Source organism: Leifsonia sp. Soil_N53 (assembly GCF_057655165.1).
The window spans coordinates 1-41,668 of the sequence record NZ_JBDGMM010000047.1 but is presented as its reverse complement, the minus strand read 5'-3'; the positions used below and the strand labels follow the sequence as shown (position 1 = coordinate 41,668).

Annotated in this window: 39 protein-coding genes; 22 read left to right on the top strand and 17 right to left on the bottom strand. The window is 71.6% G+C overall.

The window, feature by feature from the left end:
* On the bottom strand, positions 1-1,511 hold a 1,511-nt coding region (locus tag AC3A3H_RS06375), incomplete at its 3' end, for a DHA2 family efflux MFS transporter permease subunit (RefSeq protein ID WP_487613709.1).
* A 13-nt stretch (positions 1,512-1,524) separates the two neighbouring features.
* Entirely contained in the window at positions 1,525-2,106 is a 582-nt protein-coding gene (locus tag AC3A3H_RS06370) for a PadR family transcriptional regulator (RefSeq protein WP_487613708.1), read from the bottom strand.
* A 299-nt stretch (positions 2,107-2,405) separates the two neighbouring features.
* Here AC3A3H_RS06370 and AC3A3H_RS06365 point away from each other — a divergent pair, with 299 nt between their 5' ends.
* Positions 2,406-2,723 carry a DUF7882 family protein gene (locus AC3A3H_RS06365; RefSeq protein ID WP_487613707.1) on the top strand — a complete coding sequence of 106 codons (318 nt, stop codon included), beginning with the start codon at positions 2,406-2,408 and terminating at the stop codon, positions 2,721-2,723.
* Between the two features lie 59 nt (positions 2,724-2,782).
* Positions 2,783-3,328 carry a MarR family winged helix-turn-helix transcriptional regulator gene (locus tag AC3A3H_RS06360; RefSeq protein ID WP_487613706.1) on the top strand — a complete coding sequence of 182 codons (546 nt, stop codon included), beginning with the start codon at positions 2,783-2,785 and terminating at the stop codon, positions 3,326-3,328.
* On the opposite strand, the gene AC3A3H_RS06355 is transcribed toward AC3A3H_RS06360, so the two are convergent.
* The 5 genes from AC3A3H_RS06355 to AC3A3H_RS06335 all read right to left on the bottom strand — a co-directional run bounded on the left by AC3A3H_RS06355 (position 3,325) and on the right by AC3A3H_RS06335 (position 7,950).
* Positions 3,325-3,957 carry a uracil-DNA glycosylase gene (locus AC3A3H_RS06355; protein WP_487613705.1) on the bottom strand — a complete coding sequence of 211 codons (633 nt, stop codon included), beginning with the start codon at positions 3,955-3,957 and terminating at the stop codon, positions 3,325-3,327. The two genes, AC3A3H_RS06360 and AC3A3H_RS06355, sit on opposite strands and share 4 nt — an antisense overlap.
* 33 nt (positions 3,958-3,990) lie before the next feature.
* Entirely contained in the window at positions 3,991-4,638 is a 648-nt protein-coding gene (locus tag AC3A3H_RS06350; RefSeq protein WP_487613704.1) for a TIGR00645 family protein, read from the bottom strand.
* 88 nt (positions 4,639-4,726) lie between these two features.
* Positions 4,727-5,878: an alcohol dehydrogenase catalytic domain-containing protein gene (locus AC3A3H_RS06345; RefSeq protein ID WP_487613703.1), complete on the bottom strand. Its 1,152-nt coding sequence runs from the start codon at positions 5,876-5,878 to the stop codon at positions 4,727-4,729.
* 11 nt (positions 5,879-5,889) lie between these two features.
* A complete protein-coding gene (locus AC3A3H_RS06340) occupies positions 5,890-6,687 on the bottom strand; it encodes an HAD family hydrolase (protein ID WP_487613702.1) in 798 nt (265 codons plus the stop codon).
* A 105-nt stretch (positions 6,688-6,792) separates the two neighbouring features.
* On the bottom strand, positions 6,793-7,950 hold the full coding sequence (locus tag AC3A3H_RS06335) for a TIGR03364 family FAD-dependent oxidoreductase (protein WP_487613701.1): 1,158 nt from the start codon (positions 7,948-7,950) through the stop codon (positions 6,793-6,795).
* A gap of 178 nt (positions 7,951-8,128) precedes the next feature.
* Here AC3A3H_RS06335 and kynA point away from each other — a divergent pair, with 178 nt between their 5' ends.
* From kynA to purQ, 6 genes are read left to right on the top strand one after another with little or no spacing between them, the layout of a single operon-like run.
* Positions 8,129-8,989 (top strand): tryptophan 2,3-dioxygenase, encoded by an 861-nt coding sequence (gene kynA, locus AC3A3H_RS06330; RefSeq protein WP_487613700.1) that lies wholly within the window; start codon positions 8,129-8,131, stop codon positions 8,987-8,989.
* Positions 8,986-10,092 (top strand): amidohydrolase family protein, encoded by a 1,107-nt coding sequence (locus AC3A3H_RS06325; RefSeq protein ID WP_487613699.1) that lies wholly within the window; start codon positions 8,986-8,988, stop codon positions 10,090-10,092. The genes kynA and AC3A3H_RS06325 overlap by 4 nt, the downstream gene beginning before the upstream one ends.
* Positions 10,089-11,432 (top strand): kynureninase, encoded by a 1,344-nt coding sequence (locus AC3A3H_RS06320; RefSeq protein WP_487613698.1) that lies wholly within the window; start codon positions 10,089-10,091, stop codon positions 11,430-11,432. The genes AC3A3H_RS06325 and AC3A3H_RS06320 overlap by 4 nt, the downstream gene beginning before the upstream one ends.
* Entirely contained in the window at positions 11,429-12,307 is an 879-nt protein-coding gene (locus tag AC3A3H_RS06315; RefSeq protein WP_487613697.1) for a PaaX family transcriptional regulator, read from the top strand. Before AC3A3H_RS06320 ends, AC3A3H_RS06315 begins: the two co-directional genes overlap by 4 nt.
* A 43-nt stretch (positions 12,308-12,350) precedes the next feature.
* The gene (purS, locus tag AC3A3H_RS06310; protein WP_487613696.1) at positions 12,351-12,608 is read left to right on the top strand and encodes a phosphoribosylformylglycinamidine synthase subunit PurS; all 258 of its coding nucleotides are present in this window, start codon (positions 12,351-12,353) and stop codon (positions 12,606-12,608) included.
* Positions 12,608-13,306, top strand: a complete 699-nt coding sequence (purQ, locus tag AC3A3H_RS06305; protein WP_487613695.1) for a phosphoribosylformylglycinamidine synthase subunit PurQ — start codon at positions 12,608-12,610, stop codon at positions 13,304-13,306. The genes purS and purQ overlap by 1 nt, the downstream gene beginning before the upstream one ends.
* On the opposite strand, the gene AC3A3H_RS06300 is transcribed toward purQ, so the two are convergent.
* Together AC3A3H_RS06300 and AC3A3H_RS06295 are read right to left on the bottom strand one after the other, a co-directional pair.
* Entirely contained in the window at positions 13,278-14,606 is a 1,329-nt protein-coding gene (locus tag AC3A3H_RS06300) for a low temperature requirement protein A (RefSeq protein WP_487613694.1), read from the bottom strand. The two genes, purQ and AC3A3H_RS06300, sit on opposite strands and share 29 nt — an antisense overlap.
* 13 nt (positions 14,607-14,619) lie before the next feature.
* Positions 14,620-15,414 carry a helix-turn-helix transcriptional regulator gene (locus AC3A3H_RS06295; protein WP_487613693.1) on the bottom strand — a complete coding sequence of 265 codons (795 nt, stop codon included), beginning with the start codon at positions 15,412-15,414 and terminating at the stop codon, positions 14,620-14,622.
* 76 nt (positions 15,415-15,490) lie between these two features.
* Between AC3A3H_RS06295 and ilvD the strand changes: the two genes are divergently transcribed.
* Positions 15,491-17,356 carry a dihydroxy-acid dehydratase gene (gene ilvD, locus AC3A3H_RS06290; protein WP_487613692.1) on the top strand — a complete coding sequence of 622 codons (1,866 nt, stop codon included), beginning with the start codon at positions 15,491-15,493 and terminating at the stop codon, positions 17,354-17,356.
* Between the two features lie 4 nt (positions 17,357-17,360).
* Here ilvD and AC3A3H_RS06285 read toward each other — a convergent pair whose 3' ends face one another.
* A complete protein-coding gene (locus AC3A3H_RS06285) occupies positions 17,361-17,744 on the bottom strand; it encodes a TfoX/Sxy family protein (RefSeq protein ID WP_487613691.1) in 384 nt (127 codons plus the stop codon).
* Between the two features lie 122 nt (positions 17,745-17,866).
* On the opposite strand from AC3A3H_RS06285, the gene AC3A3H_RS06280 reads away from it, so the two are divergent.
* From AC3A3H_RS06280 to purL, 3 genes are read left to right on the top strand one after another with little or no spacing between them, the layout of a single operon-like run.
* Positions 17,867-18,424, top strand: a complete 558-nt coding sequence (locus AC3A3H_RS06280) for an RNA polymerase sigma factor (RefSeq protein ID WP_487613690.1) — start codon at positions 17,867-17,869, stop codon at positions 18,422-18,424.
* Complete coding sequence (locus AC3A3H_RS06275) at positions 18,421-19,197, top strand: hypothetical protein (RefSeq protein ID WP_487613689.1); 777 nt, start codon at positions 18,421-18,423, stop codon at positions 19,195-19,197. The genes AC3A3H_RS06280 and AC3A3H_RS06275 overlap by 4 nt, the downstream gene beginning before the upstream one ends.
* A 55-nt stretch (positions 19,198-19,252) precedes the next feature.
* Positions 19,253-21,571: a phosphoribosylformylglycinamidine synthase subunit PurL gene (gene purL, locus AC3A3H_RS06270; RefSeq protein ID WP_487613688.1), complete on the top strand. Its 2,319-nt coding sequence runs from the start codon at positions 19,253-19,255 to the stop codon at positions 21,569-21,571.
* Between the two features lie 56 nt (positions 21,572-21,627).
* On the opposite strand, the gene AC3A3H_RS06265 is transcribed toward purL, so the two are convergent.
* Positions 21,628-22,536, bottom strand: a complete 909-nt coding sequence (locus AC3A3H_RS06265; RefSeq protein ID WP_487613687.1) for a DMT family transporter — start codon at positions 22,534-22,536, stop codon at positions 21,628-21,630.
* 70 nt (positions 22,537-22,606) lie between these two features.
* On the bottom strand, positions 22,607-24,724 hold the full coding sequence (locus tag AC3A3H_RS06260; protein ID WP_487613686.1) for a transglycosylase domain-containing protein: 2,118 nt from the start codon (positions 24,722-24,724) through the stop codon (positions 22,607-22,609).
* A 192-nt stretch (positions 24,725-24,916) separates the two neighbouring features.
* Between AC3A3H_RS06260 and AC3A3H_RS06255 the strand changes: the two genes are divergently transcribed.
* The 4 genes from AC3A3H_RS06255 (at position 24,917) to AC3A3H_RS06240 (ending at position 29,873) form a co-directional block, all read left to right on the top strand.
* Positions 24,917-26,104 carry an LLM class flavin-dependent oxidoreductase gene (locus AC3A3H_RS06255; RefSeq protein WP_487613685.1) on the top strand — a complete coding sequence of 396 codons (1,188 nt, stop codon included), beginning with the start codon at positions 24,917-24,919 and terminating at the stop codon, positions 26,102-26,104.
* Between the two features lie 40 nt (positions 26,105-26,144).
* Positions 26,145-26,840 carry a CE1759 family FMN reductase gene (locus AC3A3H_RS06250; protein ID WP_487613684.1) on the top strand — a complete coding sequence of 232 codons (696 nt, stop codon included), beginning with the start codon at positions 26,145-26,147 and terminating at the stop codon, positions 26,838-26,840.
* A gap of 64 nt (positions 26,841-26,904) precedes the next feature.
* Positions 26,905-28,320: a DUF2252 domain-containing protein gene (locus AC3A3H_RS06245; protein WP_487613683.1), complete on the top strand. Its 1,416-nt coding sequence runs from the start codon at positions 26,905-26,907 to the stop codon at positions 28,318-28,320.
* A 74-nt stretch (positions 28,321-28,394) separates the two neighbouring features.
* Positions 28,395-29,873, top strand: coding sequence for a glycosyltransferase (locus tag AC3A3H_RS06240; protein WP_487613711.1), 1,479 nt, complete (start codon positions 28,395-28,397; stop codon positions 29,871-29,873).
* Between the two features lie 24 nt (positions 29,874-29,897).
* Here the strand turns inward: AC3A3H_RS06240 and AC3A3H_RS06235 are convergent, their stop codons facing one another.
* Positions 29,898-30,317 (bottom strand): organic hydroperoxide resistance protein, encoded by a 420-nt coding sequence (locus AC3A3H_RS06235; protein ID WP_487613710.1) that lies wholly within the window; start codon positions 30,315-30,317, stop codon positions 29,898-29,900.
* 102 nt (positions 30,318-30,419) lie between these two features.
* Here AC3A3H_RS06235 and AC3A3H_RS06230 point away from each other — a divergent pair, with 102 nt between their 5' ends.
* Entirely contained in the window at positions 30,420-30,698 is a 279-nt protein-coding gene (locus AC3A3H_RS06230; RefSeq protein ID WP_487613682.1) for a hypothetical protein, read from the top strand.
* Between the two features lie 27 nt (positions 30,699-30,725).
* Here the strand turns inward: AC3A3H_RS06230 and AC3A3H_RS06225 are convergent, their stop codons facing one another.
* Positions 30,726-31,649 (bottom strand): SDR family NAD(P)-dependent oxidoreductase, encoded by a 924-nt coding sequence (locus AC3A3H_RS06225; protein WP_487613681.1) that lies wholly within the window; start codon positions 31,647-31,649, stop codon positions 30,726-30,728.
* 4 nt (positions 31,650-31,653) lie between these two features.
* On the bottom strand, positions 31,654-31,971 hold the full coding sequence (locus AC3A3H_RS06220) for a chorismate mutase (protein WP_487613680.1): 318 nt from the start codon (positions 31,969-31,971) through the stop codon (positions 31,654-31,656).
* Positions 31,972-32,081: 110 nt separating this feature from the next.
* On the opposite strand from AC3A3H_RS06220, the gene AC3A3H_RS06215 reads away from it, so the two are divergent.
* From AC3A3H_RS06215 to AC3A3H_RS06200, 4 genes are all read left to right on the top strand, one after another.
* Positions 32,082-32,534, top strand: coding sequence for an SRPBCC family protein (locus AC3A3H_RS06215; protein ID WP_487613679.1), 453 nt, complete (start codon positions 32,082-32,084; stop codon positions 32,532-32,534).
* Positions 32,531-32,971 (top strand): MarR family winged helix-turn-helix transcriptional regulator, encoded by a 441-nt coding sequence (locus AC3A3H_RS06210; RefSeq protein WP_487613678.1) that lies wholly within the window; start codon positions 32,531-32,533, stop codon positions 32,969-32,971. Before AC3A3H_RS06215 ends, AC3A3H_RS06210 begins: the two co-directional genes overlap by 4 nt.
* Positions 32,972-33,038: 67 nt before the next feature.
* Positions 33,039-34,322 (top strand): GNAT family N-acetyltransferase, encoded by a 1,284-nt coding sequence (locus AC3A3H_RS06205; protein ID WP_487613677.1) that lies wholly within the window; start codon positions 33,039-33,041, stop codon positions 34,320-34,322.
* Between the two features lie 130 nt (positions 34,323-34,452).
* Complete coding sequence (locus AC3A3H_RS06200; protein WP_487613676.1) at positions 34,453-35,688, top strand: Fic family protein; 1,236 nt, start codon at positions 34,453-34,455, stop codon at positions 35,686-35,688.
* Between the two features lie 15 nt (positions 35,689-35,703).
* On the opposite strand, the gene AC3A3H_RS06195 is transcribed toward AC3A3H_RS06200, so the two are convergent.
* Both AC3A3H_RS06195 and AC3A3H_RS06190 read right to left on the bottom strand, forming a co-directional pair.
* The gene (locus AC3A3H_RS06195) at positions 35,704-36,990 is read right to left on the bottom strand and encodes an adenylosuccinate synthase (protein ID WP_487613675.1); all 1,287 of its coding nucleotides are present in this window, start codon (positions 36,988-36,990) and stop codon (positions 35,704-35,706) included.
* Positions 36,991-37,078: 88 nt separating this feature from the next.
* On the bottom strand, positions 37,079-39,118 hold the full coding sequence (locus tag AC3A3H_RS06190; protein WP_487613674.1) for a GMC family oxidoreductase N-terminal domain-containing protein: 2,040 nt from the start codon (positions 39,116-39,118) through the stop codon (positions 37,079-37,081).
* Positions 39,119-39,264: 146 nt separating this feature from the next.
* On the opposite strand from AC3A3H_RS06190, the gene AC3A3H_RS06185 reads away from it, so the two are divergent.
* A partial coding sequence (locus tag AC3A3H_RS06185) for an MMPL family transporter (protein ID WP_487613673.1) occupies positions 39,265-41,668 on the top strand: 2,404 nt, incomplete at its 3' end.

Sequence of the window (41,668 nt, the reverse complement as noted above, 5' to 3'; positions counted from 1 at the left end):
TGGCCGGCCTCGCCGGGCGCGGCCGCGGCGCCCGGGCCCCAGGCGGGCGGGCGGGGCTTCTCCCACCAGACCACGATGAGCGCGCCGAGGAAGGCGACCGCCGCCGGCAGCAGCAGGGCCTCCGACATCGCCTGGGTGAAGCCGGCGTGCAGGAAGGTCGGCAGCTCCGTCCCGGTCGCGGTCGGCGTCGCGCCGCCCGGGGCCTTCGGCAGGTCGGCGGCGAGGCGGCCCGTGATGAGGGCGGAGATGGAGGCGCTTCCGAGAACCGCGCCGATCTGGCGGGTCGTGTTGAAGACGCCGGAGCCCGCTCCCGCCTGGTTCATCGGGAGGTTGCGGGTGGTGACGGCCGAGATCGGCCCCCAGACGCCCGACATCGCGATACCCAGCAGCGCGCTCGGGATGAGCAGCCACCAGATGCTGACGTCCGGGGTCAGCATCCGCGAGTAGAGGAACAGCGCCAGCGAGAACAGCACCAGGCCGGGCGTCGCGATCAGCTTCGGGTTGATCTTGTCGATCAGCTTGCCCATCAGCGGCGCGAGCACGCCGGAGAATACGGCGGTCGGTGCGAGCATCAGCGCGGACTCGGTCGGGGTGAGGCCGCGCACGGTCTGGAAGTAGAACACGAGCGGCAGCGCCATACAGGTCACCGCGAAGCCCACCGTCGTGATCGCGCCGTTCGACAGCGAGAAGTTGCGGTCGCGGAAGAGCGGGAGCGGCAGCAGCGGCTCCTTCTTGTTGAGCGCCTGCCAGACCACGAACGCGATCAGGATCACGACGCCGGCGATGATGAGGCCCCACACCGAGAACGGGCCGTCCCCGATGACACCCCAGTTGTAGGTGCCGCCCTCCTGGATGCCGAACACCAGCAGGAACATGCCGGCGGCCGAGAGCACCACTCCGATGATGTCGAACGCGTGCGTGTGGGTCGGGAGCTTCGGGACGAGCCGCATCGCGAGGATGAAGGCGACGACACCGACCGGGACGTTGATGAAGAAGATCCACTCCCAGCCGAGCCAGTCGACCAGGACGCCGCCGAGGAGCGGGCCGATCAGCGTCGCGACGCCGGCGACAGCTCCCCACAGGCCCATGGCCGCACCGCGGCGGTCCGGTGGGAAGATACGGGTGATGACGGCCATGGTCTGCGGGGTCATCAGCGAGGCGCCGAGACCCTGCACCACGCGGGCGGTGATCAGCATCCCGATACCGCCACCGGGCAGGACGGCGGAGAATCCGCACCACGCCGAGGCGAGGGTGAAGATGACCAGGCCGATCAGGTAGATGTTCTTGGGTCCGAAGCGGTCGCCGAGGCGGCCGGTGATCAGCAGCGGGACGGCGTACGCGAGCAGGTAGGCGCTGGTGACCCAGATGACCGCGTTGTAGTCCGTTCCGAGGTTCAGGCCCTTCATGATCGACGGGTTCGCGACCGACACGATGGTGGTGTCGATCAGGATCATGAAGAACCCGATGACGAGCGCCCAGAGGGCGGGCCACGGCTTCAGTTGGCGTTCCATGTGATTCTTTCTCTCAGTGCTTCTTCTCCTCGTCCCAGGAGATCGCTCCCGAGACGAGGTCGTCGATGAGGGCTTCGAGCGTGGCCGCGTCGGCCTCCGCCATCGCGCGCTGGTAGCGCACATCCACCCAGTACTTGGCGGGGACGTTCTTGGTCGTGATCGTGCGGATGCTCTCGTCGTACAGCACGAGGTCGGCGCGGATGAGCGCCACCCGGCGACGCAGGAGCGAGATCACGGTCTCGAGGGGCAGGTTGTGCGATTCGCCGAGCCCCAGCGGGAACTCGGGATACTCGTTGACGGGGGTGCCGATGATCTCGGCGATGCGCTCGCCCAGGGCGTCCTCGCCGTCCTCGGTGATCGCGTAGGTGGTGCGTTCGGGCCGGTTGCCCTCGCGTTCGGTGCCGGTGGCCCGCACCAGGCCGTGCCGCTCCAGGCGATCGACCGCGTGGTAGAGCGAGCCGGGCCGCACCTTCACCAGCCGGTCCTCCCAGCGCTGCACGAGCGTCTGGTACATCTCGTACGGGTGCGTCGGACCCTCGGCGAGCAGCGCGAGGGCTGCGACGGCGAGCGGGGTGAGGGACGGGGCGTGCGGCATGGACTCTCGGTGGGTGTCAGGTTGATCGGAAAGGATTATTCCGTGAGGAATAATACGTCGGGAGGATTCCGCTCGTCAAGCGCCGGCTCGAGATCGTTGTCACGATCCGCTGCTTAGTGGCCGGACGACAATGCCGCGATGCAACTAGATCGACTAGCGACGGCCCGCGCGGATCGTGCATCATCCGGAAAATACGGCCGAAAAAGTCTTCCGGAAAACGTATAGCTAGTCGGCCTAGCTAAAGGGTATGATCGTGCCACGTTGACCCGCTCGAACGAAAGGACACGATGATGGGCGCCATGATCTACGCCGGACAGTCGTTCGAATTCGACGATCGCGCACTCGCGCACTTGCAGGCGGTCATCACGATGAAGCTGCGCAGGCGCGAACCGTTCCTCCTGACCTGGACGCCGGAGGACGGCGAGGTCGGAGCGCTGGCCGAGCCGGTCGGCCGCCACGCCCTCTGGATCGACAACGCCATCCCGCTGCGCTACGAGTTCGCCTCGTCCACCGCCGAGCGGCTCGACGACCAGTGGCTGAACTCGCTCGCCGATCTGGCGTCGCGCGCGAGCGGGCTCGTGTTCGTCCCGCAGCCGGCTGAGCCCGCGGCGGTATGACGGGGTCCGACGCGGTCTCCGCCGAGCAGCCGGAGGCCCAGGGGAATATCATCGATGCCATGACGACGGACAAGCAGAGTTCGACGCCATCCTCGTCCGGTCCCGCGGACGCGGAGCGTCGCCGCGCGCTCGAAGTGCTCGAGGGTCTCAGGAGCTACCTCGTCTCGGAGTCCGCGATGCAGCGCCGGTCCGAGCGCAGCATGAACCTCACCGTCAACGACATCGCCGCGTTGCGCTACCTCCTGCGGGCCCGCGAGCGCGGCATCGCGGTCGGCCCGAAGGAGCTCGGGGACTACCTCGGCATCCAGAGCTCGTCGATCACCGTGCTGCTCGACCGGCTCGAGAAGGCAGGCCACATCCGCCGCGAGCCCAGTCCGTTCGACCGGCGCGCGCTGATCATCGTGCCCGCGCTGCCGGTCGACGAGATCCACCGCGCGATCCTAGGCGACGTCCGGGAGGAGCTGGTCGACGTCGCGAGCACGCTGGACGACCACGAGGCCCGCGTCATCATCGGCTTCCTCGACCGGCTCCGCGACGCGATCGACAGCATCGACGACGTCGCGGCCTCGCGCGACCCGCGCGACCAGAAGCGATCCGGCCGCTAGCCTCGGCCTGCCGCCCGCTCGGGCGGAAGCGCCCGGTTCAGCGCGATGAGCTGCTCCGCGAACAGCGCGGCGCCGCCCTGCGCGGGATGCCGGATCGCGGGAGCCTCCAGTCCCGCGGTGGCGATCGCGCCCTGCGCCTTGCGACCCACGGCCACGACCGTCTCGATCCCGAGCGCGCGGATGAGCTCCAGCGCGACCGGAGCGCCCGCACGCACCTCCGCCGGGCGCGGCGTGCGGTTGCTGTGCGGCGTACCCGCGACGAACGGGTGCAGCGGGTAGACCGGCCACGACAACGGCACCGGACCGCGCCACTCGCGGAGCGTCGCCCACACCACCCGGCTGGAGGCCTCCCACGGCGCCTGCGGATGCTCAGGGAGCTCAAGGCCGGGCACCACCCCCGCTTCGGCCTCCCGAGCCGAGACGAACGGCACGCCGGTCACGGTCATCCCCCGCCAGCCCGGCGCCTCCCCGAGCAGCAGGACCGGCGCGTGCGGCATCGCGAAGTACCGCCGCAGATTGCGCTCGCGACGCCGGCCCTGCGGGTCGTCGCCGTAGAGGGCCTCGGCGTCCACCGGCTCGGGCAGCGCGCGCAGCAGCTCGAAGAAGCGGGCGAACGGGTCGGCGGCCATCCACCTACGATGCCACGGAGGCCGGCCGGACGCTCAGTGCGCTACCTGCACGCGCGGCTTCGACATCCGGTCGATGGCGGCGAGCGCGACCGCCGACGCGATGAAGACGCAGTGGATGACGACCTGCCAGAACACACCGAGCGACGTGTACTTCTCGCCCTCGATCGACCCGCCGTTGGCCGCGCCGAGGTCGCCGACCGCGATGAAGGTCTTGAGCAGGTGGATGGACGAGATGCCGATGATGGCCATCGCCAGCTTGACCTTGAGCACGTTGGCGTTGACGTGCGAGAGCCACTCCGGCTGGTCGGGATGGCCCTTCACGTTGACGCGGGAGACGAAGGTCTCGTAGCCGCCGATGATCACCATGATCAGGAGGTTGGCGATCATCACCACGTCGATCAGTCCCAGCACCGCGAGCATCACGTAAGCCTCGTCCACGTGGCTCGGGTCCGAGATCACCTCCGCGGTGAGGTGCCACAGCTCGAAGACGAAGACGTAGACGTAGACGGCCTGCGCGACGATGAGCCCGAGGTACAGCGGGGCCTGCAGCCAGCGGCTCGAGAAGATCAGCGCGCTGATCCCCCGGCTGACGGCGCGTGGAGGCGGCGCGGCGGGCGCGGACGGGGCGGCAGTGGAGGCTGCGGTGGGGGCGGCGGTCGGGGCGACGGGGGTCTCGATCACGGTGGTCCTCACGGTCGGGCGGCTCCCAGAATAGACAGCCGAAGATGTGAGAACGCTCAGGGAATCCCCGGCCGGGAGGCCGAGCCCGTCAGCGGGGCCGCACGGCGACGCGCGGGAACCCGGTGGCGGCGAGCGCGGCATCCACCTCGGCGAGTGGGAAGACGGCGCCGACCTGCTCGGCGAACGGGTACGTCCCCGCCGCCTCCGCGAGGAACCGCACCGCCTGCTCCAGGTGCCGGGGCGCGTAGCCGTGCACTCCGCGGATGGTGAGCAGTCGCTGCACGAGCTGCTCGGGCGCGAGCGTCAGGTCCGGCCCCTCCGGCAGCGAGTCGGAGAGCACCAGCACGCCGCCGACGTCGACCACGGTCAGCAGCGACCGCGCGGCGGATTGCGAGCCGGAGAAGTCGAGTGCGACCGTGGGCGCCGACGCCCGGCCGCCCGCCTTCGCGAGCGCGGACGCCAGGCCGGCCCGAGAGTCGGGAGTCGCACGGGGGTCGGCGACGGCCGCCGCGCCGAACAAGCGGGCGGCCTCCCGGCGCTCGGGGACCGGGTCGCTCACGACGACCTTGGCCCCGGCCTCCGTCGCCATCGCTGCTGCGGTCAGTCCCCGCATCCCCGCGCCGGTGATGAGCACGAGCGCGCCGTCCAGCGCGACGATGGCCGCGGCGGCCTCCAGCGCGGCCACCACGGTCGCCGTCGAGCAGGAGGCCGGCGCGAGCACGGCCGCGGGGAGGTCCTCCGGCACGGCCACGATCGGCGTGCCGTCGAGGAGGTGTGTGTGGGTCGCGAAGCCGCCGGACAGCTCCCAGCCGCGGCGCATCCGCTCGTGGCCGTACTTCTGGAGGCTGAGGCACTTCTGCGGGAGCCCCCGCCTGCAGCGCCCGCACCGGCCGCACGGGACGGCGACGGACCAGACCACACGCTCGCCCAGCGCCACCCGGTGGCCGTCGGTGGTCTTGGCGCCGCCGCGGCCGAGCGCGACCACGCGCCCGACCTGCTCGTGGCCGAGCACGAGCGGCGTCGGCGCCGTCCGATGGCCGAGCACTGTGTGGACGTCCGAGCCGCACACGGTCGCCAGCTCGACCTCCACGAGCACGTCCCCCGGCGCCAGCCGCACCCCGGGGACGGCCACGGCCTCGTGCGGGCGTCCGGGGCCCGGCCAGACCATGGCGGTCGCCGACGGATACACACTCACCCCCATCCCCAGGCTCGCCGGCGGCTCGACGACGCGAGGGGTCACCGCTTTGATCGTCACTGCGGGGACTGCCCCTCCTGGTGTGCGGCGGTCGACTCGTCCAGCCCCAGGAGCTCCGCGAGGTCGGCCACGCTGGCCACGACCGCGTCGGCGCCGGCCTCGGTGAGGGTCTCCTCGTCGTGCGCGCCGGTCAGCAGCCCGACGACCAGCCCCGCGCCGGCGGCGAGACCCGACGCGATGTCGCCGGCGGTGTCGCCCACGACGACCATCCCCTCGACGCTCGACGCGCCGGTGCGCAGCAGCGCCGTCAGCGGGAGGTCGGGGTAGGGCAGGCCGCGGCCCGCCTCCGACGGGGTGAGCGTGAGGTCGGCGAGCTCGCGCCAGCCGAGCGCCTCCAGCACGGCGTCGTACGTCGGCCGGGAGAAGCCGGTGGTGAGCACGACGGCGACGCCGCGGGCCCGGAGGCGGCGGATGAGCTCCTCCGCGCCGGGGACCGGGCGGACACCCTGCTCGGCGACGAGCTCGGCGTAGGCGGACTCGAAGACCGCCTCGGCGTGCTGCGCCTGGTCCTCGTCGTCGGTGAGCGCGCGGAAGACCGCGTTGTCCGGCCGGCGCAGAGTGCGCTCGTCGCCGGGCACCGCCAGGCCGGAGGCGTCGACGGCACGCTGCCACGCCCGCTCCATCAGGCCCTCGTCCAGGACCGTCGTGCCGTCCAGGTCGAGGACGACGAGCTCGAGGTCGGCGAGCCCGTCCGGGTCGTCGGCGCCGAAAGCGACGAGCGCGGCGGCGTCGAACCCGGTGTCGAAGATGGCGGCGTCGTCGAACTCGCTCGTGATGAGGCCTTCAGGGGACATGGCCGGTGCCTTTCTGTGCGGAGCTGCGATGGTCGGCGGTTCGGGCGGGCTGCCGGTCTAGCGGGTGTCGGGTGCCGGTGGTGTGCGGATGTCGGCGGTGCGGGGTCAGTGCGAGCGTGCGGCCCCGGCCGCGGTCAGCACCCCCGGGGCCGAGGCGAACAGCTCGTCCACCACGCGATCGGCGAGGCCGAGGCCGGTCGTCATCCCGATGCCGGACGTGACGGAGACCACCCGCACGGACGGCGCAGGGGAGGAGACGAGGAAGTCGTCGGGAGCCGAGGCGTGGACGCCCTGCCAGCGTTCGAGAACCCGCAGCCGGGCCGGGCCGAACAGCGCGCGGGCGCTCTCCAGCAGGAGCTCGAACGCCACCTCCGACTGGAACGGGGGGATGTCGTCGCCGCGCCGGCGGGCGGCCCCGACGACGATCGAGCCCTCGGGCCGCTGCGCGAAGGTCTGGTCGAGCTCGAACGCGGCCAGGTCGGGACGCTCCGAGGCGAGCCGCTCGCGCAGGGCGCCGGCGCTCGGGGTGTGCGCGAACCCGGAGGTGCGCAGCAGGGACCACCCGGTCAGCACGGGCGCCGTGAGCGGCCGTTCGGTGTCCGCTTCGACGAGCAGCAGGTCGAGCGTGCTGCGCTGGATGCCGTGGTCCTCCGCGATGCCGGGGAACAGCCGGTCCACCTCGTGGTCGACCGCGACGACGACCGCGTCAGCCGACACCCGGCCACGCGACGTGTGCACGCGGCCGGTCTCGACGCCCGTGGCCGTGGTCTGCCAGAAGAAGTCGACGCCGTGGGCGTCCAGCCAGCGTGCGATCGCCGGCGCGGCCTCACGCGGGTCGACCTGCAGGTCTGCGGGCAGGAAGGCGCCGCCGACCGCCACTCCGTCGGCGACGGGCGCGTGCTCGCGCACGTCGGCCGGGGTCAGCATCCGCACGTCGTGGCCGCCGCGCGTGTCGCGGAACTCCTCGAGCACCGCGAGCTCGTCGGTCGCCTGGGCGACGGCGACCGTGCCCGACTCGCGGAGCCAGAAGCCCGCCTCGTCGGACAGGGTCAGCCAGAGATCGCGGCCGAGCTCCGCGTAGACACGCGCCTCACCCTCCAGGCCGGTGATGCAGAGGTGGCCGAATCCGCGGACGGACGCGCCCTCGACGCCGGAGGCGCGGTCGACGACGGCGACGGTCAGGCCGCGTCGCAGCGCCGCCACGGCGTGCCCGAGCCCGACGATGCCTCCGCCGACGATCGCGAGGTCGTAGTGCCTGCCCATTCCCGTCTCCCGTCCGCAGGAAGTCCCCCGAACAAGGTAGAAGCGGGCGACGACGGAGGCGGCAACTCCAGGTAACCGGGCGGTGAACGGCAGCGGACGTCCGGGTGCCGGGCGACCGCCGGCCCGCCATGCCCAACCCGGTGTTGCACTTCCGTGACGACCGGCGCAGAATCGCAACATGACGTCCAACCAGAACACGCGCGAGTTCGATCCGGACATCGTCACGGACTTCCGCGAGCGCATGTCGTACGGGTCCTACCTCGACCTCGCGACCCTGCTCAGCGCGCAGAAGCCGGTGAGCGTGCCGGAGCACCACGACGAGCTGCTGTTCATCATCCAGCACCAGACCACGGAGCTCTGGCTGAAGCTGGTGCTGCACGAGCTGGAGTCGGCCCGCGACCTGCTGCGCGCCGACGAGCTGCCGCAGGCCCTCAAGCGCATCGCCCGGGTGAAGCACATCCAGAAGACGCTCACCGAGCAGTGGTCGGTGCTGGCGACGCTGACGCCGACGGAGTACGCGCAGTTCCGCGGCTTCCTCGGCAACTCGTCGGGCTTCCAGTCGTACCAGTACCGCGCGGTGGAGTTCGTGCTCGGGAACAAGAACCGCCGGATGCTGTCGGTCTTCCGAGACGACCCCGATGCGCTCGCGCTGCTCACCGAGCTGCTGGAGGCGCCGAGCGTCTACGACGAGTTCCTGCGCTACCTGGCGCGCGCGGGTCACGCGGTGCCCCAGGCCCTGCTCGACCGCGACGTGACCGAAGCGCACGTGTTCAGCCCGGAGCTCGTGCCGGTGTTCCGCGACATCTACGAGCACGCGGCGGAGCACTGGAGCGAGTACGAGGCCTGCGAGGAGCTCGTCGACCTGGAGGACAACTTCCAGCTCTGGCGCTTCCGCCACCTCAAGACCGTCCAGCGCACCATCGGGATGAAGACCGGCACCGGCGGCTCCACCGGCGTCAGCTTCCTCCAGAAGGCCCTGGAGCTGACGTTCTTCCCCGAGCTGTTCGCCGTACGGACCGAGATCGGCGCACCCGAATGAGCGACGGCCCCTCGCCGGCGCGAACCCTTCGGGTGGACGCGGTCTGGACGGGCGCAGGGTTCGACGGCCCGGCCGCCTTCCTGGTGGATGGCGACAGCCTCGTGCGCGTGAATGCCGAGCACCGCACGCCCGCCGATGCCGACCACCCCGCACCCGCGGCGGACGCCTCCGGCACTGTGCTCCCGCTCGGCGGCACCCTCATCCCGTCGCTGACCGACCACCACACCCACCTCGGCCTCATCGACCCGACCGCACTCTTCGCCGGCGGCATCACCCACGCCGTCGACCTCGGCTGGATCCCGGCCGTCGCGGCCTCCTGGCTGGCCGACGCCCCGGACCGGCCGGCGGTCGCGATCGCGGGCGCACTGATCACCGCCCCGGGCGGTTACCCCGTGGCGTCCGGCTGGGCGCCGGAGGGCGCTGCGGCGGAGGTCGGCGGCCCTCGGGAGGCCAGGGAGGCGGTACGGAAACAGGTCATGCTGGGAGCCTCCCGCATCAAGGTCGCCCTCAACAGCGAGGCGGGCGAAACCGTGGACAACCCGACGCTGGCCGCCCTTGTGGAGGAATCGCACACCGCCGGGCTCCCGGTCGTCGCCCACGTGCAGGGCCACGGCGAGACCGCACGCGCGCTCCGGGCCGGCGTGGATCAGCTCGCCCACACTCCGTTCACCGAACGGCTGGACGACGCGCTCATCGCGGAGTCCACGCGCCGCGGGATGACCTGGATCAGCACCCTCGACATCCACGGCTGGGGAATGCCGAACGCACAGCACCGCATCGCCGCCGACAACCTGCGCCGTTTCGTCGGCCACGGCGGCCGGGTGCTGTACGGGACCGACCTCGGCAACGGCGACCTCCCGGTCGGTGTCAACGCCCGCGAGCTCGCCGCGCTGCAGGAGGCGGGGCTCACCGGCGCCGCGCTCGTCCGTGCGATCGCCGGCGACGGGACGACCGACCTCGGCCCCCGCGTCGCCTGGATCCCCACCCCGCCGCCCGCCGACGACCGCGACCTCCCGGCCTGGCTCGCCGCCGCCCGGGGTCTGCGCGTCCCCGACTTCCTCCGCCTCACGTCCCACCACCTTCTTCGAGAGGACCGACCATGACCGACCTCCCCGACGACCTCTTCGCCTACGACCCCGTCGACGACGAGGCCGCCGAAGCCGACGCCGACACCCTCTCGGGCGACCCGCTCGCCGCCGCGCGCGCCCTCGACGAGGCCGATCCGCTCGCCCCCTACCGCGAGCGCTTCGTGGGCGTCGCGGCGCCGGGCTCCCCCGCGCCCGACCTCGGCTCGGCGTCGCCCGTCGTCGCCTACTTCGACGGCAACTCGCTCGGCCGGCCCACGCGCAAGAGCGTCGAGCGCGTGCAGCGCTTCCTCGTCGAGGGCTGGGGAGGCCGGCTCATCCGCGGCTGGGACGAGGAGTGGATGGAGCTGCCGTTCCGGATCGGCGACACGCTCGGCGCGACCGCGCTCGGGGCCGCCGCCGGCCAGACCTTCATCGGCGACTCCACCACCGTCCTCCTCTACAAGCTCGCCCGCGCCGCCGTCGACGCGCTGCCCGAGCGCACCGAGATCGTCCTCGACACCGACAACTTCCCGACCGACCGCTACGTGCTCGACGGCATCGCGCGTGAGCGCGGCCTCTCGCTGGTCTGGATCGAGGCCGACACCGAGTCCGGGGTGACTCCGGAGCAGGTCGCGGCGGCGGTCGGGCCGCGGACCGCTCTCGTGGTCCTCAGCCACGTCGCGTACCGCTCCGGATTCCTCGCCGACGCCCGCGCCATCACCCGCATCGTCCACGACGCGGGGGCCCTCGTGCTGTGGGATCTCTGCCATTCGGCGGGCTCCGTCCCGGTCGACCTCGACGGCTGGGATGTCGACCTCGCGGTGGGCTGCACCTACAAGTACCTCAACGGCGGCCCCGGGTCCCCCGCCTTCGGCTACGTCAACCGCCGCCTCCAGGCCACGCTCGCGCAGCCGATCCAGGGCTGGATGGGCGTCCGCGACGTCTTCCTCATGGGTCCGGAGTACCAGCCGGCCGACGGGATCCGGCGGTTCCTCTCCGGCACGCCTCCGATCGTCGGGATGCTCGCCCTGCAGGACACGGTCGCCATGATCGAGGAGTGCGGCATCGCGGCCGTGCGCGCGAAATCGGTCGCCCTGACGACGTTCGCCGTGCGTCTCGCCGACACCTGGCTGAGGCCGCTCGGCGTCGCGCTCGCGAGCCCGCGCGACCCGGAGCGCCGCGGCGGGCACGTCACCCTCAGCCACCCGGCGATGCGCGAGGTGACGGCCCGGCTGTGGGAGCGCGACGTCATCCCCGACTACCGGGACCCGGGCGGCCTCCGCATCGGCCTGTCGCCGCTGAGCACGAGCTTCGAGGAGGTCGCGGTCGGGCTCGCGGCCGTGCGCGACGTGCTGGGCGAGTTGATCGAGGAATGAGCGGGGGTGTGGAGGAGCGGGTGATGCGGGAGGCCGGCGAGACCGCCACCGGCACCCCCGGCCGCGAGGACCTCGAGGCGGGCAGCGGCTCCGCCACCGCCGTGCTCCGCACCGTCGTCGGCAGCACGCTGCGCCCGCTCGGCGGCTGGATGAGCGCCGCCGGCGCCGTGGAGCTCATGGCCGCCCTCGGCATCCCCGCCGCGACGGCGCGCTCCAGCCTGGCTCGGCTCTGCTCGCGCGGCGTGCTCGTCCGGGAGCCCCGGGACGGCATGGCGGGCTACGCGCTCGATCCGGCTGCGCTGCCGATGCTGGAGCGCGGCGACGCGCGCATCTTCGGCGAGCGCCCAACGCCGCCGTCCTGGTGCCTCGTCTCGTTCTCGTTCCCCGAGCACCAGCGCTCCCAGCGGCACCGGCTGCGGCGCACGCTCGCCGCGCTCGGCTGCGGGACCGTCGCCGACGGCCTGTGGATCGGCCCGGCCGCCCTGGAGCCGGAGCTGAGGGAGGCCGCGCGCGCGTTCGGCGCCGACCTTTTCACGGGCGCGCAGCCCGGCGCCGACCTCGCGGCCGGGCTGGCGCGCTGGTACGACCTCCCAGGTATCCGGGCGCTGCACGCGTCCTTCCTCGACCGGTTCGGCGCCGCCGCGGCCCCGGCGGACGACCGCGAGGCCTTCGCGCTGTGGATCCGGCTGCTCGACGAGTGGCGCGTGATCCCGTACCGCGACCCCGGGCTGCCTGCCGCCGCCCTCCCCGCCGACTGGCCGGGCGCGGCCTCCGCCGCCCTGTTCGCCCGCCTCCACGACGAGCTCGCCGACCGCGCGCTGGCCTTCGCTGCGGGCACCACGGGCGCGGACCTGACCCCCTCCACGCCACGGTAGAATCACTGTTGCCCGGATGCGCGAGTGGAGCGGAGATCACCCTTTGTCGACGATCGTTGTGGAAGTCATGCCCAAGGCTGAGCTGCTCGACCCCCAGGGCAAGGCCGTCGCCGGCGCCCTGGCTCGCATCGGCAAGGGCGAGTTCTCGGGAGTCCGGGTCGGCAAGCGGTTCGAGCTGACCGTGGACGGTCCGATCGACGACGCGACCCGCGCCGCGGTCACCGAGATCGCCAACGAGATCCTCTCCAACTCGGTCATCGAAGACGTGGTCGGCATCCACTACCCGGGCGAGGACGCCTGATGCGCATCGGCGTCATCACCTTCCCCGGCTCGCTGGACGACCGGGACGCGCTGCGCGCGGTCCGCATCGCCGGCGCCGAGCCGGTCGCGCTCTGGCACGGCGACCATGACCTCCAGGGCGTCGACGCGCTCGTGCTGCCGGGCGGCTTCAGCTACGGCGACTACCTGCGCTGCGGCGCCATCGCCAGCCTCTCGCCGATCATGACCGAGGTCGTGGACGCCGCGGGCAAGGGCATGCCGGTGCTCGGCATCTGCAACGGCTTCCAGATGCTCGCCGAGGCGCACCTCGTGGCCGGCGGGCTCATCCGCAACGACCACGGCAACTTCATCCGCCGCGACCAGCACCTGATCGTCGAGAACGCGGACACCCCGTGGACCAGCGGCTTCGAGCAGGGCCAGGAGATCGTCATCCCGCTCAAGAACGGCGAGGGCGGCTTCATCGCGTCCGCCGAGGATCTGAAGCGCCTGGAGGGCGAGGGCCTCGTCGTCTTCCGCTACACCGGTGTGAACCCGAACGGCTCGCTGGACGACATCGCGGGCGTCCGCAACGAGCGCGGCAACGTGGTCGGCCTGATGCCGCACCCCGAGCACGCGGTCGAGCCGGGCTTCGGGCCGGACACCGCATCCGCCATGCGCTCCGGCGTCGACGGCCTCACCTTCTTCACCAGCGTCATCCGCTCCGCCCTGGTCGAGGCGTAGCCTCCCCGCCGATCCGCGCGGTCTGGCGCGCGAGCGCCGCCGCCTGGTGGCGGTACCCGACCGTCTCGTAGCCGATCACGACGACGGCGGGGGACAGTGTCACCAGCAGCAGGCTGAGCCCGAGCGATCCTCCTGCGGCAGCGATCCAGACGGCCGCCACCAGCATCACCACGGTGCCGGCGAACAGCGCGAGGTGGAACGGGTCGCCCTCGTGCACCAGGTACGTGTAGAGCAGGAACAGCACGACCGAGAAGAGCAGCACCGGCGCGGCCACGCTCACGATCGCGCCGGTGACCCCGATCTCCGCCTCCCCTTCGACGAGGTACGCGACGACGTGCAGCCCGGCGCCCGTGGCCGCGATGGCGGTGAACAGCAGCACGTGGCTGTACCCCCAGACCACCGCGCGCGGCCGATGCCGGCGCAGGATCGCGGACGACGGGACGATGAAGTACGTCCACCACAGGCCGAACGTGAGGCCGACGCCGGCGACGGCGACCATGACCGCGTCCACGCTCCAGCCGTTCGCCGCCACCAGAGCGGCCACCGACGTCACGGTCCCGAAGAGCACCTCGCCGAGAGCGATGATCGTCAGGAGGCCGTACCGTTCGGCGATGTGACCGGCGTTCCACGGCGTCCCGCCGAGCCGCGTCTCCACGAAGGCCGGGCCGCCGAGCTCCACCAGGTACAGCAGCACGGCCACGACGAACGCGGTCAGGAAGTCGGGCGCAGCGATGGCCAGCAGCACCCAGCCGACCTGAGCCGCGGTGACGAAGCCCGCGTAGGTCAGCGCGACCCGTCGCCGCACCTGGTCCTGCACCGCCGCGCGGAGCCATTGCGCGACCAGGCCGATCCGCATCACGACATAGCCGGCGACGAGCCCGCCGATGAGGAGGCTGCCGCCGTGCGCGACCGACGCGAACAGCATGGGCAGCCCGAGCGCGAGGACGACGACGCCGACCATCTGGACCAGCGTGGTCACGCGGTAGAACCAGTCGTCGGTGTCGTAGGCCGACGCGAACCAGGAGAAGTTGATCCAGGCCCAGCAGATCGCGAACATGGCGAACACGAACGCCCCGATCCCCGCGGCGACCTCGCCGCCCGCGAGCAGGTGCGCGAGCTCGTCGCCCGCCTGACCGAACGCGATCACGAAGGTCAGGTCGAAGAGCAGCTCGAGCGGCGTCGCGGCGCGGTGCGCCTCGCCGGGGTCGCGGCCCGTCATCCGCATCAGCCGGTGGTTGAACCCGGCTCCGGCGGTCGGCGGGGTGCTCGGCGGGATGCTCGGCAACGTGTTCTCGGACACGCGCCCATTCTGCTCACCCGAGGGCCGTGTACACCACCACGCGCAGGTCGGGGTGGTCGGTGGGCGTGAGCTGGTGGTGCTCCAGCGTCAGCTCGCCCGTGCGCGGGTGCCGGAAGCGGCGCTCGCGCGAGGCGAAGCCGCGGATGTCGTAGCGCTCCCACGCCGCCCGGAACACGGGGCTGGCCTCCCGCAGCCGCTCCACGAGAGCGCGGACCGACGGATCGCCGGCCCGGGCGCCCGTCTCGGCGCGGAACTCGGCCAGGAACCGCGCGCTGGTCTCCTCCCAGTCGGGCAGCAGCTCGCGCACCGCCGGGTCGGTGAAGACCAGCCAGAGCAGGTTGCGGTCCTCGCGCTCGACCCGCGCGACGTTCGGGTAGAGCTCGGCGTAGGCACGGTTCCAGCCGGCGATGCCCCAGTCCGGCGCGAGCGCGAACGCCGGGTTGCCGCCCAGCGCGTCGAGGAGGCGCTGCACGTGCGCCGGCGCGTCCTCCACCGGCTTCGTCGGCGCCAGCGAGGGGAGGCCGAAGCCGGCGAGCGAGAGCAGGTACTCGTGCTCGGGCGGGGAGAGCCGCAGTGTGCGGGCCACCGCGTCCAGCACGGACCGCGACGGGTTGATCGGCCTGCCCTGCTCGAGCCAGGTGTACCAGGTGACGCTGACGCCGGACAGGTACGCGACCTCCTCGCGCCGCAGCCCGACATCGCGCGAGCGCCCGACCGGGGGGAGGCCGTAGTCGGCGCGCGGCGCCTGCTCGCGGCGGGCCCGCAGGAAGCGCCCGAGCTCGCTGCGGCGATCGTCCTCAACGGTCACGCGTCGATACTAGTGCTGCCACTACTAGTATCAGCGCCGCCTTCCGCCCCGGCCACCCCGCCCGCACGATGGGTGCATGCCCGTTCTCCGCTCCCGCACTGTCACCCACGGCCGCAACATGGCCGGCGCCCGCGCCCTGCTGCGCGCCGCCGGCGTCGCCCGCGAGGACTTCGGCAAGCCGATCATCGCCGTCGCGAACAGCTTCACCGAGTTCGTGCCGGGCCACACCCACCTGCAGCCGGTCGGCCGCGTGGTGTCGCAAGCCGTGCAAGCCGCGGGCGGCATCCCGCGCGAGTTCAACACGATCGCGGTGGACGACGGCATCGCGATGGGGCATGGCGGGATGCTGTACTCGCTGCCGTCGCGCGAGCTGATCGCCGACTCGGTCGAGTACATGGTGAACGCCCACTGCGCCGACGCGCTGGTCTGCGTCTCCAACTGCGACAAGATCACCCCGGGCATGCTGCTGGCCGCGCTGCGCCTCAACATCCCGACCGTGTTCGTGTCGGGCGGCCCGATGGAGGGCGGCCGCACCGTGCTCGTCGACGGCACGGTCCGCAAGCTCGACCTCATCTCCGCCATGGCCGACTCGGCGAACGACGCCATCTCCGACGAGGACCTGCTGCGGGTCGAGGAGGCCGCCTGCCCGACCTGCGGCTCCTGCTCGGGCATGTTCACGGCCAACTCGATGAACTTCCTGGTCGAGGCGCTGGGCCTCGGCCTCCCGGGCAACGGCTCGACGCTCGCGACCCACACCGCCCGCCGCGCGCTCTACGAGCAGGCCGGCGCGACCGCGGTCGAGCTCGCGCACCGGTACTACGACAGCGAGGACGAGTCGGTGCTGCCGCGCTCGATCGCCACGCGGGAGGCCTTCGGCAACGCGATGGCGCTCGACATCGCGATGGGCGGCTCGACCAACACGATCCTGCACCTTCTCGCCGCCGCCCGCGAAGGCGGCATCGACTACGACCTCGACGACATCGACCGGCTCTCCCGCCGGGTCCCCTGCCTCAGCAAGGTCGCCCCCAACGGCGCGGCCCTGGTGGAGGACGTGCACCGGGCGGGAGGCGTCCCCGCGCTGCTCGGCGAGCTCGACCGCGCCGGCCTCCTCGACCGAGGGGTGCACAGCATCCACGCCGCGTCGCTGGAGTCGTGGCTTGCCGATTGGGACATCCGCGGCGGCTCGGCGACGGACGAGGCGATCGAGCTCTTCCACGCCGCGCCGGGCGGGGTGCGCTCGGCGCAGGCGTCGTCGCAGTCCGAGCGCTGGGAGTCGCTGGACACCGACGGCGCGACCGGCGTGATCCGGGATGTCGCGCACGCGTACTCGGCGGACGGCGGCCTCGCCATCCTGCGCGGCAACCTCGCGCCGGACGGCTCGGTGGTGAAGACCGCGGGCGTGGACCCGAGCATCCTGACCTTCTCGGGGCCGGCCGTCGTGGTGGAGTCGCAGGAGGCGGCGGTCGACGCCATCCTGACCAAGCGCGTCCAGGCCGGCGACGTCGTCGTGGTGCGGTACGAGGGACCGCGCGGCGGCCCGGGGATGCAGGAGATGCTGTACCCGACGTCGTTCCTGAAGGGCCGCGGCCTCGGGGCGAAGTGCGCGCTGATCACGGACGGCCGGTTCTCCGGCGGCACGTCTGGCCTCTCGATCGGGCACGTCTCGCCCGAAGCGGCGGCGGGCGGCACGATCGCGCTGGTGGAGGACGGCGACACGATCACGATCGACGTGGCGGCGCGCAGCATCCGGCTGGAGGTCTCCGACGCCGAGCTCGACGCCCGGCGCGAGGCGCTGGCCGCGGGCCACGGGTTCCGTCCGCTCGACCGCGAGCGTCCGGTGTCGGCGGCGCTGCGGGCCTACGCGGCGATGACGCTGTCGGCCGACCAGGGCGCGGCGCGGGACGTGGACCAGCTGACGCGAGCGGTGGTCCCGACCGCGTAAGCGCTCAGGAGGCGGTGCGCGGCTTCGCGGGCTTGCGCGGCTTCTTCTCCTTCGGCGGCATCCGCCCGACCTGCTCCAGCGCGACGCCGATCCACTCGCGCAGCCGGTCGGGCTCGTCGTGCCAGGCGGCCGGGAGGGAGACGTAGCCGCCCATCGGCCGCTCCGCCGGGCCGTACGGGCCGGTGCCGTCGATCGCCAGCAGCTCGTCCCGCACGGTCTCGTCGGGGAGGCGCACCCCGACGCTCTCGCCGAACAGGCCGGCGAACATGTTGCCGTTGACGAACGCGCCCAGGTTGGCGAACATCGGCTTGACCTCGACGCCGGGAGCGTCGGGGACGACTGAGCGGAACAGCTCCATCGTCTCCTGCGTGGGTCGTGGGATCTGCATGGCGACCTCCTCGCGCCCACCCTAAGCCCAGTGCGCACACTGCTGCCGCGGCGCTGCGGGAACCATCCGCGGCGTTCGGACACTATGTGAGTGTGAGGGGATCCCTGCTTGACGAGCCGGACGTGATCGAACGCGTCCGCGCCGACGACGCCGACGCGTTCGGGGTGCTGTTCGACCTGCACCACGACCGCGTCTTCCGCCAGGCGCTCCGGCTGACCGCCTCGGTGCACGACGCCGAGGACATCACCGCCGTGGTGTTCCTGGAGGCCTGGCGCCGCCGCGACGCCATGCGGGTCGTGAACGGGTCGGTCGTCGGGTGGCTGCTGGTGACGACGAACAACGTCTTCCGCAACCATCTGCGGTCGACCCGCCGCTACCGTGCTGCGCTCGCGGGCCTCCCGGCGCCGGAGCCCGCCCCCGACCACGCTGGCGGCGTCGACGACCGACTCGACGGCGACGCCCGGCGGGCCGCAGTGCGGGCGGCTCTCGCCCGGCTGCCCCGGCGCGACCAGGACATCCTCACCCTCTGCGTCCTCGAGGACTTCAGCACCGCTGCGGCCGCGGAAGCACTCGGGATCGCCGCGGGGACGGTGAAGTCGCGCCTCTCGCGGGCGAAGGCGAAGCTCTCCGCCCTCCTCCGGGAACAGGACCCCACGATCATGACGGGAGGCGCACGATGAACGGCGAGCCCACCTTCGACCCGCGCCGCAAGGCGGCGATCCGCGAACTGGTCGTGACCACGGCGGCGGACGGACGGTACGGCCGGGCGCGCAGGCGCACCGCGCTCGTGGTGACGCTGGTGCTGGTGGCGCTGGGCATCTCCGGCGGGAGCGTCGCGTACGCGCTCGGCACCGGGCTTCTGGCGCCGGCCAGTGCGCCGACGCCGACCACGACCGTCGCCCCGTCGCCGACGCCGTCACCCACCCCGCTGCCGACCACCGCACCGACCGCGACGCCCACGCAGGCGCCGGCGGCCGACGACCCGGCCGATCCGTCCACGTGGAGGATCGACGTCGATCGCATCGGCCCGGTCGCCCCGGGCCGACCGCTGGCCGACATCAAGGCGCAGCTCTCCGCCTTCACTGACGAGACGGAACCGATCTGCCTCCCGTTCAGCCTCTACCTCGGACTCCCGGACCGCACGACGCTGCGGATCATCGACGACAACGGAGACGGTGCGGCCGGCACGATCGAGCTGCTCGGTCATCCGCACAACGATGTCTCGCTCTCGCCGAAGACTGCCGAGGGGATCGGCCTCGGCTCGACCGCCGACGCACTCTTCGCAACGTACCCGGGCCTCGTGAAGACGGGCGAGTACAACGAGATCGCCGCGCAGTACACGCTCACGCGCAGCGACGGCGGGTGGATCGTGTTCAACGTGATCGAGGGAGAAGTCCAGGGCATCCAGATCGGCGCCGAGAAGGCCATCCCCCCGGAGCGCTGCCCCGCCTGAGCGCCGGTAGACTGGACCCCATCCCCCGCCACCGCCAGCAGCCTGGAGTGCCCGCGTGACCGACACCACCGTCCAGCATGTCGTCGACACCGTCGCGAACGCCGCCGCGACGCCGGAGAAGGAGCAGCCGTACGCGGCGCTCGGACTCAAGAGCGACGAGTACGCGCGCATCCGCGAGATCCTCGGCCGCCGTCCCACCTCGGGCGAGCTGGCGATGTACTCGGTGATGTGGTCGGAGCACTGCTCCTACAAGTCGTCCAAGATCTATCTGCGCCAGTTCGGCCAGAAGGTGTCGCCGGCGATGAAGAAGAACCTCATGGTCGGCATCGGCGAGAACGCCGGCGTCGTGGACGTGGGCGAGGGCTGGGCGGTCACGTTCAAGGTGGAGTCGCACAACCACCCGTCCTACATCGAGCCGTTCCAGGGCGCCGCGACCGGCGTCGGCGGCATCGTGCGCGACATCATCTCGATGGGCGCGCGCCCGGTCGCGGTCATGGACCAGCTTCGCTTCGGCCGCATCGACGACCCCGACACCGCGCGCGTCGTGCACGGCGTCGTCTCGGGCATCTCGTTCTACGGCAACTGCCTCGGCCTCCCGAACATCGGCGGCGAGACTTACTTCGACTCCGTCTACCAGGGCAACCCGCTGGTCAACGCGCTCTCGGTGGGCGTGCTGCGGCACGAGGACCTCCACCTCGCCAACGCGTCCGGCGCCGGCAACAAGGTCGTGCTGTTCGGAGCCCGCACCGGCGGCGACGGCATCGGCGGCGCGAGCATCCTGGCCTCCGACACGTTCTCGGCCGGCGGCCCGACCAAGCGCCCTGCGGTGCAGGTCGGCGACCCGTTCGCGGAGAAGGTGCTCATCGAGTGCTGCCTGGAGCTGTTCCGCGACAAGCTCGTGGAGGGCATCCAGGACCTCGGCGCGGCCGGCATCTCCTGCGCGACGAGCGAGCTGGCCTCCAACGGCGACGGCGGCATGTTCGTCGAGCTGGACAAGGTGCTGCTGCGCGACCCCACGCTCACGGCGGAGGAGATCCTCATGTCCGAGAGCCAGGAGCGGATGATGGCGGTCGTCAAGCCCGAGCTGCTCGACGCCTTCCTCGCCGTGACCGCCAAGTGGGATGTCGAGACCAGCGTGCTCGGCGAGGTCACCGAGACCGGCCGGCTCGTCATCAACTGGCAGGGCGAGGAGATCGTCAACGTCGACCCGCGCACCGTCGCGGTCGACGGCCCGGTCTACGAGCGCCCGGTCGCCTACCCGGCGTGGCTCGACGCCCTCCAGGCCGACACCGCCGCGGTGCTCCCGCGACCGTCGACCGGCGACGGGCTGCGCGAGCAGGTGCTCGCCCTCCTCGGCAGCGCCAACCTCGCCGACAAGAGCTGGATCACCGACCAGTACGACTACTTCGTGGGCGGCAACACCGCGCTCTCCTTCCCGGACGACTCCGGCATGATCCGCGTCGACGAGGAGAGCGGCCTCGGCTTCGCCATCGCGACCGACGCCAACGGCCGCTACTGCCAGCTCGACCCCAAGCAGGGCGCCAAGCTCGCCCTCGCAGAGGCCTACCGCAACGTGGCGGCCTCCGGCGCCGTGCCCGCCGCGGTCACCGACTGCCTCAACTTCGGCAGCCCGGAGAACCCCGAGGTCATGTGGCAGTTCTCGCAGGCGGTGGAGGGCCTCTCCGACGCCTGCCTGGAGCTGGAGATCCCGGTCACCGGCGGCAACGTGTCGTTCTACAACCAGACCGGCGACACCCCGATCTTCCCGACCCCGGTCGTCGGCGTGCTCGGCGTGATCGACGACGTCGCCCGCCGCATCCCGGCCGGCTGGCAGGACGAGGGCGAGAACATCTACCTGCTCGGCGTCACCCGCGAGGAGCTCGACGGCTCCGCGTGGGCCGGCACCGTGCACGGCCACCTCGGCGGCCTCCCGCCGGCGGTCGACCTCGCCGCCGAGCGCACCCTGGCGGAGACGCTGCACGCGGCCTCCGTGGAGGGCCTGGTCTCCTCCGCGCATGACCTCGCGGACGGCGGCCTCGCCCAGGCGCTGGCCGAGAGCGTCATGCGCTTCGGCGTCGGCGCGCGGGTCTGGCTCGGCGAGCTGCAGGAGCGCGACGGCGTGGACGCCGCGACCGCGCTGTTCAGCGAGTCCACCGCCCGCGTCATCGTCTCGGTGCCGCGCGAGGACGACGTCAAGTTCCGCGGCCTCTGCGAGGGACGCGGCGTGCCGCTCCTGCGCATCGGCGTCACCGACGCCGAGGTCGGCGCCCAGCCGGTGCTCGAGGTCCAGGACCTCTTCACCATCGGCCTGGAGGAGCTGCACGGCGTGCACCGCTCCACCCTCCCGGAGCACTTCGGCCCGACGGTCGCCTGACGCCATCCACCTGCCAGAACACGCCGTCTCGGTCGTTGCCGAGGCGGCGTGTTCTGTCAGTTGGTCGGTACGAGGTCGGCCTGGCGGCGCGTGAAGATGCGCACGCGCTGCTGCGTCAGCAGGATGCCGCCCAGCACGATCGCGGCGCCGACCGGCTCGTTCCAGCTCAGCTGCTCGCCGAGGACGAGGATGCCGAGCGCGACGCCGACGACGGGCGTCACGTAGGTGACTCCTGACGTCGCGGTGGGGCCCCAGGCGCGCAGCACATTCATGTTCCAGATGTAGACGACGCCGGTTCCCAGCGCGCCGAGCGCCAGCAGGCTGAGCAGCACCGGCCAGCTGAACGTGATCGGCGACAGGGCGACCACCGGCGTGAGCAGCAGCATGATCGCCGCCGCGAGACCGATGTTGAGGAACGCGACCGACGTGGCCGGGATGTCGCGGTGGCTGATGAACCGACGGATGTACCCGAACGAGAAGCCGTAGCAGGTGACCGCGCCGAGGCAGGCCAGCTGGCCCCAGACGCTGCCGGACAGCGCCGCGATCGACCACGGCCCGACCACTACGACGACGCCGACGACGCCGACCAGCACCCCGAGCACCTGGTCCCGGTTGAGCTTCTCGACGCGGAACGCCGCGGTGGCGAGGATCGCGGTGGTGATCGGCGTCACCGCGTTGTAGATGCTGGCGAGGCTGGACGACACGTACTGCTCGGCCCAGGCGAACAGCAGGAACGGCACCACGCAGTAGGTGATCGCCACGACCACGAAGTGCAGGTACACGATCGGCTGCTTCGGGAGGCGGCTGCGCGTGGCCAGCACGATGATCCCGAGCGTCACAGCCCCGAACACGAGGCGCGCCCACGCCACCTGCCCGAACGAGACGCCCGCCAGCGCCACCTTCATGAACAGGAAACTGGCGCCCCAGACGAGACCCATGGCGACGAACTGCAGAGCGACCTTCACCCGTCGAGGCTACTGCCCTCCACCGACGCCGACTGGCGGAAAACGGACGCAGCGGCACCGACCTGCCGACTCAGTCACGCACGGGGCGCGAGGAGGCCTCCGGGAAGTCCTCCCCCGGGAGCACGCCGTTCGCGGCCGTCATGTACTGCTTCCAGACCCGGTGCCGCAGCTGGTCGGCCTGGATGCCGCCGACCTTCGACCTCCGCAGCGACACGTCGCCGGTCACGTTGCCGACCCACACCGCGGTGGTCAGCCGGGTGGTCGATCCGACGAACCAGGTGTCCTTCTCGGAGTCCGTCGTGCCGGTCTTGCCGAACACCGGGACGCCGTCGTACGGGTTGGAGGCCGAGCCCGTGCCGCCGCGCAGCACGCCTTGCAGCGCGGTCGCCAGGGTCGCCGCGACCTCCGGCGATACCGCCTCCGCGCACCCGCTCGCCGGCACGGGGACCTCGGTGCCGTCCGGCCCGACGATCCGGTCGATCGCGATCGGCGCGCAGTAGACGCCCTTGTTGGCGATCCCGGCGAAAGCCGCGGCCATCCGCACCGGCGAGACCTCGTTCGTGCCGAGCACGTCGGACACGTACGACGTGAGCGGCTTGCCGTCGGCGCGCTTCACACCGAAGGCCTCGGCCGTCTTGCGGATCTCGCACTGGTCGAGTTTCTGCGCCATCGAGAAGTAGGCGCCGTTCACCGACTGCGCGGTGGCGTAGCGGATGGAGACGTTCCCCGGACGCTGGCCGCTGTCGTTCTTCGGGGAATACGTGCCGGTGCCCGACCCCTGGCAGCTGTCCTTGAAGGAGGACAGGGCGAGTGCGCGCGAGTCGCCGTTGACGACGTCGTTGAGCGACCGCCCGTCCTTCAGCCACTCCGCCAGCGTGAACACCTTGTATGTCGAGCCTGACTGGAAGCCGCTCGAACCGCCGTAGGCGTAGTCGGTGCCGTAGTTGACCGCCGTGTTCTCGGGCGACGTCGCCTCCGGGTCCGCGTTGAACGCCTTGTTCTGCGCCATCGCCAGGATGCGGCCGGTGCCCGGCTCGACCGTGACCAGCGACGAGCCCAGGTCGAGCACCTCGGTGCTGCGCGGCACGTACGCGTCGACCGCGGCGACGGCGGACGCCTGAAGGTCGAGGTCGAGCGTCGTGTAGATGTCGTAGCCGCCCCGTTTGAAGGCACTGTACCTCGAGTCCGTGGCATCCGGCAGGATGTTCTCGTTCTCGATCACGCGCTGCACGTAGTCGCAGAAGAAACCGGCGCCCACCACGTTCGCCGTGACGCAGCCGGTGGCCGGCGGGGTGATGTCCGGCTCGACCGGGGAGGCCACCGCCTCGTCGTGCTGCGCCCGGGTGATCTTCTTCTCCTTCAGCATCGAGGCGAGGACGTCGTTGTCACGGCGGAAGGTGTTGTCCCCGATGTTCTCCGCGGCGTCGATGCGGAGGCCGTTGGGCTCGTTGACGGTCGCGATGAGCGAGGCGGCCTGCGCCAGGGTCAGCTCGGAGGCGTTCACGCCGTAGTAGTACTCCGCAGCCGCCTGGATGCCGTACACCGAGCCGCCGAAGTGCGCGATGTTGAGGTAGCCCAGCAGGATCTGGTCTTTCGTGAGCGCCTTCTCCAGCCCGATCGCGAGGCGCATCTCCCGGAGCTTCCTGTCCATGCTGGTCTTGGTGGCCTCCCGGTACGCGGCCTCGCGCTCCTCCTTGTCGCGCAGAGCCTCCGCGCGCTGCATCAGGATGTTCTTGACGTACTGCATGGTGATGGTGGAGGCGCCGGAGCCGATCTCGCCGGACGCCGCGTTGCCGAGCGCCGCCCGCAGGGCCGACGTGAAGTCCACGCCGCCGTGGCTGTAGAACCGCGGATCCTCGGTGGAGATCAGCGCGTCCCTGACGAACGGGGACACCGCGTCCCATCCCACGTTCTTGCGGTTCTGCTCGTACACGGACGCGAGGAGCACCGGCTCGCCCGCGCGGTTCTTGGCGTAGATGTCCGTCGTCTGCGCGAGCGCGTCCGGGGTCAGGGCCTCCGGCATCGTCTCGAAGACGTGGATGCCGGTCTCCGTCGCGACGCCGGCGACCGCGACCACCGGCGCCAGCATCGCGCTGACCAGCACGCCGGCGGTCACGCTGAGTGCGATGAAGCCGGCCGCGGCCGCCGCGCGCCGACGTGGTTGTCTCGAGTCGTGCTGTTCCCCCATAGCCTCCCAGCCTGCCGGAGTCATCTGAGAAAAGCCTGACGTGTGATATACACACCAGCGCGTGGAAACGCAGTCCCTGGCCCGGACTCCGCCCGTGCGTCATGCTGGTGCCACCCGTCGGGAATACTTCCAGCTCGGCGTCGTTATATGCGTTTGCATAGATACGGCGAGAACCAACCTGAGGAGCCAGCAATGCAGTACGGAATCTTCTCCGTCAGCGACATCACCCGCGACCCGGTCTCGGGCGAGACCCCGAGCGAGGCGGAGCGCATCGACGCGATCGTGAAGATCGCCACGCACGCGGAGGAGGTCGGGCTGGACGTCTTCGCGATCGGCGAGCACCACAACCCGCCGTTCTTCTCCTCGTCGCCCACCACCCTGCTCGCCCACATCGCCGCCCTTACCGAGCGGCTGATCGTGACGACCTCCACGACCCTGATCACCACGAACGACCCGGTGCGCCTCGCCGAGGAGTACGCGATGCTCCAGCACCTGTCGAAGGGCCGGATGGACCTCATGCTCGGCCGCGGCAACACCGGTCCGGTGTACCCGTGGTTCGGCCAGGACATCCGCCAGAGCCTGCCGCTCGCGCTGGAGAACTACAACCTCCTGCACCGGCTGTGGCACGAGGACGTCGTGGACTGGGAGGGCAAGTTCCGCACGCCGCTGCAGGGCTTCACCTCCACCCCGCGCCCGCTCGACGACGTGCCGCCGTTCGTCTGGCACGGCAGCATCCGCACCCCGGAGATCGCCGAGCAGGCCGCGTACTACGGCAACGGCTTCTTCGCGAACAACATCTTCTGGCCGAAGGAGCACTACCAGCGCCTGATCGCGTTCTACCGCGAGCGCTTCGAGCACTACGGCCACGGCACCGCCAAGCAGGCGATCGTCGGCCTCGGCGGCCAGGCCTACATCGGCAAGACCTCGCAGGAGGCCAAGAAGGAGTTCCGCCCCTACTTCAACGAGGCTCCGGTCTACGGCAACGGCCCGACCATGGAGGAGTTCACCGAGGCGACCCCGCTGACCGTCGGCAGCCCGCAGGAGGTCATCGACAAGACGCTGACCTTCCGCGAGTGGGCGGGCGACTACCAGCGCCAGCTCTTCCTGATGGACCACGCCGGCCTCCCGCTGAAGACCGTCCTCAAGCAGCTCGACCTGCTCGGCGAGGAGGTCATCCCGGTGCTCCGCAAGGAGACCGAGGCCCGCAAGGACCCGGAGACCCCCGAGGCGCCCACGCACGCGTCGCTCGTCGCGGCCAAGTACGGCGACGCCGCACCGCGGCAGCCGCGCCCGAACGCGAACCGCGGCGACAACGTGACCGGCGCCTCCCCGTACCAGGACTCGGCCGACGAGTTCCAGGCGGACTACCCGGCGCTCTGAGCGCCGCCGGTTCACGCTTCGATTGCGAGAGAAGGACACCATGACCAGCACCGACCAGCGCCCGTTCCGGGTGGTCGTCGTCAACGCGGGCGTCAGCGACCCGTCGTCCACCAAGATGCTCGCCGACCGCCTCGCCCTGCGCGTGGAGGCCGCCGCCCAGCGCGACGGCCACACGGTCGAGACGCAGAACCTCGACCTGCGGGAGATCCTCCCCGAGCTGTCGGGCGCACTCGCGTCCGGGCACCTCGGCCCGCGCTTCACCGCGGCGATCGAGGCCCTCGCCGCGGCGGACGGCATCATCGCGACCGCACCCGTCTACAAGGCCGGCCCGAGCGGACTGTTCAGCTCGTTCTTCCAGGTGCTCGACAACGACCTCCTGATCGCGAAGCCCGTCGTGCTCGGCGCGACGGCCGGCACGGCCAGGCACGCGCTCGTCGTCGACGAGCAGATGCGCTCGATGTTCGCCTACCTGCGGACGATGACGGCGCCGACCTCCGTGTTCGCGTCGACCGAGGACTGGCAGGACAACTCCCTCGGCAAGCGGATCGACCGCGCGGCCCGCGAGCTGGTCGTCCTCATGGAGACCGGCGTGGAGGCCCGCATCAAGGACACCTCGTGGAGCAGCTACCAGCACGAGTTCGGCTCGGCCGGCGGCAACGAGCTGGGGATCGACCTCGGCTCCGACCTGATGCGGCTGGCGGCGGGCGGCACGCTCGGGGGGCCGGCCCGGAGCTGACGCGGCGGCGGTCGCTCCTCCCTCTAGGCTTGTGCCACGCACGACCGATGGGAGGGGCGCCGCCGTGACTGCCGTAGAGGGTCATCTCCGTTTCGATCACGACGCTCTCCGGAGCGCGGCCGACCTCTCTCAGGCCGGCAAGGACGCCCGGTCGCGCGTGCCGCGCGGCGTGCACGGCGAGTACTCGCCCGCGGCCGACCGCGACCCGGTCGGCATCCTCAAGCGGCAGCACGAGCACCGCGTCTCCGAGCTGATCCCGCTCCGGCTGGAGCGGATGACCGCGAACCCGTTCGCCTTCTACCGGGGATCGGCGGCCATCCAGGCGGCCGATCTCGCCGACGCACCGCGGACCGGCGTCGACGTGACGATCTGCGGCGACGCGCACGTCGCCAACTTCGGGATCTATGCGTCACCGGAGCGCACTCTGGTCTTCGACCTCAACGACTTCGACGAGTCCGCCTACGGCCCGTGGGAGTGGGACGTGAAGCGCTTCCTCACCAGCGTCGTGCTGGCGGCGCGCCAGCGCGGCTTCGGCGACTCGAAGGTCAGGGCCGTCACGCTGGAGGCCGCCGCCGCCTATCGCACCGCCCTGCGGCAGATGACCGGGCTCGGCGTCCTGGAGCGCTACTACCTCCGCGCCGATGTGAGCAGGGGCCGGCGTGCGTCGTCGTCGCAGCGGGTGATCGACCGCGCGGTCGAGGCGGCGGCCCGGCGCACGTCCGCACGGGTCGCGCGCAAGATCATGCGTCGTGCGGCGGACGGCGCGATGACGATCGTCGAGGACCCGCCCGTGCTCGCCCATGTCCCCGACGCCGCGGAGCAGAACGTGCTCGAGATCATCCGCGCCTACCGCGCAACGGTCCCCGCGGACATCGCCGTCCTGTTGTCGCAGTACGTCGCGACGGATGCGGCCCGCCGCGTCGTCGGCGTCGGCAGTGTGGGAACGCGCTGCTACATCATCGTCCTCACCGGGCCGGCCGGTGAGCCGCTGGTGCTCCAGGTGAAGGAGGCGAGCGAGTCCGTCGCGGTCGAGTTCGGCGGCGCGACCGCCGGACGTGCCCCGGCGTTCGACGACCGCGCGCACCGTGACGAGCACGGTCATCGCGTGGTCGCCAACCAGAGGGTCCTGCAAGCGGTGAGCGATCCGTTCCTCGGCTACGTGAACACGGGCGGCCACGCGTACTACGTCCGGCAGTTCCGCGACCAGAACGTGTCGATCGAGACCGAGACGCTCGACTTCCGGCCGTTCGCCGACTACATCGACGCGTGCGCCACCGTGCTCGCGCGTGCCCACGCGCAGTCCCCCGCTGCATCGTTCATCGCCGGCTACCTCGGCAGCGGTACGGCGTTCGACACGGCTGCGGTCGAGTGGGCCTTCGCGTACGCCGACCAGGCCCACGCGGACTACCTGACGGTGCGCCAGGCGGTCGAGGACGGCGAGTTCGCCGGGCCTGCCGCCGCCGACCCCGTTCTCACCTAGAAGCCGGAGGCCGGTGGGGCAGAACCCCCGAGTATCCTTTGGGAAACGGAAGGAGCCGCGTGGACATTCTGGGCGTGCTGGAGTGGATCGGCGCCATCGTCTGCCTGATCCTTGCACTGACCGGGCTCATCCCGGTGGTCGCCGCCGCGGCGACGTTCCTCGTCATCCCGTTCCACGCGTGGATCAACCACTACAAGAAGGCCGCGCCGTACCTCCCGCGGGTCGCCGTCGTCGTTCCCGCCTGGAACGAGGGGGCCGTGATCGGGGCCTCCATCGACCGGTTGATGAGCCTCGACTACCCCAAGGAGGCCCTCCGGATCTACGTGGTCGACGACGCCAGCACCGACGACACCGGCGCCATCGTGACGAGCCGCGCCGCGCAGTACCCGGGGAACGTGTTCCTGCTGCGCCGCGAGCAGGGCGGCCAGGGCAAGGCGCACACGCTCAACCACGGCATCGAGCGCGTCCTCGCCGAGGACTGGATGGAGGCGCTCCTGATCATGGACGCCGACGTCATCTACCAGCCCGATTCACTGCGGCGGATGACCAGGCACCTGGCCGACCCCGAGGTCGGCGCCGTCTCCGCGTACATCCTCGAAGGCAGCCGCGACCGCAACTCGCTCACCAAGTTCGTCAGCGTCGAGTACGTGCTCTCGCAGCCGGCCGCGCGGCGCGCGCAGAACGTGCTCGGCGCACAGGCGTGCCTCGCCGGCGGCGCGCAGCTCCACACCCGCGAGAACCTGATCGCCATCGGCGGCCGGGTGGACACCACGACGCTCGCCGAGGACACCATCACGACGTTCGAGACGCAGCTGCGCGGAAAGAAGGTCGTGTTCGAGCCGCACGCGCACGTCCTCGCCGAGGAGCCGCGCACGGTCGACGCGCTCTGGATGCAGCGGCTGCGCTGGGCGCGCGGCAACGTGTCGGTCACCGCCCGTTACGCGAAGGTGTGGTTCCGGCCGTCGCGCGTCCACCACCTGGGCGCCTGGACCTTCGGGATCGTCTGGTTCAGCCTGTGGCTGCTCCCGCTGATCATGGTGACCTCGGCGATCGGCCTCGCCGGGCTGCTGTTCCTGCAGAACGAGCTGGCCGCGACGATCTTCCGCGTCCTGTGGATCTCCGCGGCGCTCGCCTACCTGTTCGTGCTCGTCCTCGGCTCGCTCACCGACGCGAGGACCAGTCGCAGAGAGCTGGGCCACATCCTGCTGTTCCCGGGCATCATCAACATGATCGTGATGATCACGGCGCTGTTCCCGCCGATCACGCTCGTCTGGCTGCCCGGGCTGTTCGGGATCACGCTCAGCGACGAAGCGCTGTTCGTCCTGACGCTCGCGATCTACATCTGGATCCCGTTCTCCATGGTCGTCGCCTGGCTCGCCCGGCAGTCCGAGCGCACCCGCGCGGGACGCTGGCTGGCGCCGGCGTTGATCTACCTGGCCGGCTACGGGTCGCTGCTCTGCGCGATCACGTTCGACTCCTACCTGAAGGAGCTCGCCGGCGCCGAGGCGCGCTGGGACAAGACGGAGAAGGTCGGCCGGGTCGCGGCGGGCTGACGTCGCGGCCGGTGTCCGGACTGCTCAGTCGACCAGCGTGAGCTTGACCGGGACGTTGCCGCGGGTGGCGTTGGAGTACGGGCAGACATGGTGCGCCTTCTCCATCGTCTCCTCGGCGACCCCTCGGCCGAGGCGCGGGAGGTACACGTCGAGCTCGACCGCGAGGCCGTAGCCGCCCTGGCCGTTGTCGCCGATGCCCACGCTCGCCGAGACGGCGGCGTCGCTCGTGTCCAGCTTCTGCGAGCGGCCCACCGCGTGGACGGCGCTCAGGAAGCACGCCGCGAAACCGGCGGCGAACAGCTGTTCGGGGTTGGTGCCCTCCCCCGAGCCGCCGAGCTCGCGGGGCGGGCGGGTGTCCAGGTCGATCAGGTCGTCCTCGCTGCGGACGTGACCGTCGCGTCCGCCTCCCGAGGCGTGCGCGATGGCGGTGTAGGCGATGTGCATGGCCTCAGCCCAGTCCACGGGTCTGAGCGTCCGCTGAGAGCGCGCCCAGGATCCTGATGTAGATGGATTCCGGTAGCGTTGCCTGCGATGAGAGTGCACGGCGTGACGCAGACCACTGAGACCCGCGAGCTCACGGCGGAGGCGGACGACGCCGAGACGGCACGCGCGCTCGTCACGGAGCAGGTGCCGGAGGGCTTCGAGCTGCTGCAGGTGCACAACGCCATGCCGCGAGGCGGGCGCGTGATCGCGACCGCGGTCATCCGGTCGTCGGCGACGCAGCTCGTGGAGGCCGACGGCGCCGACTACACGGCCGCCCGCGACGCCCTGCGTGCCCGGGTGCCGGAAGGGCACCGGCTGCTGTCGATCGTCGTCGACGACTGACCGCCGCGCGCGAGCCGCGCGCGAGGGTCAGCGGAGGCCGAACTCCTGATCCGAGGCGGCCTCCAGCAGCGGCCACAGCCGGGCGCCGATGCGCGGCGAGCGCGAGGACCGCGTGGCCCGTCCGGTCGCCGGCGGCCCCTTGGTGAGGCCGGCCGGCCCCAGGTAGTCGTCGCCGGTCAGCGTGGGATCGAGCACGGCACGCACCGGAACCCACGCGCCGTGGTCCTTGCCCTGCGTCCACGCCGCCTGCAGGTTGTCGGCGAACCGCTTGGCACGGCTCGGCTGGTTGACGCCGTGGACTCCCGGGGTCCGGCCGGAGGTCGAGTAGCCGGGCTGCACCACCAGGCTGGTGACGCCGCTGCCCGTGGCGCGGAGCCGGCGCTCCAGTTCGAACCCGAACACCTGCGCGGCGATCTTCGACCGCGAGTACGCCCGCCACGCGGTGTACGAGCGCTCGAGCTGGAGGTCGTCGAGCCGGAGCGAGCCGAGCCGGCTGGCGAGTGAGCCGAGAGTGACGAGCCTGGCGCCCTCACCGCGTTCGAGCGCCGGCAGCGCCCGGGCGACGAGCCGGAAGTGCCCGAGCACGTTGGTGGAGAGCACCAGCTCGTTGCCGTAGCGATCGGTGCGGCGCTCTCGCGGCGGGTGCACCATCCCCGCGTTGAGCACGAGGGCGTCCACCCGCTCGCGTTCGAGCAGAGCGTCGGCGAGCGCGTCGACGGAGCCGCGGTCGGTGACGTCGAGCGGGGTGGCCTCCACCCGTGCGCCGCGCACGCGCCTGCGGATGGCCGCGACGGCCGCCTCGGCGCGCTCCTGGTCCCGGCAGGCCAGGATCACGCGTGCGCCGGCACGGGCGAGCTGCTCGCCGGTGAAGTAGCCGACGCCGGCGTTGCCGCCCGTGATGACGACCGTCCGGTCGCGGGCGTCGGGGAGCTCCGCAGGATCCCAGCCCACCGGCCTAACGGCCGTTCTCGGAGGCGATGCGCTCGTGGTGGTGGATGACCTCCGCGACGATGAAGTTCAGGAACTTCTCCGCGAACGCGGGGTCGAGGTGGCTCTCCTCGGCGAGCACCCGGAGGCGCTGGATCTGCTCGCGCTCGCGTACCGGGTCGGCCGGCGGGAGGCCGTGCTCCGCCTTCAGGGCGCCGACCTGCTGGGTGAACTTGAACCGCTCCGCGAGCATGTGGATGACGGCCGCGTCGATGTTGTCGATGCTCTGCCGGATGCTCCGCAGCCGCTCCAGCGCCTGCACGGTCGACTCGTCGTTCTCAGCCATGCTCCGACCCTACCGGGCCGGAGGGTGACGCAGCTCGGGGGTTGCGCTCATCGGGTTCCTGATTTACTCTATGCGTAGATGATCTACTCACGGAGTAAAGGAGACGCACCATGTGGACCACCCAGGAGACCGCAGTGACCACGCTCCCTCGCGAGCGCGTCTGGGAGGCCGTCCGCGACCTCCACACCGGCGCGCTCACGTACGACGGCGCCGACCGGTTCGAACTGCACGGCGCGTTCGCCGTGGGAACCGAGCTGACCGTCACGCCCGTCGGACAGGAGCCCATCCACTCCCGCATCGACGTGCTGGAACCCGGCCACACGTACGCCGACGTGACCGACTTCGGCGACGTCCGGCTGACCTTCCGTTACGACCTGGAGGACGAATCGGCAGGTGAGCCGGCCGGCACGCGCGTGCGCTACTCCCTCACGATCGATGGCGCAGGGGCCGACGCGGTCGGTCCGGAGCTCGGCCCGCAGATCAGCGCCGACTTCCCCGAGTCGCTCGCCGCGCTGCTGGCCGAGGCGGAGCGCCGCGCAGGACAGACCACACTGGACGTATGACCGACTTTCCCGAGGGGCCGGCGACCAGCCCCGGCTTCCTGCTCTGGCACGCGACGCTGCGCTGGCAGCGCGCGATGGTGGAGGCGTTGCGGCCGCACGACCTGACCCACGCCCAGTTCGTGCTGCTCGCCACCGTCTGGTGGCTGAACGGCCGCTCCGAGAGCCCGAGCCAGGCCCGGCTGTCGGAGCAGACCGGCTCCGACCCGCGGATGACCTCGGAGGTCGTGCGGCGACTCGTCGCGAAAGGACTGGTCGAGCGCGCCCAGGACGCGACGGACAGCCGCGCGAACGTGCTGAGGGTGACGGGAGCGGGCGCCGCCGCGGCCGAGGCGGCCATCGGGTCGGTCGAGGCCGCGGACGCGACGTTCTTCGCTGAGGCGCAGGAGGCCGCGCCGGGGGCGTTGCTGCCGGTGCTGCACGCGATGGCGGGGCGCTGACTCCGGTTCCGAGCCCGGGCCCGGTCGGTCCTGGTCCGACGCCGAACCGCCCCGATACGGTGGAGGCATGACCGAGACGCACCTCACCGCCCCCCTGGACGAGCGCTCGACGACCGACCTGGCCGCGTCCGGCCTCCGGCTCGCGCTCGTCGACCTGACGGACTCCGCCGCCCTCGACGCCTGGATCGTCGCGGACTTCCGCGGCTTCCACGGCCGCCGCCCCAGCGCGGAGGTGCTGGAGGAGGCCCGGGCGAACTTCGGCGGCCGGCGCACCACCGCGGTCTACGACGAGGGTGTGGTCACCCCGGTGGGCACGGTCAACTCCTGGGTCGCACCGCTCACCGTCCCGGGCGGCGGCAGCCTGGACGCGTGGGCGATCAGCTCGGTCACGGTCGCGCCGACGCACCGCCGCAGAGGCGTCGCGACCGCCCTGCTCGGCGCGGAGCTGCGCACGGCGCACGCGCTCGGCGTCCCCGCCGCCATCCTCACCGTCTCCGAGTCCACGATCTACGGGCGCTGGGGCTTCGGCCCGGCCACCTTCATCACCGGCTGGAGCGTCGACACCAAGCGGGTGCGCTGGGCCGGAGGCCCGACCCCGGGCCGGCTGACGTTCACGACGCCCGACGAGTACCGGGAGACCGGCCGCGCGGTCCTGGCCGAGCAGATGGCCGCGCGCCACGGCGAGATCGCGCTCGAACCCTACCTGGCGGACCGGCTGATCGGCCCGCTGAAGGGCGACGACGACGCGGCCCGCTACCTCCTGGTGCGCTACGACTCGCCCGAGGGACGGCCGGAGGGCTTCGTCAGCTACCTGGTCCGCGGCGGGGACGAGGACTTCTCCCGCCACGTCGTCGAGGTCAACTACCTGGCCGCGACGAGCGACGCCGCGCTCACCGCCCTCTGGCGCTACCTCCTCGAACTCGACCTGGTCGCCGAGGTGAAGGCGTGGACGCGCGGCGTGGACGAGCCGGTGCAGCTCCTGGTGCAGGACATCCGCGGGGCCGGCATCACGAGCGTCCAGGACCACCTGTGGGTGCGCATCCTCGACGTGCCTGCGGCGCTGACCGCGCGCCGCTACGAGAGCGACGGCGACCTCGTCCTGGAGGTCACCGACGACCTCGGCTTCGCCGGCGGCCGCTACCGGCTGATCGTCGAAGACGGCGAGGCCCGCGTCGAGTCGACCGCCGACGCGCCCGACATCACCCTGCCGGTGGAGTCGCTGGGCAGCGTCTACCTCGGCCACGACCTGGCGCGCGGGCTGGCGCTGGCCGGGCGCATCCACGGCGACGCGGAGTCGCTCGACCGGTTGTTCCGCACGTCGGTGCCGCCGCGACTGAGTACGTGGTTCTAGGGGGTGCGAGCCGGAATAGCGGCATAGTTATTCCGGATTGAGGGGTGTAAACCGGAATAACGGGTGGCTTATTCCGGTTTGGGCTGTTTGAATGGAATAACCGCAGCATTATTCCGGGTGGGGAGGCCGAATGAGCGACGTCATGGACTGGCTTCCGCACGGTGCCGAGACCGTTCCGTGGCGAAGCAGGAGCGGCCGCGGCTCGCGAGCCGATCGGATGCTCACCTCCGTCGACGCGACGATCCCGCCGTTCATCGCCGACCGGGTGTTCGCGAGCGACCCGTCAATCCAGGTCGCTCAGGAGTCTGCCATCCGCGCCCTCGCCGAGCTCGACGCCGACACCGGTCCGGGAGCCGGCGCGATCTCCGCGTTCCTGATCCGCACTGAGTCGATCGCCTCCTCGAAGATCGAGCACATCGAGGCCACCACCGAGGACTTCGCCCGAGCGCTCGTCGGCGTCCGGGCGAACACCAGCGCGACCTCGATGGTCTCCGCGTCGCGCGCCATCATGCGGATGGTCGACGACGCCGGCAGAACCGGTCGCGTCACCCTCGAGTCGATGCTCGATGCCCATCGGACACTCCTGGCCGACGACCCGAGCGAGGTCGGGTACGCCGGACGGGTCCGCGACATGCAGAACTGGATCGGCGGCAGTGATTTCTCGCCGATCGGCGCCGACCACGTCCCACCGGCGGTGGAGCGCGTCCTTCCGCTGCTCCACGACCTGGTGGAGTTCGCGAACCGCGACGACGTCCCCGTCATCGCACAGGCGGCGATCGCGCACGCCCAGTTCGAGTCGATCCACCCGTTCACCGACGGGAACGGACGCATCGGACGCGCGCTCATCGGCGCGATCTTCCGCCGCCGTGGGATGACGTCGATCACGACGCCGCCCGTCGCCTCCTCCCTCGCCGCGGACCAGGACGGCTACTTCGGCCTGCTGGGCGAGTACCGCCGCGGGATGGCGGCGCCGATCGTCCGCGAGCTCGCCGACGCGACCCGCATCGCGGCCGAGGAGGCGCTGGTGTCCGTGCGCGCCATCCGGGCACTCCCCGGAGAGTGGAACGCCGCTCTTGCGCCCCGTCCGGGCGGCGCGCTCGCCGCGGTTGTCGACGGCCTGCTCGACACGCCCGTCTTCGACGCCGAGTCCGTCGAGGATCGGATCGGGCGATCGACCTCAGCGACCTACGAGGCGCTTGACCGCCTGGAGCACTCGGGAATCACCCTCCGCATCACGAACCGTCAGCGCAACCGCGTCTGGGCGGTCACTGCGATCATCGACGAGCTGGATTCGCTGGACTGGCGGATCGCCGCGCGGGCACGACGCCGGAGCTCGCCGGAGCTCCTGGAGCTGCTCGGCCCCTAGCCCAGCGGCTCTGCCCTAATCCACCAGGTCGTGGCGCACGACGATCTCGTCGCGGGCCGGGCCGACGCCGATCGCCGAGATGCGGGCGCCGGAGATGGCCTCCAGGGCGAGCACGTAGTCCTGGGCGTTTTTCGGGAGGTCCTCGAACGTGCGGGCGCCGCTGATGTCCTCGGTCCAGCCGGGGAACTCCTCGTAGATCGGGACGGCGTGGTGGAAGTCGGTCTGCGAGGACGGGACCTCGTCGTGGCGCACCCCGTCGACGTCGTAGGCGACGCAGACCGGGATGCGCTCGATTCCCGTGAGGGTGTCGAGCTTGGTGAGGACGAAGTCCGTGACGCCGTTGATGCGGGCGGTGTAGCGGGCGACGGGCGCGTCGTACCAGCCGGTGCGGCGCGGGCGGCCGGTGGTGGTGCCGAACTCGAAGCCGCGCTCGCGGAGGAACTCGCCCCACTCGTCGAACAGCTCCGTCGGGAACGGCCCGGCTCCGACGCGCGTGGTGTACGCCTTCACGATGCCGATCACCCGGTCGATGCGGTTCGGGCCGATGCCCGAGCCGGTCGCGGCGCCGCCGGAGGTGGAGCTGGAGGAGGTGACGAACGGGTAGGTGCCGTGGTCGACGTCCAGCATGGTCGCCTGGCCGCCCTCGAAGAGCACGTACTTGCCGTCCTCCAGCGCCTGGTGCAGCAGCAGCGAGGAGTCCACCACCATCGGGCGCAGCCGCTCGGCGTAGCTCAGCAGCTCCTCGACGACCTCGTCCACGCCGATGGCGCGGCGGTTGTAGACCTTCACCAGCAGGTGGTTCTTCTGGTCGAGGGCGCCCTCCACCTTCTGCCGCAGGATGTTCTCGTCGAAGAGGTCCTGGATGCGGATGCCGACCCGGTTGATCTTGTCGGCGTAGGTCGGGCCGATGCCGCGGCCGGTCGTGCCGATCTGGCGCTTGCCGAGGAAGCGCTCCGTCACCTTGTCGATGGTGCGGTGGTACTGCGTGATCACGTGCGCGTTCGAGCTGACTTTGAGGCGGGACACGTCGACACCGCGCGCGATGAGCCCGTCCAGCTCCTGGAACAGCACCTCGAGGTCGACGACGACGCCGTTGGCGATGACGGGCGTGACGCCCTGGGTCAGGATGCCGGAGGGCAGCAGGTGCAGCGCGTACTTCTCGTCGCCGACGACGACCGTGTGACCGGCGTTGTTGCCGCCGTTGAACTTGACGACGTAGTCGATGCGGCTGCCGAGCAGGTCGGTGGCTTTGCCTTTGCCTTCATCGCCCCACTGGGCGCCGATGATCACGATCGCGGGCACGTTTCGTCCTCTCGATGGTCGGGAGTGCGTCGGCGCGTCGCGGACGACCGTCGCACTCGATCCTATCGCGACCGGTTTCCCGGGGCCGTCAGGGCGTCACCTCCATCAGCGCACCGACCCGGAGGGCGTTGGCGAAGACGGTGAGCGCCGGGTTGAAGCCACCGTTCGTCACATGCAGCGAGGCGTCGGCGACGTAGACGTTCGTGGTGCCCCAGAGCAGTCCGCTCGGATCGCAGGCGCCGGAGGCCGGGTCGGCCGACAGCCGGACCGTCCCAGCCGAATGCTCCTGCCCCTGAGGCGCGACGGGATGCTCGACGACGGCGATGTCCGTCCCGCCCGCCGCCTCCAGCCAGTCGGCGCAGTGCCCGGCCATCGTGGCGACGTTGCTCCGCGTCGCGTCGTGCGCTCTCCCTCGCAGCCGAACGGCCGGCATCCCGCGCCGGTCGACGAGCGTCGGGTCGAGGCTCACCCAGGTCTCCTCGTGGGGGATCTCCTGCACCATCGCCATGGTCCCGGCGAGGTTGGCCGTCTCGCGCATCCACTTCTTGTGCTGCGCACCGAAGGGCCGCGGCGCCAGACGGCGTCCCGCCTGGGCCTTGTCGTACGGGAACTGGAGGGGGGCGTCGAAGATCACACCGCCGCCCCAGCCGTGCGGGTCGTCGTGCATGAAGTCGACCGTGGCGACGGAGTGCCCTGGCCCCACGGTCTCCTTGATGTCAGGACCCGCACCCGCCACCGCGACGGCGACTCCGTGGGTCATGTGGTTGCGGCCGACCCAGGAATTGCCGAGCCCCGAGGCGAGCAGAAGCCGGGCCGACTCGATGGCGCCGGCCGAGACGACGACGCGGTCGGCGCGGAGCCGCAGCTCGCGCTCGCCGTTCGCGTCCTCGACGACCAGGGTGACTCCCGTCGCGGTTCCGCGCCCGTCGTGCAGAATCCGGGTCACCTGCGCCGAGAGGAGCAGGTCGGTCCGCCCGGTCGCGAGCGCCCGCGGGATGAAGGTGTTGTGCGACCCGTTCTTGGCGTCGACGGGGCACGCGTGCCCGATGCACTGAGGGCAGCGGACGCACGCGGCACGACCGGCCCGGGGGACGCTGTTCATGGCGAACGGGATGGGCGAGGTCGTGAGGCCGAGCCGTCGTCCCGCGGCGGTCAGGGCGTCCCGGGTGCGGTCGGAGGGCATCGCCGGCATGGGGTAGCCCCGCCGGCGGGGCGTCGCCCTCCCGACGGCGCTCGCGGCGTCGCCGGCCACGCCGAGCTCCCACTCCGCGCGCTCGTAGTACGGCTCGAGCTCGGCGTAGTCGAACGGCCAGTCGGCGAGCGTGCTCCCGGCCGGCGATCCGTAGGTGGAGGCCATCCGGAAGTCCTGCTCCCAGAATCGCCACGACATCCCCTGCCACACCCGCGTTCCGCCGCCGAGGACCATCGCGTTCAGGCCGTACGCGAGCGCGTCGCCCTCTCCCGGCAGGACCAGAGTCGAGCCGTCGTCGCGCTCCAGCACCCGCGGATTGCCTGCGTGCGGACCGACGGTCACGTCGTAGCGGCCGGTCCGCTTGCCCTGGAGATGGTTGCCGCGCAGCTCGCTGTTCCTCAGCGGTCGGGAGCGGTCGATGAGCAGCACATGCCGGCCGCGTTCGGCGAGCTCGGCGGCGACAGCGCCGCCACCCGCACCGGCGCCCACGACGATCACGTCGTAGTGGTCGTCGAGCTCCGTCGCCCGGACGCCGGCGGGAACGTCCGGATCGACGGGCGTGACGCCGGCCGGGACCGGCGAGTACCGCAGCATCCTCCAGCCCGCGGGCTCGCTCGTGCCGGCGTAGTAGCCCTGGTACGCGACGGTCATCACGGCCTCCACCGCGGGAGCGGCCGTCTCGTCGGCGAGCAGACCGGCGACGATGGCTGCGCGCCGATCGGAGGACAGCGTCGCGAACGGGCGGCCGCTGGACTCCGCGGCGCGGTCGGCGAGCTCGACGGCGGTCCGCAACGGCGCCTGCGCCCAGGTCAGGAAGTCGGCGGCGTGCGCGCTCAGCAGGCGTTCGCCTCCGCCCTCCCAGCCTCCCGGCCACTCGTCGGCCGGGATGACGGCGTCGAACAGGGCGGCCAGGGTGGCCTGACGATCGGTGTCCATGAGCTCGCCCACAGTTGCTCCCGTCCTGAAAAGTATTCGGATGCTTACACTTCGAAAAGTAGTCGCACTGCGGATCCGCGACGGATGGCTACTCGAACCGGGAGCGGGATTGTCGCGAAGCTGAGCGAAGTTCTACATTGGCGGGGATGTCGTCCCTTCTCTACCAGCTGGGTCGCGCCGCCTTCCGGGCGCGGAGACGAGTGCTCGCCGTCTGGCTCGCAGCGCTCGTGCTGCTGCTGGGCGGGGCCGCCCTGCTGAGCAACGGCACGGACAACACCTTCAGCATCCCCGGCACCGAGTCGCAGGAGGCCCAGGACGCGCTCGCGCGCACGTTCCCGCAGGTCAGCGGGACCTCCGCCCAGCTCGTGGCCGTCGCGCCGAAGGCCACGGACGTGCACGACCCGTCGTTCCAGTCGGCGGTGGAGTCGTCGGCGGCGGCGATCGCGAAGATCCCGCAGGTGACCTCCGCGTCCTCTCCGTACAGCGGCCCGTCGACCGGGAACATCGCCGAGGACGGTTCGGCGGTGATCGTGCCGATCCAGCTGTCGGTCGCGCAGACCGCGGTGCTGCCGTCGACGTCCGACGCGATCCAGAAAGCGGGTCGCGACCTGGAGGCCGCCCTGCCGAAGGGGTCGGTGGTCGCGGTCGGCGGCCAGCTCTTCTCGCAGACGGTCGCGGGGATCAGCGTGACCGAGCTGCTCGGCATCGTGGTCGCGTTCGCCGTGCTGATCGCCGCGTTCGCCTCGGTGATCGCGGCGTCCCTGCCGATCATCACGGCGCTGCTCGGCGCGGGGCTGTCGCTGTCGCTGATCTTCGCCGCGACGCACTGGCTCACGATCGCCTCCACGACGCCGCTGCTCGCGCTCATGCTGGGCCTGGCGGTGGGGATCGACTACGCCCTGTTCATCATCTCCCGGCACCAGGAGCAGCTGAAGCACGGGATGGCGCCGGAGGAGTCCGCCGCGCGCGCCGTCGCGACGGCCGGATCCGCGGTGGTCTTCGCGGCGGTCACGGTGATCATCGCGCTGCTCGGGCTGAGCGTGGCGGGGATCCCGTTCCTCACGACGATGGGTGTGGCCGCGGCGCTCGCGGTGACGATGGCGGTGCTCATCTCGATGACGCTGACACCGGCGCTGCTGGGGTTCGCGGGGATGCGGGTGGTCGCGAAGCGGTATCGCGGTGGAGCAGGGGCGAAAGCGGAGAAGGCGGGCGCGAAGGCCGGGAAGACCGAGACTGCGAAGAAGAGGGAGAAGACGGGGAAACCGGAGAAGACGGGCGGGAAAGCGAAGAAGGCGGCCGCGAAGACCCCCGTCACCCATCCCGTCGCCGGCTTCTGGGTGCGCCTGGTCACGCGCATCCCGATCCTGACGGTCGTGGTCGTCGTCGTGCTGCTGGGCCTGGCCGCGCTGCCCGCGGCCTCCCTCCGGCTGGCTCTGCCGGACGCCGGATCGCTCGACGAGCACGAGCCGGCCCGGATCGCGTACGACCTCATCGCCGAGCACTTCGGTCCTGGCTACAACGGTCCGCTCATCGCGACCGGCTCCGTCATCGGCAGCACCGACCCGGTCGGGCTCATGAACGACCTGGGCGCCGAGCTGAAGACGGTGCCGGGGGTGGCGGCGGTCCCGCTCTCCACGCCGAACGAGTCCGGGGACACGGGCATCGCGCAGGTGGTCCCGACCGGCGCTCCCGACTCCGCAGCGACCCAGGACCTCGTGGCGAAGCTCCGCTCCATGCACGACCACTTCGAGCGGGAGTACGGGATCGACCTCGCCATCACGGGCTACACGGCGGCCGGCATCGACATCTCGGCGCGGCTCGGCGGTGCGCTGCTGCCGTTCGCGCTCCTGGTCGTCGGCCTCTCGCTGCTGCTGCTGGCGATCGTGTTCCGCTCGATCGTGGTGCCGGTGACGGCCGCGCTCGGCTACCTGCTCAGCATCGGCGCCGCGTTCGGGGTGACCAGCCTGGTGTTCATGAGCGGGTGGCTGGCCGGGCCGCTGGGGGTCGCGCACATCGGGTCGGTGATCAGCTTCATGCCGATCATCGTCATGGGCGTGCTGTTCGGCCTGGCGATGGATTACGAGGTGTTCCTAGCGAGCCGGATGCGGGAGGAGCATCTGCTCGGGGAGGACACGAAGGGCTCCGTGCACAAGGGCTTCCAGGGGTCCGCGAAGGTGGTCACCGCCGCGGCCGTCATCATGTTCGCGGTGTTCGCGGCGTTCATCCCGGGCGGCGACGCGCAGATCCAGCCGATCGCGCTCGGCCTCGCCGTCGGGGTCGCCGTGGACGCGTTCGTCGTGCGGATGACGCTCATCCCGGCGGTGCTCGTGCTGTTCGGCCGGGCGACCTGGTGGATGCCGCGGTCGTGGGATCGCGCACTGCCGGTGCTCGACATCGAGGGCGAGGGCGTGCAGGCCGAGCTCGACGCGGCCGGCTGGCCGGGGCCGGGCACCGAGTACGCGCTGGCCGCGGACGGTGCGCGGGCCGGAGGGTCGGGCGCGCTGGACGCGCTGGTCCCGCCGGGCGGCGCCATCGTGGTCACCGGGCCCG

Excerpts from the sequence above, each read along its gene's own strand:
- AC3A3H_RS06370 (WP_487613708.1), bottom strand. The coding sequence starts at position 2,106 with ATGCCGCACGCCCCGTCCCTCACCCCGCTCGCCGTCGCAGCCCTCGCG.
- AC3A3H_RS06365 (WP_487613707.1), top strand. The coding sequence starts at position 2,406 with ATGATCTACGCCGGACAGTCGTTCGAATTCGACGATCGCGCACTCGCG.
- AC3A3H_RS06360 (WP_487613706.1), top strand. The coding sequence starts at position 2,783 with ATGACGACGGACAAGCAGAGTTCGACGCCATCCTCGTCCGGTCCCGCG.
- AC3A3H_RS06355 (WP_487613705.1), bottom strand. The coding sequence starts at position 3,957 with ATGGCCGCCGACCCGTTCGCCCGCTTCTTCGAGCTGCTGCGCGCGCTG.
- AC3A3H_RS06340 (WP_487613702.1), bottom strand. The coding sequence starts at position 6,687 with ATGTCCCCTGAAGGCCTCATCACGAGCGAGTTCGACGACGCCGCCATC.
- AC3A3H_RS06335 (WP_487613701.1), bottom strand. The coding sequence starts at position 7,950 with ATGGGCAGGCACTACGACCTCGCGATCGTCGGCGGAGGCATCGTCGGG.
- kynA (WP_487613700.1), top strand. The coding sequence starts at position 8,129 with ATGACGTCCAACCAGAACACGCGCGAGTTCGATCCGGACATCGTCACG.
- AC3A3H_RS06325 (WP_487613699.1), top strand. The coding sequence starts at position 8,986 with ATGAGCGACGGCCCCTCGCCGGCGCGAACCCTTCGGGTGGACGCGGTC.
- AC3A3H_RS06320 (WP_487613698.1), top strand. The coding sequence starts at position 10,089 with ATGACCGACCTCCCCGACGACCTCTTCGCCTACGACCCCGTCGACGAC.
- AC3A3H_RS06315 (WP_487613697.1), top strand. The coding sequence starts at position 11,429 with ATGAGCGGGGGTGTGGAGGAGCGGGTGATGCGGGAGGCCGGCGAGACC.
- purQ (WP_487613695.1), top strand. The coding sequence starts at position 12,608 with ATGCGCATCGGCGTCATCACCTTCCCCGGCTCGCTGGACGACCGGGAC.
- ilvD (WP_487613692.1), top strand. The coding sequence starts at position 15,491 with ATGCCCGTTCTCCGCTCCCGCACTGTCACCCACGGCCGCAACATGGCC.
- AC3A3H_RS06285 (WP_487613691.1), bottom strand. The coding sequence starts at position 17,744 with ATGCAGATCCCACGACCCACGCAGGAGACGATGGAGCTGTTCCGCTCA.
- AC3A3H_RS06275 (WP_487613689.1), top strand. The coding sequence starts at position 18,421 with ATGAACGGCGAGCCCACCTTCGACCCGCGCCGCAAGGCGGCGATCCGC.
- AC3A3H_RS06260 (WP_487613686.1), bottom strand. The coding sequence starts at position 24,724 with ATGGGGGAACAGCACGACTCGAGACAACCACGTCGGCGCGCGGCGGCC.
- AC3A3H_RS06255 (WP_487613685.1), top strand. The coding sequence starts at position 24,917 with ATGCAGTACGGAATCTTCTCCGTCAGCGACATCACCCGCGACCCGGTC.
- AC3A3H_RS06250 (WP_487613684.1), top strand. The coding sequence starts at position 26,145 with ATGACCAGCACCGACCAGCGCCCGTTCCGGGTGGTCGTCGTCAACGCG.
- AC3A3H_RS06235 (WP_487613710.1), bottom strand. The coding sequence starts at position 30,317 with ATGCACATCGCCTACACCGCCATCGCGCACGCCTCGGGAGGCGGACGC.
- AC3A3H_RS06220 (WP_487613680.1), bottom strand. The coding sequence starts at position 31,971 with ATGGCTGAGAACGACGAGTCGACCGTGCAGGCGCTGGAGCGGCTGCGG.
- AC3A3H_RS06215 (WP_487613679.1), top strand. The coding sequence starts at position 32,082 with ATGTGGACCACCCAGGAGACCGCAGTGACCACGCTCCCTCGCGAGCGC.
- AC3A3H_RS06210 (WP_487613678.1), top strand. The coding sequence starts at position 32,531 with ATGACCGACTTTCCCGAGGGGCCGGCGACCAGCCCCGGCTTCCTGCTC.
- AC3A3H_RS06205 (WP_487613677.1), top strand. The coding sequence starts at position 33,039 with ATGACCGAGACGCACCTCACCGCCCCCCTGGACGAGCGCTCGACGACC.
- AC3A3H_RS06200 (WP_487613676.1), top strand. The coding sequence starts at position 34,453 with ATGAGCGACGTCATGGACTGGCTTCCGCACGGTGCCGAGACCGTTCCG.
- AC3A3H_RS06190 (WP_487613674.1), bottom strand. The coding sequence starts at position 39,118 with ATGGACACCGATCGTCAGGCCACCCTGGCCGCCCTGTTCGACGCCGTC.